The organism is Janthinobacterium sp. GW823-FHT03B06, assembly GCF_058796955.1.
Genome location: NZ_JBXAJE010000001.1, coordinates 571286 through 628956, shown reverse-complemented (window position 1 = coordinate 628956; position 57671 = coordinate 571286). Strand labels below are relative to the sequence as shown.

The following is a 57671-nucleotide window of genomic DNA, read 5'->3' as shown; positions in this document are numbered from 1 at the left end:
CGCCGGCATGGTCGGCGCGAGGCGCAGCACTTGCCGTATGACGAAGAAGATAGCGCGCAGGAACTGTTTTCCAGCGCCGATGCCGAGGCGGCCGAGGCCAGCCGCGACCTGGGCAAGCTGCTGGCCACCTTGCCGGCGCAGCAGCGCGACGCCATCGTGCATACCAAGCTCGACGGCTGGTCCGTGCGCGACACGGCGGCGGCCATGGACATTTCGGAAGCCAGCGTCAAGGTGGCCGTGCACCGCGGCTTGAAGGCCCTGGCGGCCCATTTAAGGATAGAAGGAAACGCACCATGAAAACCGATGACTTGATCGCCATGCTGGCCAGCGGCCCGGACGTGGCCGCCGCGGCGCCGCCCGGCACGCACTGGCGCGCCGCAGGCACCTTGGGCGCCGGCCTGCTGGCCAGCGTGGCCCTGATGGCCATGCTGCTGGGCGTGCGGCCCAACCTGGAACAGCTGGCACTGCTGCCCGACTTCTGGATCAAGGTGGGCTTCGTCGTGTGCCTGTGCCTGGCGGCCTGGCACGTCAGCCGCCGCCTGTGCGTGCCGGGCGCCAACACAAGCGCCCTGCCCCTGCTGCTCGCCATGCCCCTGCTGCTGATGTGGGCGCTGGGCGCCATCATCCTGAACGAAGCGCCGCCCGAACAGCGCGCCGATCTGTTCTGGGGCGCCACCTGGCGCAGCTGCCCCCTGCTGATCGCCATGCTGTCGCTGCCCATCCTGGCCGCCGTGCTGCGCCTGATGCGCCAGCTGGCGCCCACGCGCCTGCGGCTGGCCGGCGCCGCCGCCGGTTTTGCCGCCGGCGGCATGGCTGCCCTCGTGTATTGCCTGCATTGCCCGGAGCTGGCGGCCAGCTTCGTCGGCTTCTGGTACGTGCTGGGCATGCTGGTGCCGACCGCCATCGGCGCCGCCCTCGGTCCCAAAGTGCTGGCCTGGTAGGGGGCCTACAAGGTCAGTTGCAGACTTTGACAAAGAGTTGAATCCGTTTTTTGTAGCCGTTCGTATAAGCCAGGCAGCCTGCAGTTTCTTGGACTTGTCTGTCAACGCCAACAAAAATCGGGAGAATCGAAATGTCATTGTCATACTCGAAAACCGCACTGGGCGCCGCACTCCTGGGCAACCTTCTCGCCGTTTCCTTCACTTTGGCCATCGCGCCAGCCGCCTACGCGTCCAGCCACCGCGAAGCGCCGTTCATCACGCAAAACCCCAAAGTCGACGCCACCGACTTCTACATGTTCCGCAGCTATGAAGCGGGCCGCGGCGCCTACACCACCCTGGTGGCCGACTATATTCCCCTGCAGGACGCCTACGGCGGCCCGAATTACTTCGCCATGGACCCGAACGCCCTGTACGAAATCCATATCGACAACAATGGCGACGGCAAGGAAGACCTCACCTTCCAGTTCCGCTTCAGCAATACCATCAAGGACGGCCAGTTCACCGTGGGCGGCAAGAAAGTGTCGATTCCGCTCGTCATCAACGGCGGCGCCATCGATTCCGTCAACCCGGCCGGCCTGAACGTGCGCGAAACCTACAGCGTGACGGTGGTGCGGGGCGACCGCCGCTCGGGCACGCGCAGTAGCGTGACCAACGCCACAGGCGGCGGCACGACGTTCGACAAGCCCGTCGACTACATCGGCACCAAGTCCATCCCCAACTATGCCGCGTATGCCGCGCAGCACGTCTACACGGTCAACATCCCCGGCTGCGCCACGCCGGCGCGCATGTTCGTCGGCCAGCGCAAGGACCCGTTCGTGGTCAACCTGGGCGAAACGTTTGACTTGATTAACATCAAGGCGCCTGCCACGGAGTTTGCCGCGAATGCGGAGTCCGCCGCCAGGGATGACCTGGCCCGCAAGAACGTCACGGCCATCGAGATGGAAGTGCCAACCGCGTGCCTGACGGCGGGCCTGGAGCCCGTCATCGGCGGCTGGACCACGGCCAGCCTGCGCCAGGGGCGTCTGCTGAACCCGGCGCCGGGCAGCACCGCGGCCTCGAAGGAAGGCGGTGCATGGGTGCAGGTATCGCGCCTGGGCATGCCGCTGGTGAATGAACTGGTCATCGGCCTGAAGGACAAAGACCGCTTCAACGCCAGCAAACCGTCGGGCGACGCGCAGTTTGCCGACTATGTCACCAACCCGACAGCGCCGGCGCTGGTGGAAGTACTGTTCGGCTCGGCAGGCGCCAAGGCGCCCACCAACTTCCCCCGCAACGACCTGGTGGCCACCTTTTTGACGGGCATCAAGGGCGTCAACCAGCCCGTCACCGTGACGGCATCGGAAATGCTGCGCCTGAATACGTCGATCGCGCCCACCAACGTCGGTGCGCAAAACCGCCTCGGCGTCATCGGCGGCGATAACGCGGGCTTCCCGAACGGCCGCCGCCCTGGCGACGACGTGGTCGACGTGGTGCTGCGCGTGGCCATGGGCAAGCTGTGCACCTTGAACATCGGCTGCGCCCCGGCCGACGCACCGGCCGGCGCCCTGCACTTCACGGACGGCGCTTTCCTGGATGAAACCTTCTTCACGGCGGGTTTCCCTTACCTGAAAACGCCCGTGGCCGGTTCGCCACAGCAGTAACAAGGAGAACGCGATGAAAAAGCTCTATCTGATCGGCGCCCTGGCGCTCGCGGCCCTGCTGGCCGGCTGCGGTGGCGGCAGCAGCAGCCACGACGGCGATAACGGCAACGGCGGCACCACGCCGCCGCCCGTGGTCTTGCTCGATGCGTTTTATGTGGCCGTCAGCAACGTCATCCTGACCACCAGCGATGACAAGGATGGCGTCGCCATCGACGCCATCATGGCGACGTCGCCGGAAGACACGGAACCGGTGCCGTTGTAAGGCCCTCGCGGGCGCCGGGGAGTCCGCTCTCCGGCGCCCGCATCAATGACTGTTGATGGCATCCATGATGAAAACACCGATTTCCCTGCTGTGCGCCTGCCTGCCCCTGCTGGCCCTGGCCGCGCCCTACACGCCGAAAGACGGCGGCGCCGTCATCGAACAGCTGCCGCGCCGCGCCGACGCCACGCAGAGCGAGCTGCGCGGCCTGCGCCAGCAATTGAATGCTACGCCGCAAGACCTGGCCTTGGCGGCAAGCCTGGCGCAGCGCTACATCGCCCTGGCGCGCAGCGAAACGGACCCGCGCTACCTCGGTTACGCGCAAGCGGCCTTGGCGCCCTGGTGGCGGCAAGCGGCACCGCCCCTGCCCGTGCGCCTGCTGCGCGCCACCATATTGCAAAGCACCCACAAGTTCGGTCTCGCCCTGCAAGACCTCGACGCCGTCATCGCGCAGGAACCGGCGAATGGCCAGGCCTGGCTGACGCGCGCCACCGTCCTGACCGTGCAGGGCGATTACGCGCAGGCGACAGCCAGCTGCGCCCGCCTGTCAGCGCTCACGACGCAGCTGGTCACCGTCACCTGCCTTGCCAATATCGCCAGCGTCACGGGGCGCGCCGCCGCCAGCGAGCGCCTGCTGGACCTGACCCTGCAAAGAAGTGCCGGCGCGGCGCCCGAGCTGGAAAGCTGGGCCGCCACCCTGCTGGCGGAAATGGCCACGCGGCGCGGAGATTCAACGCTGGCCGAAGCCCGCTACAAGACCGCGCTGGCGCGGCAGCCGCGCGACAGCTATCTGCTGGGCGCCTACGCGGATTTCCTGCTGGACCGGCAGCGTCCGCAGGAAGTCGTCAAGTTGCTGCAAGACCGGCAGCGCATCGACGCCCTGCTGCTGCGTTACGCACTGGCCCTGCAATCGCTGCCCGGCCGGCAAGCGGCATTCCAGGCGGCCAAGGCCGAGCTGGCGGCCCGCTTCACCGCCGCCATGCAGCGGGGCGACACCGTGCACCAGCGCGAGCAAGCCCGTTTCGCCCTGTTTTTGCAAAAAGATGTGCCGGCCGCCCTGCAGCTGGCGCAGCAGAACTGGGCCATCCAGAAGGAAGTGCCCGACATGCGCATTGCGCTCGAAGCCGCCCTGGCCGCGCGCAACTACGCGGCGGCCCGGCCCGTACTGGCGTGGGTGGCGGCCAACGGCGTGGAAGACGTGGCTCTGCAGCGCCTCGTCAGACAGCTGGGGCCGCAGGATGGACAAAAAGTCAGTTTTATCAAGAAAGCAGGTGTGCTGTGAGGTGTGCTGTAAAGCGCTGCCTGTTCATCCTGCTCCTGTGCGCCTGGCTGGCACCCGCGCAAGCCCACAAGCCCAGCGACAGCTATCTGAGCCTGGCCGTGCATGGCCAGCAGGTCGAGGGGCAATGGGATATCGCCCTGCGCGACCTCGATTTCGCCATCGGCCTCGATGGCAATGGCGACGGCGCGCTGACCTGGGATGAAATCCGCGCGCGCCATGCGGCGATTGCCGCCTACGCGCTGCAGCGCCTGCAACTGGTCAGCGACCAGGGCGTCTGCCCCTTGCAAGCCGTCGAACAGTTGATCGACAACCATACGGACGGCGCCTACAACGTGCTGCGCTTTCGCGCCGACTGCCCGGGCGCCGCGCCAGCCAATCTGACCATTGGCTATACGCTGTTCGCCGACCTCGATCCGCAGCACAAGGGGCTGCTCAAGATCGACAGCGGCGACGCCACGCAAACGGCCATCTTCGACCCGGACAGCCCGCGCCAGACCATTTCGCTGGCCGCGCCCGACCGCCTGGCGCAGTTCGGCGCCTACGTGAAACACGGCATCTGGCATATCTGGATCGGCTACGACCATATTTTGTTTTTGCTGTCGCTGCTGCTGCCGGCCGTGCTGCTAAAAAGTCCAAATGACACGGACCGTTTAAACCCAACGGCAGAGAGCTGGGGTCTGTCCTTCCAGGAGCGGAATGTGCCCCATTGGGGCATATTCCCCCTGAGGGTCCGACCCCAGGCTTTGCCTCTGGGTTTGAATGCGGCGTTTATTGACGTTTTCAAAGTCGTCACGGCGTTCACGCTCGCCCATTCCATCACCCTGAGCCTGGCCAGCCTGTCGCTCGTATCGCTGCCGTCGCGCTGGGTGGAGTCGGCGATCGCCGCTTCCGTGATCCTGGCCGCGCTGAACAACCTGCTGCCCCTGTTCCGCGGCAAGCGGCCCGTGGCCGCGTTCGCCTTCGGCCTGATCCACGGCTTCGGCTTTGCCAGCGTGCTGCGCGACCTGGGCTTGCCGCAAGGCTCGCTGCTGGCCAGCCTGCTGGGCTTCAACGTGGGCGTGGAAATCGGCCAGCTGGCCATCGTCGCCGCCTTCTTGCCCCTCGCCTGGCTGCTGCGCAAGACCTGGCTGTACCGGCAAGTGCTGACCGTGGGATCGCTGGTGATTGCCCTGGTGGCGTGCGTGTGGCTGGTCGAGCGGGTGGCCGATATCAAGCTGATCCCGGCCTGATGCGGGCCCGACAGCGTTGCTGGCCCGCCACTGCCGGGCCACAAGTCGCGGCAATCGGGCTACAATACGAACAATTCTCAATCGCATCAAGGCCACGCTGTCCCGCGGACCATGGCATGGAAAGGTTGCATGCTACGCCCGGAACTGGAACTGCACCATCAAATCGAAATCCTGTACAGCGACCATCACGGCTGGCTGCAGGGCTGGCTGCGCCGCAAGCTGGGCAACGCCTTCGATGCGGCCGACCTGGCGCACGACACGTATCTGCGCATCCTCGCGCGGGGCCGCGCGCCCCAGCCGGAAGAATCGCGCCAGCATCTGGCGCAGATCGCCAACGGCCTGGTGGTGGACCTGTTCCGCCGACGGCATATCGAGGCCGCCTATGCGGACGCCATCGCCGCGCAGCCGGAAGCGACCGTCCCCACGCCGGAAATGCGCGCGCTGATCGTCGAGACACTGCTGGAAATCGACGCCATCCTCGCCAGCCTGCCGGCCAAGGTGCGCGACGCCTTCCTGCTGTGCAAGCTCGAAGGCATGGCGTATGCCGACATCGCCGCGCGCCTGGGCGTATCCGTCTCGTCCGTGGAAAAGTACATCGCCCGCGCCCTGCTGGCCTGCTGCGCGGCGCAATTCGCATGAGTTCCCAAGCGGACGGCGCCCCCATCGCCCCTGCCGCGCTGCAACGCGCCGCCGAGTGGATGGCGCGGCTGTGGGCGGAAGACGCCAGCGCGGCCGACGCGGATGCGTGCGCCGCCTGGCGCGCCGCCCACCCCGAGCACGAGCGGGCCTGGGCCCGGCTGCAGCGCTTCGCCCGGCAATTCGACGCTTTGCCGCGCGAGGTGGCGCGCGGCGCGCTGGCGCCGGTCCAGCGCCGTGCCACCGGGCGCCGGCGCGCCTTGCAGCTGCTGGGCCTGATCGCGGCGGGCGGCGGCACGGCCCTGCTGGCGCACGAGTCCGGCCTGTGGCAACGCATGGGCATGGGCAGCGACTACCGCACTGTCGTGGGCGAGACGCGCGCCATCGTGCTGGCCGACGGCACGCAGGTGGTGCTCGACACGGCCAGCGCCATCGACGTGCGCTACAACGCCGGCGAACGGCGCATCGTGCTGCGCGCGGGCGCCATCCTCGTCACCAGCGCGCATGAAAACGCGGCAGTCTACCGCCCTCTGCTGGTGGCAACGCCGCAGGGCACGGCCACGGCACTGGGTACGCGCTTCTCCGTGCGCCTCGACGATGGCGTCAGCCAGGTCGCCGTCTTCCAGGGCGCCGTGGCCCTGCAGCCGGCCCGCGCCGGGGCGGAATCCCTGCATCTGCAGGCGGGCCAGCGCGCCGGCTACACGCGGCAGGACGTGCAGGACGTGGCGAGCGTGGAAGACAGCGCCGCCGCTTGGGCGCAGGGCAGCCTGGTGGCCGAGCGCATGCGCCTCGATGACTTGCTGGCCGAGCTGGGGCGCTACCGCCACGGCGTGCTGCGCTGCGACGAGTCCATCGCCGGCCTGCGCGTGACGGGCGTGTATACGCTGCGCGACACGGACCGCTCGCTGGCCAACCTGACCCTGAGCCTGCCCGTGCAACTGCGCTACCGCACGCGCTACTGGGTCAGCGTGGGGCCGCGCCAGGCTAGCTGAAAAATACCTGCAAAATAAATGAAAAAACGTTGAGGGTTTTGGCTTTTCGTTCGGAATACGGGAAGAACCGATTTTTCCCCGCCACTTTCCAAGGATTTGCACCATGCCTCCTCGCCTGACCGCTCCCGCACCCAAGCTGCGTCCGTTTCCCCTCGCCGCCGCCATCCAGGCCCTGTTCCTGGCAGGTACCGCCTTCGGCGCCGTGGCCGTCACGGCCCCTGCCGCCCACGCCCAGGTGGCCGGCAACGCGCAGGCGCAGCGCCAGTACGCCATTCCCGCCGGGCCGCTGGAACGTGCGCTGACCAGTTTCGCCAGCGCGGCCGGCGTGGAACTGTCGGCCGATGCGGCCCTCCTGCAGGGCAAGCGCAGCGGCGGCCTGGCGGGCAGCTACACGGTGCGCCAGGGTTTCGAGGAACTGCTGCGCGGCCAGGGCGTGCGCCTGGTGGCAGGCGCGAATGGCGCGTATGCGCTGCGCGCGGACGCCTCCGCGGCACAGCCGCCAGCGCCGGCCAGCGCCACCCTGCCCGCCATCACCATCAATGCGAGCAGCGAGCGCGAGACGGCCACCGGTCCCGTGCGCGGCTATGTGGCGCGGCGCGGCGCCTCGGCCACCAAGACCGACACGGCCCTGAACGAGAACCCGCAATCCGTATCGGTGGTCACGGCCGATGAAATCAGCGACCGCAATGCCGAGTCGCTCGATGAAACCCTGCGCTACACGGCCGGCGTGACGCCGAACCAGCGCCCGCTGGGCAGCGACGATTCCTCGCTGCTGCGCGGCTTCACCATCGAGACGAACGGCATCCTGCAGGATGGCTTGCGCAATTCGGGCCGCACTTTTGGCGCCTCGATCGAACCGTATGGCCTGGAACGCCTGGAAGTGCTGCGCGGGCCCGCGTCCGTGCTGTACGGGCAGATTCCGCCCGGCGGCATGGTCAACGCCGTCAGCAAGCGCCCCAGCGCGGATGCCGTGCGCGAAGTGGGGATTGAGTACGGCAGCTACCAGCGCCGCCAGCTGAAAGCCGACGTGGGCGGCACGCTCGACGCGCCGGGCGCCTGGACGTACCGGGTCGTCATGCTGGGCCGCGAAGCCCATACGCGGCTGGAGCGCGACCGCGACAACCGCCTGTACTTCGCCCCCTCGCTCACGTGGCAGGCGGGACCGGCCACGCGCCTGACTTTGCTGGCCCGCTACGAACAGGACAACCAGCAGTACGCGTTTCCCAACCAGCTGCTGCAGCCTGGCCCGCGCGGCCAGGTCGATCCGAAAGTCAACCTGATGGGCGACGATAACCGCTTCAAGCGTCGCAATACCATGCTGGGCTACGAGTTCGAGCACAGCTTCAATGACACCTGGTCGCTGCGCCAGAACCTGCGCTACACGCGCCTGAACAACGACCGCACGGACATGTTCCCCCTGGGCCTGAATGACGATGGCACGGTGGAGCGCTATTTCATGCCCGTCGATACGGCGTCGAAAAGCCTGTTCGCCGACACCCAGCTGCAGGCGCGCTTTGCCGCCGGCGGCCTGGCGCACCAGGTGCTGCTGGGCGTCGATTACGCGAACATCCGCAACACGGACGACTACCGCCATCAAAAAGGCTTTATCGCGCCGATCGACCTGTACCAGCCCGTGTACGGCAAGCAGCCGCTGCTTCCCGCCAAGGCGCCCACGCGCGCTGAAGCGCCGTCGCGCCAGCTGGGCCTGTATGCGCAGGATCAATTGAAATGGGACCACTGGGTCGTGACGGCCGGCCTGCGCCGCGACAAGGCCACGCAGTCGCGCGACGTCACCGACCTCCATAGCGGCGCCGTCAAACCCGACTTCCACCAGTCGCCATCGGCCACCACGGGCCGCGTGGGCGCCGTCTACCTACTCGATGGCGGCTGGGCGCCGTACGTCAGCTACGCCACTTCGTTCTCGCCCGAACTAGGCATCACGGCCAACGGCAGCGCCCTGAAGCCATCGCGCGGCAAGCAGTTCGAGGCGGGCGTGCGCTACGAACCCGTGGGCCAGCGCGCCAGCTATACGGCGGCCGTCTTCGACCTGGTGCGCGACAACGTCACCACCTCCGACATCGGCAATCCGGGCCGCCTGCAGCAAACGGGCCAGGTGGGCTCGCGCGGCCTGGAACTGGAAGCGCGCACGGAGTTTGCCAGCCGCCTGAGCCTGATCGCGCAATACACCTACCTCGATACGGAAGTCAGGAAGAGCAATAACGGCGACCTGGGTCTGCAGCAAGCGGGCGCGCCGCGCCACAGCGCCTCGGCCTGGGCCCGCCAATCGTTCAACCTGGGCACGGCGCTGCCCGCGTATGCGGCGCTGGGCATGCGCTTTCTCGGCGCCATGCGCTCGAACTCCGACGGCGAGAACCTGAATATCCGCAATGGCGGCATCACGCAATGGGATGCGGCGCTGGGCGTATCGCGCGGACCGTGGCAGTTTGCCCTCAACGTCAACAATGTGTTCAACAAGCAGACCCTGTATGACTGCGGCTACCTGCCCAATCTGTGCTACCGCAATGCCGAACGCACGGCCAACGTCAGCGCCATGTACCGCTTTTGATGCCATCGCTGCAAATGCGCCCTGCATTGGCGGCGCTGCACCGCTACGCCGGCCTGCTGATGGCCGGCTTCCTCATCGTGGCCGGCGTCACGGGCAGCGCGCTCGCGTGGAAGGATGAACTGGAGGCGGCCCTGCTGCCTGCCGTCTTCCGCGCAGCGCCGCCAACGCCGCGCGCCGCGCCGCTCGACGCCCTGCTGCTGCGCGAGTCCGTCGCCGCGCGCTTCCCGCAGGCGCAGCTCAGCTACGCGCCGCTGTCGGCGCCGCCCGGCCACAGCATGGTGTTCTACCTGCGCCAGTCTGGCGACGCGCCGCTGGCCAGCGATGAAGTGTTCGTCGATCCGTACACGGGCGCGCTACTCGGCCAGCGAAAATGGGGCGAGATCGGCCAGGGCGCCATCAACCTGCTGCCCTTCATCGAGCGCCTGCACTATGCGCTGGCGCTGGGCGACACGGGCTTGCTGATCTTCGGCCTGATCGCCATCGTCTGGACCATCGACTGCTTCGTCGGCGCCGCCCTGACCTTCCCCGCACGCCTGAAAAAACGCTCGCCGGGCAGCAAACCGTGGCTGATGCGCTGGCGCCCGTCGTGGCTGCTGCGCCGCCATGGCGGCACTTATAAACTGGTGTTCGACCTGCACCGCGCGGGCGGCCTGTGGCTGTGGGCCATGCTGCTGGTGTTTGCCTGGAGCGGCGTGGCCTTCAATCTGTACGGCGCGTATGCGGCCGTGATGCATCCGCTGTTCCCCCATCAGCCAGCCGAGGAAGTGGTGGCGCGGCACACGCCGTCGCCGGGGCCGCGGCTGGACTGGCCTGCCGCCCGCGCGCAAGGCCGCAGCCTGATGGCGCAACTGGCGCGCAGCGGGCACTTTGCCATCCTCGAGGAAAACGCGCTGGCCTATGAGCGCGGGCTGGGCGTCTACAGCTACAGCGTGCGCAGCAGCCGCGACGTGCGCGAACACAAGGGCCTGACCACCGTCTTCTTTGACGCGGCCAGCGGCCGGCAGCTGGCCGCCTGGTTGCCCACGGGCGCGGCCAGCGGCGACACCATCCGCAGCTGGATCAGCGCCCTGCACATGGCCTCGATGTGGGGCTGGCCCTTCAAACTGTTCATCTGCGCCATGGGCGTGCTGGTGGCGGGCCTGAGCGTGACGGGCGTGCTTATCTGGCGGCGCAAGCGCCAGGGGCAAGCCAGGGCCAGGGCGCTAAGCCATTAATCAGGGAAAACCGATGAACGCCGGCGGCACGGCCTGCGTCAGCCACACGCCGTTGTCTGACACATAAAACACGTGGCCCTGCGCCTGCATGGCGGCCGCATCGACCGTCAGCACGACGGGCTTGCCGTGGCGCGCACCCACGGCCACGGCCGTTTCGCGGCTGGACGACAGGTGCACGTGATTGCGCGATCCCGGCAGCAGGCCGCCGGCGCGGATCGCTTCCACGAAACGGCTGGCCGTGCCGTGGTACAGCATGGCGGGCGGCGTGGCGGGCGGCAGTGCGATATCGACGGCGGCCAAGGAATGCCCCTGGTTGGCGCGGATGCGCAAGCCGTCATCGCTGATGGCGTAGCGCGTCTTGCTGTCGCGCGCCACCACCTCATCCAATTGTTCGCGGGAAATATGTCGCCCATGCTGGGCAGCGTGCGCCAGCAGCTGACCGATATCGGCCCAGCCCTGGGCATCGAGCGCGAGGCCGATTTTTTCGGGAGAGTGGCGCAGTATGAGGGCAAGGAATTTACTGGTATTTACTAGGTGATCGGTCATGCCCCAGTTTATCGTTATCAGAACGCATACGACAAGGTCAAGCGCGCGGACCGGGGTTCGACGGGATGAAAGTGCCGGTCATTCACGCCGTCCGCCCCCTCGCCGGGCAGCCGTGACGCATAGTAGTAATCGATGTCGCTGGCGCGCTTGTTGAACAGATTGAAGACGTCGAGCGACAGCCGCGTCTTGCGGTTGAGCTGGTAAGCGAGGCGCGCATACGCCAGGGTGGTCGAGGCCGAGCGCACGCTGTTGTCTTCGATCAGGGGACGGGGGCCGAAATAGCGCAGCTGCAAGGCGCCCGACCACGGCCCCCGGTCCGTCACGGTCACGCCGAACGACGCGACCTTGCCGATCGCGCCCGGAATATGGTTGCCGGCCGCATCGTTTTGCGTGTAGCGCGAGCGCGAGGCGGCCAGGTCCAGGTCGAACAGCAGCCACGGCGCGGCAACATAATGGTTGTTCCACTCGATGCCGTGGCGGCGGCTGGCACGGCTCGGCTGCGTTTCGCCCGCGTCGCCGACGAACAGCAGTTCCGACGCGAGATCGAGCCGCCACAGCGCCAGCGAACTTTGCAGGCCCGGCAGCCATTCCGAGCGCGCGCCCAGTTCCAGGCCCCTGGTCGGCACGAGGGGCGTCACGGGAGCCGAAGGCGTGCCATCGGGCAAGCGCGTCTGCGTCGTGCCCCGCGCATCATTGCTATGGAAACCCTTGCCGTAGTTCACGAAGAATTCCGTCTGGCTCCACGGCCCGAGGATCAAGGACAGCTTGGGCGACACCACGTGGTCGCTTGCCGTACCGCTGTTGCCGGCGATGCTGCTGGCCACATTGAAACGGTAGGCGTCGTAGCGCACGCCCGCCACGGAACGCAGCCACTGCAGCCACTGGGTCGTGTTTTCGCCGTACAGGCCGACGCTGGCCTCGCGCACCCGGTCTTCGCGCACCGTGGCTTGCCGCACTCTGTCCACCGTGCTGTACAGGCCCACGGGCGACACCCGGTCATAACGGGCCTGCACGCCGAGCTTGTTGCGCATGGAAAACCCCGCCAGCTCCGTGGTCCAGCTTTCGCTCGTGTTGACACCGGCCACCGTGCGCCGCTCGCTTTGCTGGAACTGGTCGCCGGCGGCCGGGTCGGCCAGGAAATAGGTGAAGTCACTGTTGAGTTCCAGCTGCGAGCGGATCAGGTACGCGTCAAACTCGAACACCCGGTTTTCCATGCGCCGGCGCATCGCATACGACAGGCTGGCGCGCGAGGTGTCGCCGCCGTCGCTGGGCGCGAGCGAGCCAAAACGGCCGATCTGGCCGGACGCCACGGCGCGCAGCGGCACCTGGTCCGTGGCGTTCCAGCTGTTCTTGTAGGCCATGGCCGTCACGCTGAAGCCGTCGTCCGGCGTGCCCTGGCTGTAGCGCAGCACGCCGCTGACCTTGCGCACGCGCTCCGGCACGTCCCAGGGGCCATTGTTGCGGTTCACTTCCAGGCCATACAGCAAGGTGCCTGGTCCCGCATCAAGGGAATCGGCCACGACGGCGCGCACATAACCATGCTGGCCCACGGACACGCTGGCCTGGCCTTGCGGCAATCTGTCGGCCAGGCGGATGCGCGCCGCGCCCGCCGAGGCGAAATCGCCTTCGTCCGCGAAATACGGCCCCTTCTTGTAATCGATGCGCTGCACCAGCTCGGGAATGAGGAAATTGAGATCGGAATAGCCCTGGCCATGCGCATGCGTGCGCATGTTGACGGGCATGCCGTCCACATAGGTGGCGAAATCCGTGCCATGGTCGAGGTTAAAGCCGCGCAAGAAATACTGGTTGGCCTTGCCGTCGCCGCTGTGCTGGGTGACGATCAGGCCCGGCACGAATTCCAGCAATTCGCCCGTGCGCAAGGCGGGCCGGTTGACGATCAGCTCATTGGTGATGACGCCTTGGCTGGCCGCGTCCGAGGTGCCGACGGCGTTGTCGTAGTGGCCCGTCACGCGCACGGTGCGCGACGCATCCGTGGGCGATGCGGCCTCCGGCGCAGCCGCCTTGCCGGCACCGGCCACCAGCAACAAGGCACAAGCTGCCAGCTGTTTGCGTTTTATCAACCGCATCGCGTCTCCCCTTTTTATGATGTCAGTACAGGCTCCTACGGGATATATACGCGGCAGACCGGCTGCCTGGATTCAGCATTTTTCAAGGAGCGACCGTGGACCTGAGCGACAGCAGCGGCAAGGCGAGCAAAAGCGTCACGGCGGCCGTGCGCAAGCGCGACGTGCTGCCGTACATCCTGCTGTTCATCCTGCTGGCGGGCTTGCTGTCCGTGCTGGCGGGCGCCCTGCTGCCGCCCTACTACCACGCCGTGCCGGCCCTGCTGTGGAGCCTGGGCTTTTGCGTCAGCGGCATGCTGCTGGGGTTTTTATTCGGCATACCGCGCAGTCTGCCCTCGGGTACCGTCAACGCCGCCCCGCCCGACGAGCAGGCTAATGGCAAGGGCCGTTCCACGGACGAGCCTCCCCCGGCAAGCGCGGACGCGGCAACCGGCAACCCCAGCAATACCCTGTTCCTGGGCACGCCCACGCCCATGGAAATCAATTCGAATCTGGTGGAAGTGTCGGACTGGCTGACGAAAATCATTGTCGGCGTGGGTTTGATCGAGCTCAAAAGCCTGCCTGGCAGCGCGCGCAGCATGGCCGCCTTTATCGCGCCCAGCCTGGCCACGGACACGCCCACGGCCATGGCGGTAGTGGGCGGCATCATGCTGTTCTTTTCCGTGCACGGCTTTTTGATCGGCTATTTGCTCACGCGCATTTACCTGTCCATCATGATCAAGCGCGCCGACAGCCTCGTCAAGAACGAATCCGTGCGCCTGGAAAGCGGCAAGGAAATCGAAGTGACGGAACTGAGCCGTTTGCAGCAAAAGTCGCTCGACGACATGCAGGAAGCCGTCACGCAGTTGCTGCTGGCCCATCCCCCCGATGGCGCCGCCGCCGTCACGGCCCTGGCCGCCGCGCCGACGGCGCAACGGCCGGTCAGCCTCGTGCTGTGGCTGGACGACCACCCGCGCAACAATACCTTGCTGATGGAGCAGCTGGAGCGGGAAAACATCAAGGTGGACCAGGCCGTGTCGACGCGGCAGGCGCTGGCCATGCTGCAACAGAAGCACTACGCGCTATTCATCACGGACATGGCCAGGGTGGAAAACGGCCGCCGGGTCAAGGATGCGGGCGTGCGCACGGTGCGCGAAGTGCGGCAGGCGCAGCCCGCATTACCGATCATCGTCTATTGCAACAAGGATACGTTGGCAAGCTATGGCACGGAAGCGCAGGCGGCGGGTGCCCGTTTCATCACCACCTCGGGCACCAGCCTGCTGGCCAGCGTCAACAAGCTCATACATGAACAACGCGGAAATGAGGCTCAGCCGCCGTCGCAGGCGTAGCTGCCCACGTGGTGCAGCGAGCTGCGGTGCGGATGCGCCAGTCGATTCGGCGCAAACACGCACACGGCCGTATCGGCCAGCAAGCCCTGCGCGTCCGCGCACGCCTGCGCCAGCCAGTTGTCCGCATACGACACGCCGTCGAGCAACTCTGCCAGCGGCGCGGGCGCGGCCAGCAGCGCGCTCTCGAAGCAGGCCGGCTCATAGTCCGTCAGGCCCGTTTCCAGGAAGAATGGCGACGGCACGGCATCGCCATCTTCCGTGTACGCGGGCGCCAGGTAAGCCTGCAGCGCTTCCCAGCTGGGAAAGCGGCCGCTGCAGGTGAAGACGTGGACCATGGGCAAGTTGGACGTCAACTTACAGCTTTTCCATCTTTTGCCGCACGGCCGGCGCCGTCAAGGCCGTCGGCGCCAGCTCCAGATACGTCTTGTACGCCGCTTTCGCCTTGGCCGCATCGCCGGCCTTGGCATACGCGTCGCCCAGGTTCAGGTAGGCGATGGCGCGCGACGGGTCCATCTTGACCGTGTTTTCAAACCAGCGTGCCGCTTCGCGGTATTTTTCCTGCTTGTAGAAGACAAAACCCAGGTTGTTGGCCGCCAGCGCGAAGTCGGGACGCAATTTCAGCGCTTCCGTAAATTGCGCTTCCGCCTGCGCGTACTGTTTCTCCTTGTACAGCTGCAAGCCGCGGTCGTTGGCCCGCTGCGCCAGCTGGCGTGTGGAGGTCGGTACGGCGCCCGGCGTGACGATCTTCTGCTCGCCTCCCTGCAAATCCTTCACCGTCACGCTGGCCGCAGCCGGCTTCGCGTCGAGCTTGCTGTTCAGGGCGATGGCTTCCGTCGACAGCTGCGTCGTGTTCGGGCTGAGGAATTCCGTCTCGCCCGGCAATTCGAAGACGAAATCGCCTCCTTCCGATCCGGGCAAGCTGCCGAACGCGGGCGTCTGGTTCGACACGCTGGACACGGCGGGCGCTACATACGCCGCCAGTTCCGTGGCCGTGATCAGGCCGTCGCCGTTCAGGTCGCCCTTGCCCGCCAGGCCTTGCAACAGCGTCCATGTAAACACGGAGTGGCCGTTCGGTCCGCCATCGGCCACCAGCTGGTCGCCGCCGCCGGCCGTCAGCATTTGCCGGCCGATGCGTTTGGCATTGTCGCGCAAGAAAGAGCTGGAACCGGCGCCGCGCGTGAGGCCCAGGCCGCTGTAGCAGGCATCCATGACGAAAAACGCATGCTTGGCCGTCAGGGACTCCGCGATATTCTGGATTTCCGTCATCGGAATCGCATCCGTGGCGAACTGCGCCGGGTCGGAATCGACGGGCACAATGTAGCCGAGGTCGCGCCCCGAGCTCAGCTTGCGCGTGGCGCCGTGGCCGGCGAAGAAGACGAAGATACGGTCATTCTTTCGCACGCCGCCATGGGCCAGCTTGTCATGGAAGGCGGCCAGGATGTTGTTGCGCGTCGCTTCGCCATTTTTCAGGGTCACGACGCGCTCGGGCGCGAACGCGAATTTTTCAATCAGCGTTTCGCGGATGCCCTGCGCGTCGCGCACCGCATATTGCAATTTCGGCCATTTCGCGTAATCGTCGATGCCGATCACGACGGCCCAGGAATTGGCGTAGCCCGTGGTGACGGGCACTTTTTCCGGCGCGGGCGCCGTGCTTTTCGCCACCTGGAAGCTCGTGCCATCCCAGCCCGCGAATTGATAGCCTTCCGCGATCAGCTTGTCGAGCACGGCCGGCAAGGCTTTCACCGTGCGTTCGTGGATGTCGTGGAACAGGACGATGCCGCGCCCCGCCTTGTCGACGGACGCCAGCACGCGGTTCGTGATCGAGCTGGGCACGGGGTCGGCCCAGTCCAGCGAATCGATATTCCACATCACGGATTTCAAATGCGCGTCGGCCAGCGCGGCCATGCCTTCGCTATTGCGCGCGCCATACGGAAAGCGGAACAGCGCGGCCCGCTCGGGGCTGATGGCTTTTAATAAAGTGTCGGTGCCGAGGATTTCGCCTTTCAGCTTGTCGCCCGTCTGCTTCGACAATTGTGCATGGCTGAAACTGTGGTTGCCCACGGCATAGCCTTCCTTCATCAACTTGCGGCTCACTTCCGCGCCCGCGCCCAGCTTGGCGTGGCCTTCCGCGTCCAGGCTGCCCAGGTTGCGTCCCACATTGAAGAACACGGCCGGCACGCCATACTGTTTCAAAATGGCGCTGATTTCTTCCGTGTAACGGCGGTGCGGGCCGTCGTCGAAGGTCAGCACGATGGTTTTCTTCGGCAAGCCCAGGCCGAAGATTTCCGCCTCATCTTTTTTTGGCGCCGGCTTGGCTTCGGGCATGGAGCCGGCGGGAGGAACGGCATACGGCACGACGATGCCGTTTTCCTTCAGAATCTGTTCGCGGCTGTACAGTTTTTTCAGCTGCGCCACATAATCATCCCACCGTTCACGCTTGAGTTCGATGGACCGCTGGCCCAGGTTGCCGAAGATTTGCCGGATTTCCTTCTCGTAATTGCGCTCGATCTCGCCCAGCGCGTCGAGGTCTTCGGAAATGCGCTTGTGAAGCTTGATCGCCGGCAAGGACGAGTCCTTGGCCACGTCGGCCAGCATGCTTTGCAGCAGTTCGCGGAAAGCCAGGCGGTCCGCGTCATACAGGCCGGGATCGGATTCGATATAGGTGAGCAGGCTGTCGAGCGCTTCGAAGCGGCCCGGATTGGTGGGCGCCGTCAGTTGATCCAGCGCTGCATCGAGCTTGGCGATGCGTTCCTGGTTTTCATGGAACAGCGCCTGCCCCACTTTACGGGCTTCGTCGCGCGCGCCTTCGGGCAATCTTTGCTCGTCGGCCAGCAGCACGATGATCTTGCGGAAATTGCCCAGCAAATCGCGGAATTGGCTGGCCACGGCGGCCGTATCGACGGCGGAATGCGGCGCGGCGGCCGGGCTGCCTGCGGCGGGAGCGCCCGGCGTGGCGGTGGCGGCCGGACGGGTGTAGCTATAAATGCCGGCCCCAGCGGCGAGAGCCACGACAACGGTGGCGGCGATCTTGATCGGCTTGGAAGTCACAGGCTTGTCATTCCCTTCACATACTATGCATACAATTCAGATGGCGCGGATGCGCAAGATGCATAATTGTAAAGCACGCTTGGCACTTGCTCAGCCCGCACGATGAATTTCGGCAATAATATCGCTGCACACCTTCATAGATAGTGAAAACGGGAACGACGATGCACAAGAAACTCTGCGCTGCGGCGCTGATGCTGGGCGTGGCCCTGATGCTGCTGCAACTGCGCGCGCATGCGGGCGACGACACGGACAAGGTCGTGGCCGGGCGCGTGTGCTTGCCGCACTGAGCCACGCGCCCGTCTTCCAGAACTACACCTTGGCCGGTTCCCAGTAACTGGCCAGGCCCAGCTTTTTCAAGCCTGCCGCGACAAAACGCGGTTCCAGCAATTCCTCCGCCGTCAGGGGCTGGCGGATCAGCTTTTGTTCCTGCGCAAACGCCAGCACGCGGCGGTAATGACGGTACACGGCGTCGTCGTACAGCGGCGACCAGCGCTCCTTCCACTGCAAGCCCGGATCGTCGTAGCTGCGCCGCACGACGCTGTCGGGCGTGCCGTTGCGCGTGCCATCCTTGATGATGGCCTCGCGGTTGCCATCGAGCGCCGCCCAATGCTGGGCCCGCAGCCAGGCCGTGGCCACCAGTTCGGCGATGTCGGGATGGGCTTGCGTAAAGTCGCGCCGCGCCCACAGTTCCGCCCGCATTTTTCTCTCCGGCAAGCCCTTGCTGGACCAGATGATGCGGCCGATGCCCTTGTCTTCCAGCGGATAGCCATTGATCATGAACAAGGCGTCGACGGCGCCCGTGGCCAGGGCGGCCGTGCCCGGCTTCAAATCCATATTGATCAGGCGGAAATCCGTGGGCGACATGCGCTGGTCGGCGATCAGCTGGCGCAAGCCCAGTTCCCACGGCCGGCCCCGGTGCACGCTGATGCGCTTGCCCTTCAGCTCGGCCAGGGACGTGGCGCGCGAGCCGGTGGGCACCAGCAGGAACTGGTCCGTGCCGCGCCCCGCCGGCACGATCACCTGCGTGCGCACGCCGCCCGCGTTGAGTATGACGGACGGCAAGTCGCCATAGGCGGCCATGTCGATGCGCCCGCTGGCGAACGCCTCGTTCATGGTCGCGCCCGTGTCGCCCGTGACGGGCAGCCATTCCAGCCGCACGCCGCGCAGCTTGAGTTCGCGGGCCAGCCAGCCTTCCTGCTGCACGCGGTAAGCGATGCCGCCCAGTTCCGCCTTGCCGTTTTCCGCAAAGCCCGTCGAGGCGATGCGCAGGGCCGCCGGCGGCGCCCCCGCCGCTTTCGCCGCCGAGGCCGCCTTTCCCGCCAGGGGCAGCAAGGCCAGCCCGCCCATCACCGTGCGTCGCCGCATCGCATTCTCCTCATCATCGAACATGGCCACCGTTGACGTGCTTCCCGCTCAAGCCGCGCGGCGCGTCTGCGCCAGCACCGCGTCAAAAGGACGGGGATCGATCCACGCGCGCACGTCGACCTTGCTGGGCAGGAAGTTCCAGCGGAACAAAAAGTCGCTGAAATCCTGCAAGCCGGCGACCGACGTTTCCGCCAAATCCGTGTCCAGGCGCAGATGGGCATCCTTGCCGTAAGCCACTTGCACCCAGTGCTCGCTGGCATTCGATTCGCGCGCCAGGAAACGCCGCGTCTCGTCCGCATGACCGCGTGCCCACGCTTCGGCCCGCAGCACCTGCTCCACCAGAGTCACGGCGGAAGCAAAATGGTGGTCGAGCAAGTGCGCATCGACGGTCAAGGTGCGCGGCGTGCCGTTATTGGCGCGGATCAAGGGCTCCGGATGGCTGCCCGTATCGATCACCGTGTGCAAGCCGAACTGCTGCGCCAGCTGGGCGGCCGACGCGCCTTTCAGGAAAATGGCGTCGACCTCGCCCCGCAGCAAGCCCAGCAGCTCCGGGCTTTGGCCGCCGCGCCGCGCGCCGCTGAACAGATTCGTTGCCGCACCCCGCTCCGGTGGCGTTTCGCTCTGGCCCGCTTGAATGACATAATCGACCAGTTCCACGTCGGCAGCCGTCAAACCTTCCAGGCTGAGCGCGTTTTCCAGCCCGCGCAAGGCTTGCGCGCGCGCAAAGTCGATCTGCGCCCTGGCCCACAGGGGCAAGCCGAAGCGCCGGCCCTTCAAGTCGCGCGCCGTCTCGATGCCGCTGCCGGGAAGAGTAAGGATCAGCTGCGTCTCGTCCGACCACGACAGGCCGATGACGCGCGTGTCGCGCCCCGCCGCGCGTGCCCACAGGGCGGGAATATTGCCGCCGTGACGCACGGAATTCTGCAAGGTATGGTCGAAATGCGATTCGCGCACGGCTTCCTGGTCCGATTCGCGCAAGGAGCGCAAACTGGTACCGTCGGCGCGCAAGGCGTCTTCCAGCCAGCCCTGCTGCAGGGAAATGCCCAGGCCCGTGGGGACGGGACAGCGCGTGTACCACAGGGTGTCGAGTGCTTGGTTTGCTGCCTGACTTTCATTGCTCATGCTGTCTCTCCAGGTTGATGGATATCAAAAAAACTACAGCGCCATCCTGCGCGCCCATTCATTGCCATCCCACAGGGTGCTGGGATCCACTTCCTGCGCCACGGGCGCGTGCGCATCGTCGAGGTCGCTGAAATCCGCATGCAAGCCGTCGCGGATGGCAACGAAACCGGGCGAACCGCGCTGGCGCGGGTGGGCCAGCGGCACGTCCTGCACCCTGCGCACCTTGCCCGGCCGCGCATCGAGCACGACGATGCGGTCGGCCAGATACACGGCTTCATCGATGTCATGCGTGACCATCACCATGGTGATGCCCTCGTTCTGCCACAGGCGGCGCAATTCCTGCTGCAAACGCAAGCGGGTCAGCGCGTCGAGCGCACCGAGCGGCTCGTCCAGCAGCAGCACGTCGGGCCGCCCGACGAGCGCGCGCGCGATGGCCGCCCGTTGCGACATGCCGCCCGACAATTGATGCGGATAGGCATCCGCATAGCCGTCGAGGCCCACACGCGTGATTTCCGCCGCCACGCGCGCGTCGCGCTCGGCCTGCGGCACACGGGTATTGCTGAACGCCACGGCCACGTTCTGCTGCACCGTCAGCCACGGAAACAAACGGTGATCCTGGAACACGAGGCCCCGGCGCAGATCCGTGCCGCGGATCGGCACGCCGTCGTGCAGCAGCAAGCCCGTGTAGTCCGTATCGAGACCCGCCAGCAGACGCAGCAAGGTGGATTTGCCGCAACCGGAGGCGCCCACGATGGCGACGAATTCGCCGGGTGCAATCGTCAGGGAAATATCGTCGAGCACCAGCAGCGGCGCGCCTTTCAGCGAAAACGACTTGCTCACGTGCTGCACTTGCAAGCCGCCGCTCAGCTGCTGCCGCTGCGGCAGCAAGGTCGATGGAGAAACAAAATCATTCATGGTGCGCTCTCTGCAGTGGGGGCGAGGGAAGGAATGGCGGCGGGCGGCGCCCGGCGCAGCCAGCGGCTGCCGTGGAAACAGAGCCAGGCGACCAGCCAGGGAGCCAGCCAGATCAAAAACACATTGCGCAAGCCCGTCACGTCGGCCAGATGGCCGGCCGCCAGCGCGCCAGCCGTGCCGCCCACCATGCCGAACAGGGTCAGATGGGAGGAAACGCGGGCCTTGTCGACGGGGGCGCGGGCGATATTGTCCGTATTGACGAGGTTATTCACGCCCAGGCCCAGTCCCAGCAGCACGGAGGCGGCCAGGTAGGCGACGCTGGACGGCCACAAGCCCAGGATCAGCAAGGCCGCCATGATGGCCAGGTGCGCACCGCCATACAGCTGCTCGCGGTAACGGCTGGCCAGCACGAAGCGCCCCAGGAACAGCAGCACGAGCACGCAGCTGAGTCCCTGCACGGCCATCAGCCAGACGGAGTGGTGCGCAGGCCAGTGCAGCACGCGGATGGCCAGCAGGATGGAAAACACGCCCACGCTGGATGCCGTGAAGCTGGCAAGGATTTCGAACAGGTAAGTCACGCGCACGATAGGCAGGCGCAGCAGTTCGCGCAGGCTGGCCGCACCGGGCAGCGCACCCTGTCCCGCCTGTTTGCGGGGCGCCGTATTATCGGGCAAAGTATTGTTGGGCAATACGTGCCAGCCCAGCACGGCCAGGATGGCGAACATCAGGGCAGAAATCAAAAAGCCCGCCTTCAGGCCCAGCTGCGCGATCAGGTAGTTGCCGCAGAGGGGACCCAGGAACTGCATGCCGAGGATCAAGGTGCCCTTGTACCAGCCCGCCTTGCCCTGCCCCAGTTCCGGCAAGCGCACGAGAAACACGGTACTCATGGCCACGATGCGCAGCGAGATGCACAGTCCCACGAGAAACATCAGCAGGGCCACCCATTGCCAGCCGGGCAGCCACGGCAGCACGCAAAAGGCCAGCGCGAGGCTCAGGCTGACGCCCGCATACAAATGCTTCGGATTGCCGCGCGACAAGATGTAGCCGGCCGGAATCGTGCCCAGCGCCATGGCCAGGGTTTCCGCGCTGCTGATCGCGGCCAGCTGGAAATTACTCACGTGCAAATGCAAACCCAGCAAGGTGGCCAGCACCTTGTTCATGCCGATCGTTACGCCCGACAGCAGGGTCAGGCCGATAAAGCGCAGCAGGAAGGCGCGCAACTCGCCTTCGCGGGCACTGACGGCCGCGTCTGGCTGGAATGGCAGGGATTTACTCACTGCTGCGCCCCTTCACCAGCAAACGCGCGAGGCGCGCAAACGCCACGTTCATCGCTTGCGCCAGCAAGGCGATCACGAGCACGGCCAGCAGGACGACGTCCATACGGCCCGATACTTCACCGTTGAGCAACAGGGAACCCATGCCGGGACCGGCCGCAAACAGCAGTTCGCCGCCGAGGCAAGCGAGCCAGGCGAACGCCAGCGCATGCGTGACGCCGGTGACGATGGCCGGCATGGCGCCCGGCAACAGAATCTGGCGCAGGGTCTGCCAGCGCGTCAGGGTCAGCACCTGCCCCACTTCGCGCAGTCTCCCTTCCACCTGGCGCATGCCCGCATACGTGTTGAGCACGGTGGGATAAAAGGCGGCGATGGCGATCACGAGCAGCTTGGCGCCGTCGCCATTGCCCACCCACAATCCCAGCAAGGGAATCAGCCCCAGCAAGGGGACTTGGCGGATGCTGTGGAACAGCGGGCCGATCAGCCGGTCCGCCAGCGGCGACTGCGCCATCAGCGCGCCCGTGACGATGCCGGCGCTGCCGCCCAGCAGCAAGCCGGCCAGCGTGCGGCCCAGGCTGGCGCGCAGATGCACCCACAGTTCGCCCGTCCAGACCAGGTCGCGCAGGCTGTGCGCCAGATCGCCCAGCGAGACAAAGATGTAGGCGGCGGCAGCACCCTGCCCGGAGGCCCATTGCCAGGCGCCCAGCAAGGCCAGCGGCAGCAGCGCGCCCTTGAAGATCACACTCAAACGTTGCTTCATGCGTTCTCTCCACTGCGCTTCCAGCGCATCAGCCGTGCTTCCAGCGCGTGGCAGGCCCGGTCCAGGCCGAAGCCGATCACGCCCGTCAGCACCACGCCCACCATCACCACGTCGAGGCGGAACATTTGCCGGCCCATTTCCATCATCTGGCCCAGGCCGCTGTCGGCGGCCAGTAATTCCGCGCCCACCAGCACCATCCACGAACGCGACAGCGCGATGCGCATGCCCGTCAGCGCGGCGGGCACGATGGCGGGCAGGACGATCAAACGGATGCGCTGCCAGCGCGAAAAGCAATACACTTGCGCCACCTCAAAGTAGCGCTGCGACAAGTTGCGGATGGCGTCATGCACGGCCAGCGCGACGATGAAGAAACTGGCCTTGGCCACGATAAACACCTTGAAACTCTCGCCTATGCCGAACAGCAAGATGAACAAAGGAATCAGGGCGACGGTCGGCAACTGGCGCAAGACATTGAAAGTGGGATCGACATAGCTGCGCAAGCCAGGCGACAGGCCCAGCACGACGCCGAAGGCCAGGCCCGCGCTGGCGCCCAGGCCGAAACCGGCCAGCAGGCGGAACAGGCTGATACCCAGGTGCTGGCCCAATTCTCCGCTTTCGGCCAGGTCCGCCGCCGTCAGCAGAACTTGCCAGGGCGACATCAAGATGTGCGCTGGCATCCACTCGAAGGTGGTGGCGGCCGTCCACAGCAGCAGCAAGGCCAGCGGCGATGCCCACACGGACCAGGGCGAGCGCACAAAACGCCGCAGCCAGGGAATGGACGCCGCATGCGCAGGCGCACAAGAGCGCGGCAAGGCGATAGTGAGGGAAGTCATGGCGCCCAGTACGTTTGCAATTTCAGCTGCGCCAGCGCCTGGTTGACGAACTGGGGCGCGAACAGGCTGTCGACTTGCAGGGGCCGCCCGATCAGGCCCGCGCTCTTCGCATATGCCGCCTCGCCCAGGTAATGCTGGCGCAGGCTGGCCGTGAACAATGGCGACCAGCGCGCCTGCCACGGCGTATGGTCGCCTGCCAGTTCGCGCCGCACCACGCTTTCCACCTGGCCCGCCGCCGCCTCCGTGCGCACATACTCGTCTTCGCCACCGGCGCCGGCGGCCCGGTGATGCTCGCGCACATAGGCCGTCACCACCAGCTGGGCCAGCTGCGGCCAGCGTTGCAGGAAACCGCTGTCGGCCCACAGTTCGGCGCGCATCTTCCAGTCCTGCGGCGGCGCCTTGCTGGACCAGATGATCTTGCCGACCTTTTTATCTTCCAGCAAAAAGGCGTCGCTGAGGGTAAAGAAGGCATCGGCGCCGCCCGTCGCCACGGCCGCCGCGCCCGCCTGCGGATTGAGGTTGAGGATTTTCACGTCGCGCAAGCTCATGCCATTCGCTTCCAGCAAGCGCGCGAACGGGTATTCCCACGGCCGGCCACGGTGCAGGGCGATCTTCTTGCCCTTCAGCTCCTTGATCGAGCGGGCCGTGGAGCCGTTCGGCACCACCAGGTAAGTGTTGCTGAAGCTGCCACCCGGCAAAATCAGCCGCGTCTGCAGGCCCGAGGCATTGGCGATGATCGATGGCAGGTCGCCATACTGGGCCAGGTCGATCGAGTGGTTGGCAAACGCCTCGTTGACTTGCGTCGCCACGGAATTGGTGGTGACGGGCACCCATTCCAGCTTCACGCCCAGCTTGCCCAGTTCGGCCGCCAGCCAGCCTTGGGCAGCCACCTGGGCGGCCGAACCGGCAAACACGGTCTTGCCGGACGGCGCCGTGCGCGCCACGACGGCGATGCGAACGGCAGCCGGCAGCGGCTCGGCCGCCGCCGCGATGGCTGGCGCCAGCAGGCTGGCCGCCATTACGGCGACAGACAGCTTGCGCCAGCTCAAACCTAAGAATTTCAATGACATTGCGGGCCTGTTCTTGATTAAAGATCATTCAAACAACGACGCCTGACAAAACCGTCGCGAGCGGCAGCGATTTGTGGCCGAGAAGCGCAGCTGTGCACAGGCACAGCGAGCATCACAGGCCGCAAGGCGCGACGCGCAGCAGGTTTGGTCAGGTGTTGACCAGATCGGTGGCAGGCAGCAGCGACAAGGCGCGCGCCGTGTCGATCAGCTTGCTCATCTTCCATTGCTGCAGCAGCACGCCGGGGCCGAAGTCGCGTGAACCGCCGATGGCTTCGGCCGCGATCTGGATCTGCGCGCCTTCTTCCAGCAGCAGGATGAATTCGGCCAGCTTCAGCAAGCCCTGCTTGCCCCACACGGTGGCGCCGCCGTTCGCTTCCAGGATGGCCGTCGCATGCGTATTGCGCGCGATTTCGCCGAGGATGAAATCGACCTCGGGCTGGCGGCGGTCGATATAGATGGGGATTTCGCGGATCAGCTGGAAGCGCTGCACGGGCACGTAGCGGATCGGCAGGGTGCGGTGCGTCTGCGCCCACGCACCCAGCGACGGCGAGTGCACGTGCGAGATCGACGTGACCTCGGGCCGCTCGCGGAACAGTTTCAGGTAACGCGCGCCGCCGTTGTTGGCGTCGCCCACGAGCACCGTGCCGTCCAGCGCCAGCACGGCCGCCTTCAGGGGCTGGCCGCGGCGGAACGGACCCGGGTCGTTGACCACCACGACCTTGTCGCCGCCAGGGGTACGTTCGACAAAGCCCACCGTGCCATTGGCCGTCAGGCTGCCCGTCTCGCGCAAGCCATCGAAGGCGATCTGCGCATCGCGCCGCACCTGTTCCACGAAGGCCAGTTCGGCCGCCGTCAGATCCTGGGTTTGTACTTGCTCTGGTGCTTGTGCTTGTGCCACGTCCGTCATGTCATGCTCCATTCTTGAGGTTGAGGTACGAATCAGTCATGCCTCTACTTTCGCAAGACGCGTGCCAGCGCCGGGGCCGTACAAATGACGGAGCGCTGCTGCCTGTGCAACAGCGGCTGCTGGCATGGCAGCAGTGGTACGGATATGCACTGTCTACCAGCCAGCAAGCGCGGTTCGGGGTCTGACCCGGCGGGTCAGACCCCGGCAGCAGGCATGTTTCGTGCAGCGTTCGGTCTTCCTCACCTTACCAAGGAATCCCATGACCACCGCAACCGCCCCCGCCGTCGATACCGTCTGGTTCACCCGCTGCCCCGTGCCCACGGCCACGGGCCTGGCCTATAAACTGGGCTGGCTGGACGAAGAATTCGCCCGCGACGGCATCGCCTTGAAGACGCTGCAGGAAGTGGGCGGCGAGCTGGCGCGCCACCATTACGACCATGGCCTGTCCACGCTCGTGCGCGAAGGGGGCAACCTGCTGGCCTTGCCCGCGCGCGCGCAAGGAGCGCCCACGCGCCTGATCGGCCTGACGTGGATCGATGAATGGCAAGCCATCCTCGTGCGCCCCGGTTCCGGCATCGCCACGCCCGCGCAGCTGCAGGGCAAGCGGCTGGCGCTGCCCGTGTTCCGCGCTGAAGACTTGCGCGAGAACCGGCGCGGGCGCAGCATCGCGCGCGGCATGAGCCTGGCCGGCTACAAGGGCGTGCTGGCGTCGGCCGGCCTCACGCTCGACGATGTGCGGCTGGTGGAAGTGGGTGCCGACGCCCAGGCATCGGCCAATCTGGGCGCGGGCCTGTGGCAAGGCATAGGCCCGCTCTTGCGCGGCGAAGTCGACGCCGTCTACGTGAAAGGCGCGGCGGCGGCCGAAGCGGCGCGCGCGGCGGGGCTGGAAGTGGCCATCGACATCGACGCCCTGCCCGACCGGCGCTTCCGCGTCAACAACGGCACGCCGCGCCCGATCACCGTGCATGCAACCATGCTGGAACAGCATTTCGAGCTGGTCGTGCGCTTTTTGACGCAGACCTTGCGCGCCGCGCACTGGGCGCGCAGCCACAAAGAAGAGGTGCTGGCCATCCTGCAGGGCGAGACGCGGGCCGGCGCCGACGCCGTGGCCGAAGCCTACCGCGACGGTTTTCACCTGACCCTGGCGCCCGACCTGTCCGACGACAAGGTGGCGCTGTTCCGCCAGCAGAAGGATTTTCAATTGCAGCACGGTTTTCTCGACCGCGACGTCGATATCGACAGCTGGATCGACCGCCGGCCGTTGGAAGAGGCCCAGCGGCGGCTGGAGGCGCTGCTGCGGGTGGCGGCGTAGTGGTGTTGTCGGCTTACGCTGCGCTAAGCCGACCTACCGCTGCGCTGAGCCGACCTACTGGAAGAAAAAATGGCCGGCGAGTTTGCCGGCCTTTTTTACCTCAGGCAGTCACGCTCAGAACTGCACCGTGTACGACGCGCCCACCGTGCGGCCCTGGCCGATGATGACGGTGTCGCCGTTGACGGCGCCCGGCACGAAGCTGGTCAAGGTGTGGTTGCGGTAGACCTTATCGGCCAGGTTGTTCGCATATGCCGTGATCCGCTGCTTGCCGCCCGGGAGCACGTACGACAGGCGGGCATTGGCCAGCGCGAAGCCGCCCTGGTTCAGCAAGCCGCGCGCGTCGCTTTGCGGGTCGACATAGTAGTACTGCTTCGACGTATAGCGCACGTCGCCGCTGAAGACCAGCTGCGCGCCATTGCCCAGCGGGTAGCGGTAGTCGGCCGCCAGCAGCGCCGTCACGTGGGGCGAGCGCACGAATTCGTTGCCGGAGCGGTCGCCGCCATTGTTCTGGATGGCGAAATCGTCGAATTCCGTGCGCAGCAGGCCCAGGTTGGCGTTGATGTGCAGGTTGTCCGTCGGCTGCGCCTCGATCTCGAATTCCGCGCCGTTCACGTGGGCCTTGCGCACGTTTTGCAGGTAATTGACGCTTTGCGTGGGGTCGCCGTTGTACACGCCCGTGATATTGACCTGCACGTTCTTGTAATCATAGTGAAAAACGTTGGCGTTGAAATTCAAGCGCCCGTCCAGCCATTCGGACTTGATGCCCGCCTCGAACGAGTTCAGGGTTTCCGGCTTCACCGTATTGAGCGCCCGCACGTCCGTGGCGCTCGTGTTGTAGCCGCCCGACTTGATGCCGTGCGCGTATTTCAGGTAGCCGCGCAGGGTGCGGCTGAAGCGGTATTCGGGCGTCACGTCATACGTCAGCGCGTTCCACGTGGTCGATGGATTCGACGTGAAATTGTTGTTGGCCACGGAGGCGGCCGTGTAATTGCCGCCCCGGACCGTGTTCCACCAGCTGGCCGCGTCGCCGAACGTCACCGTGTTCGATGCGGCCTGCACGCGCTGCAAGTCCAGGTCCTTGGTTTCCGTGGTCCAGCGCAAGCCAAACGTGGACAGCAGCTGCTCGCTGAAGTTGACGGTCGTGCTGCCGAAGATGGCCGCGCTGCGCGCCTTGTGCTGGTAAATGGTACGGTTGTAGCCAACGGGCTGGGTGCTGCCCGCCAGCGCCGGCACGGTACCGTTGGGCAGGCGCGCGCCGGCCGCATCGGCATCGATCTTTTCATTGAAGTAGAACAGACCCGCCACCCAGCTCACGGCGCCGTTCTGCGGCGACGTCAGGCGCAGCTCCTGCGACACTTGTCGGCTGCTGGCCTTGGAACGGCTGCGGCCCACTTCCAGCGGCGTATTGTCGCTGTCGCCCGTGGCTTCGTTCCTGAAATTTTCATAGCCCGTGATGGAAGTGAGGGTCAGTTCGCCCAGCGCATATTCGAGGTTCAGCTGGGCGCCGCCCTGTTTCACGTCGCTGTCGGCCGGCGCATTCGTGCTCACGTCGTCGGGATTGGTGCTGGGGACGTAGCCGTTGCGGTACACGCCATTGGCGCCATAGCTGGCCACGGTGGTGGTGGCGCCCTTGGTCGTGTAGTCGCGGTAATGCAGGTTCAGATTCGCCGTCAGGTCGCGCCCGATCAGGGCCTTGAGCTGGCCGCGGATGGCGCTGTCCTTGAGTTTTCCATCGCGTTCGCCCGTAAACTGGTTGCGGAAGCGGCCCCTGTCCTGCTGCTCCGTATGGAAGGACAGCCGCCCCGCCAGCACCTCGTCGACCAGCGCGCCGCCGATGGCGCCTTCGGCCACGGTGGTGTCGTAGCTGCCGTAGTCGAGCTTGGCGTAGCCGCTGGACTTGAACGAGGGTTTGCGCGAGATCACGTTGATGGCGCCGCCCGTCGTGTTCTTGCCCCACAGGGTGCCTTGCGGGCCGCGCAGCACTTCCACCCGGTCCAGGTCGAACAGGGGAAAGCCCGTGGCGCTGGAATTGCTGATGTAGACGTCATCGAGGTAGAAGCCGACGGGATTCGGAAAGTCCACCTGCTGCTGGCCCGCACCCACGCCGCGTATCCACCAGCGCGGGCGGCCGTGCTGCTGCGTGCCGGCCGAGGCGTTCGGTACGTAATTGAGGATTTCGCTGGCCGAGCGGCCGATGCCCGTGTCGAGCAGCTCCTTGCCACCCAGGACCGTGATCGCGCTGGGCACCTTCTGCGCCGATTCTTCGCGCTTTTGCGCCGTCACCGTCACCGATTGCAGCGAGGCGCCCTCGCCGGTGCCATTCGCGTCAGCCGCAGCGATGACATCGGCGCCAGGCGTTTCCGCATGGGCCAACCCTGGGGCGAGCATCAGGCCGCCGATGGCGAAGGCCGAGCGCAGCGCGCGGCGCACTGGCGTCAAATGAAGAGGAGATGGGGAGAAGGCGGCAGGGGCAGTCGAACGGCGCATGGGTGATTATCCTTGAGTAAAGTCAAAACGCGAGATGGTGATGACCTATATTGCAAGTGGCGTGCCCGCTGCCGCAGCGCAGCAAAATGGAAGTTAAGTGCTTGATTTCAAAGGGAGACTATCATCATGGTAGTGCTGTTGATTTGGCAGCAGCGCCGCCGCCGCGTGCTGCCTGCGCGACAGCAGTCGGTGGCGCTGCTGTCGCGGCAACAGGGGAAAGGATCAGGCGGCACGCAGCAGTGCCGCCGTGTGGCCGCGCACGAGCGGCAGCACTTCCTCGCCCACCCTGTACGCTTCTTCCAGGTGCGGCGTGCTGGCCAGGATGAAGGCGTCGGCGCCCAGCTGCACCAGCTCGTCCAGGCGTTCGGCCACCTGCTGGTAGCTGCCGACGATGCCCTGCGTCTGCCCGCCGCGCAGCAGATTGAAGCCGGACCAGATATTCGGCGCCGTGATCAAGTCCTTGTAGCTGTTCAAGGTGGTCGGGCGGTTGCCCCGCTGGCGCGCCGCGCCCACGGAATCGCCGCCATCGGTGCCGAGGAACTGGCGTAGGGTGGCCGCATCGACGGCCTCAAAGCCCTTGCGCACCTCGTCCCACGCTTCTTCTTCCGTGGCGCGGGCGACGATGTCGACGCGCACGGCGCACTTGATCTTGCGCCCCAGCAGCGCCGTCTTTTCCTGCACGCGGGCGAATTTCTCGCGCAGCTGCTCGAACGGTTCCAGCCACGTCAGGTAGTAATCGGCGTGCTTCGAGGCCGAACCGAGGGCCGCGTCGGACGAGCCGGAAAAATAGATCTCGGGGAAGTCCTGTTCGGACAACGGCGTGGCCAGGCCCGCGTCTTCCACCTGGTAGAACTTGCCCTGGTAGGAAAACGGTCCGCCGCGCCACACACCGCGCACCACGTCAAGGAATTCCGTCGTGCGCGTGTAGCGGTCGTCGTGGCCGGCCGCATCGCCCCACCACAGCTGTGCCGGGCCGCCGCCGCCCGTGATGACGTTGTACAGGGCGCGGCCGCCCGTGGCCCGCTGCAGGCTGGCCGTCATGCGCGCGGCCACCACGGGGTTCAGAAAGCCGGGCTGGAACGGGATCATGAAGCGGAAAGTGCGCGTTTCGCGCGCCAGCAGCGCGGAAATGGCCCACGGTTCATCCGTCATGGGAAACGACGGGATCAGGCCGCCCTGGAAGCCCGATAGCTCGGCCGCGCGGGCGATCTCCGCCAGGTAGTCGATATACGTAAAACCGTCGGCGCCACCACCACCGAGGCCGGCCTGGCGCAGGTTGTCATTGCCGGGAAACCAGTCGCCGCGAAACGGCGTGCGGGCGCGGTGCGAACTTGGTTCGCCATGCGTGGGGATGCGCCAGAAAAAATCGATTGCCATGTGAAGTACTCCTTGGTAAGTTAGATTCAGGCCGCTTTCAGCGCGGATGCCGTCAACGATGCGCGCACGAGCGGCAGCACGTGTTCGCCGACGCGATAGGCTTCCTCGAAATGAGGGATGGCCGCCAGCACGAAGCTCGACACGCCCGCCTGCGCGTACGCTTCCAGCGCGGCGGCCACCTGCGCATAACTGCCCACCAGGGCGCCGTGGGAGCCCGTCTGCGCTTGCGCAAAGCCGGGCCAGAACGCGGCGGCGCTGCCGTCGGACGGCAGTTCATCTGGCAGGCCCGCGCCGCTGCGGTAACGGCGCGCGTCGCGCAAGGCTTCGTCGAACGTTTCACGGGCCAGCACGTCGATGCGCAAGCCCGCCGCCACGATGCGGCCCAGCTGGCGCGCCTGCGTTTGCAGGCTGCCGATGGAAGGCTGCAAGTCCGCCAGCGGTGCCGCATCGAAGACGTGCACGTCGGCCTGGCGCGCCGACAGGGCCAGCGCTTCGGGCGTCTCGCCCGTCAGGTAGATGCCGTTGACGGGATGGTTCGCCAGCGGGCCCTTGAAGCCGCCGTCCTGCACCTCGAAGAACTTGCCCTTGAAGCTGAACGGCGACGTGTTCTGCACGCCGCGCGCCACCGTGATGAATTCATCGATGCGGGGCAGAATATCGGCGTCCGGCGCCGCATCGCCCTGGCGCCTGCGCGCCGCCGCATCGCCGCCGTGGCCGATCTGCCAGGCGAAGCGCCCGCCCGTGAAGCGCTGGAAGCTGACGGCGTTCTTTGCCGCATACACGGCAGAACCCCAGGCCGCGTCGAATTCGGCGATCAGCTTCAGGTGGCGCGTGCTGCGGGCCAGGTAGCCGGCGACGATCCAGCTTTCATCGCCCTGCGTATCGTGGCGCACCTGGATGCCGTCGAAGCCGGACAGGTCGGCCGCGCGGGCGATCTGGTGCAGGTAGTCGAAGTAATTGAAGGGCGGACGCGCGCCGCGCGGGTCGCTCACGCCCGCCTGCAGGGGACTGGGCGCGCCAGCGGCCCGTTCGCCCCGGCGCGTGATGCCGGGCGCCGCGTAACGGCCGTCGCCGCTGGTGGGCAATTGCCAGATGAATTCGATGGTCATGCGTGGACTCCTGTCGTGGGTCGAAGAAAACACCGCCGCACATTGGCGCGGCGGCCTGCCCTTCCCTCCTCGCAGAAAGCATGCCATGCCCCGTGGGTCCGCCAGCGCCATTCTCTGTTGATTTGGCAGCAATCAGCTGCATCCACGGCAGCAGCGTGCTGCACGCGCAGCAGCCATGAAAAAAGCCGGAGCCGCAGCGCTGCGGGTCCGGCTCCAGGAGATCCATCACGCGCCTAGTCGATGGCGCCCGCCTTTTTCAAAAAGGTGCGCAGGATGTTGCGGCTCAGGTTCAGGTGTTTCGCCGTGCGCACCTGGTTGCGCTCATTGCGCTCCCACGCGGCGCGCACCAGTTCCTGCTGCATCGCTTCGAATTCCACGGCCTCGCCCGAGTCGAGCAAGGCTTGCCAGGCGCGGGCAAAGCGCTCGGCGGCCAATAAATCGTCCTGGCCGGCCGCGCCGTGGGCCGCGTAGGCGATGTCGGCGCCGCCGGCCCACGCGTCCGGCACGGGCACAGGGGCCGATGCAGGCGCCGGAGCGCGGTGCCAGCCCGACAAGCTCAGGTCTTCGGCGCGCACGACGCCGCTGCGGCACACGAGCAGCGCGCGGTGAATGACGTTTTCCAGTTCGCGGATATTGCCCGGCCATGGATAGCCGAGCAAGGCCTCGTGCGCATCGGGGTCCAGCTCCACCTCGCCCAGATGCAGGCGCTGCGCATAGATGGCCATGAAGTGGCGCGTCAGCGGCATGATGTCGCCCGGACGCTCGCGCAGGGGACGCAGCGGCAGGCCGATCACCTGCAGACGGTAATACAGGTCTTCGCGGAAGCGCCCGGCCCGCACGGCTTCGGCCAGGTCCACGTTCGTGGCGGCGATCAGGCGCACGTCGATGGGAATGGCGCGCCGCGCGCCCAGGCGCACCACTTCGCGCTCCTGCAGCACGCGCAGCAGCTTGACCTGCATCGCCAGCGGCAAGTCGCCGATTTCATCGAGGAACAGGGTGCCGCCGCTGGCCGTCTCGAACCAGCCCGGCTTGCCCTGCTGCGCGCCCGTAAATGCGCCCTTTTCATAGCCAAACAGTTCGCTCTCGACGAGGGTTTCGGAAAAGGCGCCGCAGTTGATCGCCACGAAAGTCTGCTCGGCGCGTCCGCTCAAGCCGTGCACGTGGCGCGCAATCAGTTCTTTTCCCGTCCCCGTTTCACCCGTGATCAGCACCGTCGCCTCGCTGGGCGCGATGCGTTCGATCAGTTCGTGCAACTGGCGCGAACGGGGGTCGGCAAAGACAAAGGCCGTGGCGCGCACCAGCAAGCTCATTTGCTGCGGGTCGCGAAAGGCGACGAGCGCACCATCATCGTCGGCGCTGGCGCCGCGGGCCAGGTGGGCGCTGCGCGCGAAATCGCTGCTGAAATTGTGGGCTAAGAGTTCCATGGGCCGACTATACCGCGTGCCATCTGCAGGCGTGAACGAATGGTGCCGCGCTAGCTTATCCGGATTTTGCATATACGGGCGCTGGCCCCTTGCTGGCCCGAAGCTTGCATCAGTATTGACGCAGATCATGTCGCCAACCCACCACGGAGCTTCCCCCATGCCAGCACGCCAGCTCGTCCTGAACGTCTTTTTGCAACGCCACGGCCATCATCCGGCTGCCTGGCGCCATCCATCGGCCAGCGCCAGCGGACGGCCCGACCTGGCCTGGTGGCTGCACGCAGCTCAGCTGGCCGAGGCGGCCAGGTTCGACAGCTTTTTCATCGCCGACTTCATCGGCCGCGCCGGCGACGTCACGCCGGACACGGGCCGCGCCGCCATCGGCCTGCCGTTCGAGCCTTTCACGCTGCTGTCGGCGATTGCCGCCGTCACCAGCCACATCGGTCTGATCGCCACCGTCAACACGAATTACGAGCACCCGTATCACGTGGCGCGCAAATTCAGTTCACTCGACCACCTGAGCGGCGGGCGCGCGGGCTGGAACGTCGTTTCCTCGTTCGCCGAGCATACGGCGCACAATTTCGGCATCGATGCACCGCGCAGCCACGCGCAGCGCTATGCGCGCGCCGACGAATTCGTTGCCCTGTCCAAGGCCCTGTGGGATAGCTGGGACGACGATGCCTTCGACCGGCCCGACCGCGCCGGCGGACGGTTCTACCAGCCGGCAGCGGGCCATGCGCTCGATTTCCGGGGCGAGTATTTCGCCTCGCAAGGCTTGCTGGACTTGCCCCGTCCCGTGCAGGGCCACCCCGTGCTGGTCCAGGCGGGCAATTCCGAGACGGGCCGCGAATTTGCCGCGCGGCTGGCCGAGATGGTGTACTGCTCCGCCACCTCGCTGCCCGTGGCGCAGGCGTATTACGCGGACGTGAAAGGCCGCATGGCGACATACGGACGCACGGAAGATCAATTGAAAGTCACGCCCGGGCTGTCCGTGGTGGTGGCGGAATCGGACCAGCAGGCGCAAGACCAGTTCGGCGAGCTGCAGGCGCTGGTCGACTTCAGCAACCTGGAATTTGGCGGCTTCGACTTGTCCGGCTACCCGCTCGACGGCCCCTGCCCGACCTGCCCTACCAGGCGGGCGACAATGGCAAGGGGCGCTTTCAACAGCAGCTGGAGCTGGCCCGCCGCGAGAACCTGACCTTGCGCCAGCTGGTGCTGCGCTTTCGCGTGGCGCGCGGCCACCTGCAAGCGATCGGCTCCGTCAAGACGGTGGCCGACGTGATGGAGCAGTGGTTCGTGGAACGGGGCGCGGACGGCTTCAACATCGTGCCGCCCCTGCTGCCGCAAGGTTTCGAGAACTTTACGCGGCTGGTGGTGCCGGAACTGCAGCGGCGCGGCCTGTTCCGCACCGAGTATGCCAGCAGCACCCTGCGCGGCCACCTGGGCCTCGACCGGCCCGCCAACCCGCATACGCGGGCGCGGGCCGCCTGATCAATCAGGATCCGGATCGAAATGCTTGCGCAAGCCTTGCCAGCACTCGAAATAATCGTGTTGCAGCAGGCCGCCGTCCAGCGCGAACGGCGTGGGCTTGAGGATGGTGCGAGTCTCGAACATGAAAGCCATGGTATCGGCCACCTTCACGGGCGCGGACGTATCGCCGTGCGAGGCTTTTTCGAACGTCTGCGCATCGGGGCCGTGGCCGGACATGCAGTTGTGCAGGCTGGCGCCGCCCGGCACGAAACCGGCCGCCTTGGCGTCGTACACGCCGTGGATCAGCCCCATGAATTCGCTGGCCACGTTGCGGTGGAACCAGGGCGGGCGGAACGTGTGCTCGGCGGCCAGCCAGCGGGGCGGGAAGATGGCGAAGTCGATGGCGCCCAGCAGCGGATTTTCGCTCGGCGCCTGCAGCACGAGGAAGATCGACGGGTCCGGATGGTCGTAGCTGATGGAGCCGATGACATTAAAGCGGCGCAAATCGTATTTATACGGTGCGTAATTGCCATGCCAGGCGACGACGTCCAACGGTGAATGGTCGAGCGTCGTGCGCCACAGGTGGCCGCCGAACTTGGCCACCAATTCGCAATCGCCGTCGATATCCTCGTAGGCCGCGTGCGGCGTGAGGAAGTCGCGGCTGTTGGCCAGGCCATTCGAGCCGATGGGCCCCATGTCCGGTAGGCGGAAAGCCGTGCCGAAATTTTCGCAGACATAGCCGCGCGCCTTGCCGTCCGGCAGGGTCACGCGGAAGCGCACGCCGCGCGGGATCACGGCGATTTCCTGCGGTTCCAGTTCGATCAGCCCCAGTTCCGTGGCAATCGCCAGCCGCCCTTCCTGCGGCACGACCAGCAATTCGCCGTCGGCCGAATAAAAGAAACGCTGCATGGAGCGGTTGGCCGTATACACGTGGATGGCGCACCCGCTCATCGCTTCGGCGCTGCCGTTTCCCGCCATCGTTTGCCAGCCGTCGATGAAATCGACCGGCGTGGCGCCGTCGGGCAGCGGCAGCGGGTCCCAGCGCAGCTGGTTCGGCGGCGTCGGCGGCATGGCGTGGAAATCGCTGACGATGCGCGTGTTTTCAGCCAATGTAAACGGCGGATGCTGGCTGGCGGGACGGATGCGGTACAGCCAGGAACGCCGGTTCTGCGCGCGCGGCGCCGTGAAGGCCGTGCCCGACAATTGTTCCGCATACAGGCCCAGCGGCGCTTGCTGCGGCGAATTTTGCCCCTGCGGCAAGGCACCGGGGATGGCTTCCGTGGCAAACTCGTTGCCGAAGCCGCTTTGGTAGCCGGCGCCTATCATGCGCGCTCCGCCAGGCCGTCGGCCGCGTCGCGCAGCAAGCCTTGCACCACGTCGGCCTGGCCGATGGCGCCCATGGCCAGCAAGGCGAAGCGGGCCAGGAACAGCGGCGAGCGCTGCTCGCCCAGGCCGCCCATGGTGTGGCACAGCTCGGTGTATAAATTATCGAGTTCGATGTCGGTCATATGATCTCCTGATTTACTGTGCTCTTCCTTCGTTAACCCAAAAAGCGGAAGAGTTGGGGGCGGACCCTCAGGGACTCGGCGCCCCCTTCCGACCCCGGAATTTGCCACTGGGTTTGGTTCAAGACAATGCCCGTTTCAAAGCATCCGCCACCTGCCCCACCCTCACCTCGCGCCAGCGCCCCAGCACGTGCCCATCCGGGCGCACGAGATAAAACGTGCCGGGCTGCGCGTCAAACAGCGAGCATACCTGCGCCGTGTGGTCCCAGGCGCCCCCTTGCGCGCCGCTGCGGGCGATCGCCACGGTCGTCAACGGCAAGCTGTCGCCCAGCGCCAGCAGTTCCGCGGGCACGGCGCCATCCTCGCTGAAATACAGGCCCGTGAAATGGCCATCCGCGCGTTTGAGCAAATCGGTAATATACCGCGCTTTTTGGCCGCCGTTGTGCGGCAGCGCCAGCGGGCACTCGGGCAAGACCGTGCCGGGCGCGGGACCGGCCGCGAACACGTCCAGCTCAGGCGCATTCAAGGCCGATTGCGCATACGCGATGGCGCTGGTCTGGCGCGGGTTGATCAGCGAGCGCACGTGCGCATGCTTGCCCGCCAGGCCCAGCACGGCCGTGCGCATCAGCTCGAAGGCGAACGTGGGCGGCGCCATGAATTCCGTGCTTTTCGTGCCGTGACGCAGGTTTTCATGGGCGGCGAACACGCGTTCGTTCGAATAGCTGTCGAGCAAGCTATCCGGCGCCCGGCCCTTGACGACGTAGGCGAGCTTCCAGGCCAGATTGTCCGCATCGTCGATGCCGGAATTGGCCCCACGCACGCCGAAGATGGGCACCAGGTGGGCCGCATCGCCCGCGAACAGCACGGCGCCGTGGCGGTATTTTTCCAGTGTCAGCGCGTTGGCCTTGTAGATGGTGATCCACACGGGATGCCATGGCTGTGTCTCCCCCATCATGGCCAGCAGGCTGTCGACGCGCGGTGCCACGTTTTCCAGCAGCACGGCCGCCTGCGCATCCTCGTCGTCGCGCAGCTGGTAGTCGATGCGCCAGATATCGTCGGGCTGCTTGTGCACCAGCACGGTCGAGCCGGGGTTCGACGGCGGGTCGAAATACGCGAGGCGCTCCGTGGGGCGCTCGCTTTTCAGATGGATATCGACGATGACATAGCGGCCTTCATAGCTGGTGCCCTGCAATTTCAAGCCCAGTGCCTCGCGCACGGCGCTGCGCCCGCCATCGGCCGCCACCAGCCAATCCGCGTCGATGGCGTAGGTGTCATCGGGCGTAGCCAGCGTGACCGTGGCGCCATCGGCGCGCTGCTGCACGCCAGTGACGCGCGTTTGCCAGCGGATATCGATCAGCTCGCTCTGGCGTTCGGCCGCATCGAGCAGGAATTGCTCGATATGGTATTGCGCCAGGTTGACCATCGGCGGCAATTTCTGGTTCGCGTCTTGCGGCATCGTAAATTGCAGCACTTCCTCGTCGCGGTAAAAGCTGCGGCCGCCCGCCCACGGCAAGCCTTTACTGATAAAACCGTCGAGCGCACCGAGGCGGTCGATGATTTCCAGGCTGCGCCGCGAGATGCAGATGGCGCGGCTGCCCGTGCAGACGCCATCGTCCGCCTCGATCAGCACCGAACGCACGCCGTGGCGCGCCAGGCCCAGGGCCGTGGCCAGTCCCACGGGGCCGCCGCCAACGATCAGCACCGGGACACGCTGCGTGCCGGCGCCCGCAGCCTTGCCGGGCGGATACACTTTCGGCACATGGGGATAAGGGTGGAATGTATCGCTCATAATGTTCCCTCTTCAACAATATTATTTGCTGCTGCGCGCGATGGGCAAGGTCAGCACGATGGCAGCACCGGCCACCAGCAGCACGCTCGCATACAGCAAGCCCGTGGCAAAGCTGTGCGTGAAATCCTTCAGCCAGCCCACGACGACGGGATTCAGGGCCGAGCCGATATTGCCCGTGGCATTGATGACGGCGATGCCGATGGCGCGCGCGCCCAGGCTCAGGGCCCGGTCCGGCGTGGTCCAGAAGACGGACATGGCCGTGTAGGCGCCCGTCGAGGCCATGCACACGCCCAGCAGTTGCACCAAAGGGTTGCCAGAATAGGCGGTCAACAGCCAACCAAAGGCCGACAGCAGCATGGGCCAGACGATATGCCAGCGGCGCTCCTGCAAGCGGTCCGAGCGGCGGCCCCAGACGATCATGCCGATCACGGTGCACACTTGCGGTATCGCCGCCAGCAGCCCGATCTGGGTGTTGCTGGCGCCGCTATTGAAACTTTTCACGATCAGCGGCGTCCACACGGCCACCATGGCCAGGGTATTCACCAGGCAAAAGTAGGCGATGCCGAATTTCAGCACGGTGGGCGACAGCATTTCCGCCAGCACGGAGACTTTTTGCCGGGGCGCATCAGGCTTGTGCTCGGCCGCCAGCATGCGGGCCAGCACCTGCTGTTCCAGCTTGCACAGCCAGTTTGCCTTGTTGGGCGCGTCGTCGAGGTAGCCGTAGACGGCCAGGCCCAGCAGCACGGAAGGCATGCCTTCGAGCAAGAACAGCCATTGCCAGCCTTTCAAGCCCCAGTGACCGTCCAGCCCCAGGATCAGGCCCGACAGGGCCGAACCGATGGCGGCCGTGACGGGCATGGCGATCATGAACAGGGCATTGGCCCGTGCCCGGTAGGCGCTGGGAAACCAGTACGTAAGGTAGAGCAGCATGCCGGGCAGAAAGCCCGCCTCCGTCACACCCACTAAAAAGCGCAGCGCATACAAGCTGGCCGGGCCGCTGGCGAACAGGGTTGCCGTCGAGGCCAGGCCCCAGGCGATCATCATGCTGCCGATCCATTTACGCGCGCCGATGCGTGCCAGCACGATGTTGCTGGGAATGCTGCAAGCGATGTAGGCGATGTAGAACAGCGTGGTGGCAAAGCCGAACTGGGTGCCGGACAGGCCCAGGTCTTGCATCATGGTCAGGCCGGCAAAGCCGATGTTGATGCGGTCAAGAAAGGAAAACACGAACAACAGGAATAAAAATCCCAGCAGATGGCGCGATACCTTGCGCATCACCTGCTGTTCCAGTTGCACGCTGGCCGCGTCGAGGGCGGGCGCCGGGGTGGCGGCGATGGCGGGGGTGGCCCCTTGGGCGATGGTCATGCTTGTCTCCATAAGGTGTCGCCCTCCCCTTGTTGATTTTATTGGGTGAGGGCGGCCGGGTGATCCCGGCTTGCAACACAGTATGCAGACGCGCACCGCGAACCCTGTCCCCATTTTGGGGACATTTCGCGGCGAACACCGTCAAAAAGGCGGAGCCGTCCCTACGTCCAAGGGACTAGACAGGTGCTGGCGCCATGCACAGCGCAAACAACTGGCGCTGGCTGGAAATGCCCAGGCGTTTATACGCGCGCTTCTGGTAGGTGATGACGCTTGATGGCTGCACGCCCATGGTCTCGGCGATTTCCACGGCCGTGAAGCCTTCGAGCACGCAGCGCAGCACGTCCAGTTCGCGCTTGCTCAAGGCGGGACAATGCTGGCGCAGCCTTGCCAGCATCATGGGCGCGACACCCTGCGCGGGCTGGCCGTTCAAGCTGTAGTGGTGCCTGGCCGCATGGGCGAACAGCGGTGACAGGGTTTCGATGGCGGCGATTTCGCCAGGCTGGAACTGGCCCTGGCTGCTGTCGCGGTAAAAATTGACGGATAACCAGATATCGCCGGCCGGCTGCACCAGCAGGGACAGCCGGTCCGAGACATTCGGTTTTTGATAGCAGGTGGCGCGGTAGCCGGGATGGTCGATCTCGTCGCTCGCTTGCTGGTGCAGCACGATGGCGGGATCGATTTTCCGCCCGGGCGCGGGCGCGATCACGCGCTGGTTGCCGTCGAGCGCATAGTAATGGCGCGCGTAGCTGTCCGCGATATCCTGCAGGAAACGTCCGCCGCGCCGGTCGGCCACGGCCACCGTGCGGGGCCGGTTGCCGAATTCATAGGCAAAGATCGTGCACTGGGAAATGGGCGCGGCCGTGCTGACCGTCTTCAGGATGGCCCCGGCGACGGCATTCACGTCGGCATGGCCGATGGCGGCCACCAGATCGAGGGCGCGCCCCAGATCCAGCTGCCCTTCCGCCTGCCGCCGCTCCACCTGCCAATAGCGCATGGCCGTCTCCCGTGACGCTTATTGTTGACGCTGCGGCAAGACCCAGTCCGGCCGGATGTAATGGCAGGTGTAGCCGTGCGGCAAGCGCTGCAGATAATCCTGGTGCTCCGGTTCCGCTTCCCAGAACGGGCCGGCCGGCGCCACTTCCGTCACCACCTTGCCGGGCCACAGGCCCGAGGCGTCGACGTCGCGGATGGTGTCTTCGGCCACGCGCTTTTGCTCATCGTTCGTGTAAAAGATGGCCGAACGGTAGCTGGTGCCGCGGTCGTTGCCCTGGCGGTCCGGCGTGCTGGGATCGTGGATCTGGAAGAAGAATTCCAGGATCTTGCGGTAGCTGATGGTGCTCGGGTCGAAGATGATCTCGATCGCTTCCGCATGCGTGCCGTGGTTGCGGTAGGTGGCGTTGGCGACGTCGCCGCCGCTGTAGCCCACGCGCGTGGCGATCACGCCCGGATAGCGGCGCAGCAAATCTTGCACGCCCCAGAAGCAGCCGCCGGCCAGGATCGCGGTTTCGTTGTCTTGTGCCATGGTGTCTTTCCCGTTCTAGTCAGAAGCAGCTATCTTACTCTGTCGCGCGACTTTCTTCAGCGGGCCAGCAAGCGCTTGAGCTGCGCCGCCTGGTAGGCACCGATGGCGTCATTGAACAGGCAGCGGATCAGCGGGTCGTCGACGATGTCGGCCTCCGCCAGTGCGGCCCACGCCCCGGCATCGAACGGGCCATCGTTGATGCGCATGTACATCGACGTCAGCGATTCGCCCAGCACCAGCGCCGCATGGCATTTCACCAGCGGCACCTCGGTGGTCCAGCCGGGCGCCTCGCCGGTGTCGGGCACGAGGTCGATCAAGTCGCCGTGCGTGCGGTAATGCAGGACCGTGGCCGCGCCGTCATGGCCGTACAGGGCCAAGCGCCACAGGCGCGGTTGCTGGAAGTAGCTGTCCTCGGGCAGTTCCATGTCGCGATAGCGCTCGAGCAAGCCACCCTGGCAGAAATCGAGCACCAGCGCTGCGTCGGCATCGCTCAAGGGCGCGAAACGGCGGGCGATATCCGCCGTGGCGGGCGGCGTTGCGTCGGGACGGTAGTCGAAATCCACGTCTTGCGGACCCACTGGAATCACCCAGGGCAAGGGTTCGGCGCTGCTCACTCCGTGCGCATCGAGCAGCACGGACGTCGACGGGTCGAGGCGGAAGATGTGCGCCTCGGGCAGCGCGGCGCCGATTTCATCGGCAAAGCGGCGGTAGGTAACGGGGAACATCGCGTGGTTGTACCAGGACCAGTCTTCCTGCACGAACTGGCAGGAGCTGGGCACGAGGTAACGGGGCGCCAGCGCGCGCAGCTGTGGCACCCAGTCGTCGGGAAGCTCGACCGGGCCTCGCGCTGCCAGCGACGGCGCGATGACGGCGATCTCGCGCATGGTCTGGAACGGCCACAAGACCATGTCCCAGGGCGCGAACGCGGCCAGCTGCGCCAGCGTCTCGGGGCCGATCCACGAGTCCACGACGTTCAATACGTTCAAACCCGCCGCGCGCAACTGGAACAGCGAGTCGACATCGTCGTCCAGCGCCCGGCGCGGGATCACCTCGATGGCGCCCACGCGCACGGGCACGTCGACGTGCAGCCGCTCGACGGCGGTAAAACCCAGCGCGCGGATCATCGCGAACAGTTCGTCGAAGACGCAGTACAGATAGATGGGCGTGGCGCGGTCGAGCACGTCGAGGCTGTCGAGCGAGCAGTGGTCGTCATGGAAGTGCGAAATGAAGACGGCATCCCAGCGCAGCCGGCGCACGGCGTCGAGGTCGAAGCGCACGGACGGAAACGCGTGGCAGTTGCGGCTGAACGGGTTTTCAACGATGGGATCGAAGGCGATGGCCGTGCCTTCGCATTCGAAGACATAGCCGGCGTGCAGGATGCGGGAGATTTTCAGGGGCATGGGCGTGAGGAATGCAGAGAGAACCCCTGCAGCGTAAATGCTGGGGTCAGACCCGCCGGGTCTGACCCCGGAATTTGCTTTCGGGGTGAGAAAAACGCCGGGAATGCTCAATACGGATTATTCAGCACATCCATCGCAAAATACGTAAAGATCATGTCCGCGCCCGCGCGCTTGATGGCGCCCAGGGTTTCCTGCACCACGCGGCGCTCGTCGATGGCGCACGCCTGGGCGGCGAACTTGATCATCGCGTATTCGCCGCTGACCTGGTAGGCGCCAATCGGCAGGCGCGTCACTTCGCGCAGGTCGCGGATGATGTCCAGGTAGGCGCCCGCAGGTTTCACCATCAGCGCGTCCGCGCCTTCGGCTTCGTCGATCAGGGACTCGCGCACCGCTTCGCGGCGGTTCATCGGGTCCATCTGGTAGGTCTTGCGGTCGCCCTTCAGGGTACTGCCGGCCGCGTCGCGGAACGGGCCGTACAGGCCCGAGGCGAACTTGGTCGAATACGCCATCACGGGCGTGTCGTGGAAGCCGGCCGCATCGAGCGCGCTGCGGATGGCCGCCACCTGGCCATCCATGGCGGCCGACGGGGCGATGATGTCGGCGCCCGCCTGGGCCGCGATGACGGCCTGCTTGCCCAGGTTCAGCACCGTGCTGTCATTGTCGACCGTGTCGCCATGCAGGATGCCGCAATGGCCGTGGTCCGTGTATTCGCAGAAGCAGGTGTCGGACATGACGACCATTTCCGGCACGGCGTCCTTGATGATGCGCGACATGCGCGCCACCAGGCCGTCCGGGTTCAGGGTGTCCGTGCCGTGGCTGTCCTTGTGGTGCGAAATGCCGAAGGTCATGACGGAGCGCAGGCCGGCGCGCGCGTAGCGCTCGATTTCCTGCGCCAGCTTCGCTTCGGGAATGCGGCGCACGCCGGGCATGGACTTGATGTCGATGAAATCGCTGCTGCCTTCGTCGACGAAGATCGGCAGGACCAGGTCGCGCGGATTGATCTCGGTTTCGCGGAACAGCTCGCGCAGTTGCGGGGTCGCGCGCAGGCGGCGCATGCGCGAAGTGGGGAATTGTGCTGGCATGGGGTGACTGGCTTCAGGTTAACAACGCCAGCAAGTATACGCCGATCGCGCCGCTTGCGCCGGGCCGCCCGGCAAAAAAGCCGCGCAGGTCAAAAAATGCCGCCCTGCGCCGTCATTGCGGCTGCAACAGGGCCGCCACTTGCCAGCGCATGTCCGCCGCCAGCTGCACCAGCATGGCGCCGCGGCGGCGCGCATCGGCGCGTTTTTTCGACGGCACCAGTTCCAGGTCGGGCATCCGGCAAGGGCCGCATGGCAGCCTGTAATTGCCGTCGCCGGCAGGCAGCGCATGCAGCTCACGCCACGCCAGGTCGTAGTCGCACGAGATGTGGCGGCGCCGGCGCCAGTTCAGCGCGATGCGGTTGGCGTTGCTGACCAGATCCAGGTGGCCGCAGCCGAAAAAATCGCCCAGGTCACGCAAGGCGGCCACCATCAGGTTCTTCGGCCGGCAGCCGTGCAGCGCCCGCGTCGCTTCCTTCACCGCCTGCGCGCCCGCCCGCGAGCGCAGTCCCTGCAAGGCGCCCAGCTGGATGACGGCGCCGCCGGGCTGGGGACGGAACAGGAAACTGGCCAGGTATAGCGACACGCCGTCGCGCGTCAGGCGCAGGCACAGGTCGCCCTCGCGGTGGCTGTCATGGATGGCCGTCAGCTGCAGGCGGTAGGTGGCGCCATCCTTGCCCTCGATGGCGGCCAGCACCAGCGCGCGGCGCGCCGCGTATTCCACCAGCGGCCGCGCGCCCGCCTGCCACAGGAAGCGGTAATGCCCGCGCAGCAGGTCCACCCTCGCCGCGCAGCCAAACTGGCGGCTGGCGTAGGGACGGTAAATCTTGTACAGCAGGCTGGGATGGGCGTGCGCCAGCGCCGCCAGGCCAGGCGTGCCTGCGACAAAGGCTAGCCAGCGCGCGCGCTGCAGGGGAAAGACGATGGCGCCCAGCGCGGCTTTGAGGCGGTGGCCATGCTGGCGCAATGCGGGCAGCGCGGCGCGCTCCTCGATGATGGCAAAAGTATGCATGCGTATGCTTCTACAACAGGTCTCGGCAAACAGAACGCGGCGGGGCCGCGGCAGCCCGAAACAGGCGGCAGCACGCATGCAGCCGCTCTACGCCGGGTAGAGCGGATGATAGGTGGGAGCTAAAACAATGGGGGTTACAAGTTGGTAATGTGCTGCCTGCCTACGCTAGCGCAGCAGGTGCAAACGCAGCCGCAAGCCCGGCGCCGCATCCTCGATTTCCAGACTGCCCCCATGCAGGGCCGCGATGGCCGCCACGATGGACAGGCCCAGGCCATTGCCGGGCAAATGGCGGCTCTTGTCGAGGCGGTAGAAGCGCTGCGTCAGCTTCGGCAGTTCTTCCGTTGGCACGCCGGGGCCGTTGTCGCGCACGGCCAGCCAGCTGCCCTGCGCATCGCTGCCGGCCGACACTTCCACCGTGGCGCCCTGCCCCGCATATTTGATGGCGTTGTCGACCAGGCTGGCCAGCGCGCTGCCCAGCAGGTTGCGGTCGCCGCGCGCCGGCACGGCCTCGCCATACATCTGCACCAGCAGCACGCCCTGCTCGTCGGCCGTCGCTTCATACATTTCCACGATGTCGGCGCCGATCTGGTGCAGGTCGATGTCGTCGAAATTCTCGGGACGCATGCCCGATTCGGCCGCCGCGATCTGCAGCAGCTTGTCGAACACGCGCGTCAGATCGTCGATGTCGTCGATGGCCGCCTGCGCGGCGCTCTCGTAGCCGGCCACGCCCTGCTGCTGGCGCAAGGCGCCATCGAGCTTGTTGCGGATGCGTCCCAGCGGCGTGCGCAAGTCGTGCGCGATGGCGTTCGACACGTGGCGCACGCCTTCCATCAGGTGTTCGATGCGGTCGAGCATGCGGTTGATGTCGCGGCTCAGCAAGCCGAATTCATCCTCGCTGGAGACGGGAATGCGCCTGCTCAGGTCGCCCGCCTCGATCTCGCCCGCCGTGCGGCGGATCTGCCCGATGCGCGCCTCGAGCTGGCGGCGGAACAGCCAGGCGCCCGCCACCACCAGCACGATGGCCACCCCGCCGCCATAGGCCAGCGAGCGCAGCACCAGCGTGCGGATCGACTTGCCCTCCTCCATGTCGCGTCCGACGAACAGGCGCGCGCCGCCCGTCAGGTCGCGGATCAGCATGCGCGCGGGCACCCGGCGCCCTTCGCGCGTGACGTCGCGGTGCAGCAGGCGGCCCACGGGGCTGCCCAGGTCGGGCCAGGACGACAGATTGCCTGCCACGCGGCGGCCATCGGCATCGACCAGCAAAAAGATCTCCGTGTCGCTGTCGGTGCGGTCGGTCAGCAGATGGGCGATTTCCGCCGTCGTGCGGCTGCTGCCGCCCTGCTCGTACAGCGCGGCGAGGCGCTCCGAGAGCAGGGTCAGCTTGCGGTCCACGCTGCGATCGAGCACGCCGATGGTGCCGAAATAGAACACGGCGCAGACGATGCTGATCGACACGACCACCAGCACGCCATAGCCGAGCGCCAGCCGGGCCGCGATCGAGCGGTGCAAGTTACGCACTGTCGAGCACGCCCAAGGTGTAGCCGACGCCGCGCACCGTGTGGATCAGCGGCGGAGAAAACTCCTTGTCCACCTTGGTGCGCAAACGGCTCACCTGCACGTCGATGACGTTGGTCTGCGGGTCGAAATGGTAGTCCCACACGGCTTCGAGCAGCATGGCGCGCGTGACGGACTGCCCCTGGTGGCGCATCAGGTATTCCAGCAGGCGAAATTCGCGCGGCTGCAGGGCGATTTGCCGGTTGGCGCGCGTCACGCGCATGGTACGCATGTCGAGCACCAGGTCGGCCACCTGCAGCTGCGTCGATTCGGGCACGGGCGCGGCGCGGCGCAGCAGCGCCTCGATGCGCGCCAGCAGTTCGGCGATGGCGAACGGTTTCGACAGGTAATCGTCGCCGCCGCTGCGCAGGCCGCGCACGCGTTCGTCGACGCTCGACAGGGCCGACAGCACCAGCACGGGCGTGTTGCGGCCCATGCCGCGCAGGCGCGCGACGATGGCCAGGCCGTCGATCTCGCCGGGCAGCAGGCGGTCGAGCACCAGCGCATCCCAGTCCTCGCCGCAGGCCAGGCGCATGCCGTCGATGCCATTGTCGCAGGCGGTGACGTCGTGGCCCGCCTCGCGCAGGCCGGCACAAATGTAACGGGAAGTTTCGGCTTCGTCTTCGATGACCAGGCAGCGCACGGGGGATTCCTTGTAAGATCAGGCAGCAAATACGCGCAGCATACGCCAGGCGCGCGCCACTTGCCAGCCCCGGCGTGCGCCGCCAGGCGGCGGCCGGCTAGTTACATTTGCCGCGCAGCTTGGCGATCGCCACGAAGGGCAAGGCATACACGCCACCGATGCCGATCGGGCCGATGCTGGTGGGCTGGCGCTTCAAGCCGTCGGCGTGCAGGCAGTCGGGCACCTTCGCCTCGGCGAAGGCGGCGGAGAACTGCTCGTATTTCCGGTCGGCGCGTATCGTCACCTGCTGCATGGCCGGCTGCGGAAGTGCGTCGCGCGCCTGCGCCTCTTCCGCCAGTACGGCGCGCACGGCGTCGCGTATCATCGATTGCGTCAGTGGCGGTGCCGCTCCCGCTCCCGCTCCCGGCGTCGTATCCAGCGCCTGGGCCCCGGCCTGCACCGCCGCGCACAGCCAGACCGCGGTGACAAGCTTGCAAGCTATTTTCATCGTCATCATCCACACATGCCAGGTTTGCAATATTTCCATCAATATAGCAGCATTCGTGCGCGCCGGGGCGTGCGGCGAACGTTGACGGGGTCGGGTACAATACAGCCTCGACAATGTTTGGCCGCGCCCGCGCGCGCATGTTTTATCGGCGCTTCCCGGCTTGCCGCGGCCAGCATCGCCACCACTGCCACTAACGAACATCAGGCGCGCCTGGCGCGCGCCACAGACCACTACAGCCATGAAATCGACCCACTCTCTCGCACTGGCGCTGGCCATGGCCATCACTTGCGGCAACGCCGCCGCAGCAGACACCAAACAAAGCATGCTGTTCGATGAAATCCCCATCGGCAGCTGGAGCACTTCCGCCGAACTGGGCGCCATCACCACCTCAGGCAACACGGTGGGCACCTCCGTCACGGGCAAGATCGACGCGCGCCAGGAACTCGACGACTGGAGCAACCAGTACATCTTCAGCGGCTACTTCAAGGAAGACGAAACGACGAACGACGAAGGACAAAAGATCCGCGAACGCTCGGCCGAACGCTTTTCCGCCTCCGCCAAGGCCGCCTACAAGCTGATGGCCGACCATGAAAAACTGTTCGTGCTGGCCTCGCACGTGAACGACAAGTTCGGCGCCTACACCAAGTACTCGACCCTGGCCGTCGGTCACGGCTCGCGCTGGTACCAGTCCAGCGACAAGAGCGTCGACGTGGAATTCGGTCCTGGCTATTTCAGCGGCACCAATGACGCGGGCGAATCGGAACACGGCCTGACGGTGCGCGGCGCGGCCGCCATGAAGTGGAAGATCAGCCAGTCGGCCATGTTTACGCAGACGGTCAGCGTGGAACGGGGCACCTCGAACACCCACTCGATCGCCGAAACGGCCCTCAGCACGAAGATCAACGGCACCATGCAGATGAAGGCCGCCTTCAGCGCCCGCAACGATACGCGCGTACCGGACGACAAGAAGAACACGGATACGCAAACCTCGCTGACCCTGGTCTACTCGTTCTGAGATGCCGGCCACGCTGATGCGGCGCTTGCGCCTGGGCGCCCTGCTCTGTGCCGCGGCGCTGCTGAGCGGCTGCGCCGCCGTCACCGTCAGCGCCATTTCGCCGGCCGACTACCTGCAGCAGCGGCGCGGCGACATCCTCACCACGGGCAAACTCAGCGCCTCGGCCAGCGAAGTGCTGCGCATCATCGGCAGCGACATCGCCGCCTGCGAAGCCAATACGGGCAGCTGTCGCGCCGACCTGGCCCGCTCCGAGCTGCTCAGCGACGAACAGCGCCTGGCAACCCTCTCCGAATTATGGCTGGAAAGCGCCCTGGCCGAAGAAAAACAGGGCGGCCACCCCAGCGCCGAGCTGCTGGCCGCGTGGCTGGAATCGGCCCGCTACGCCTACGCCTACCTGTTCTACACGACGCGCACGCCGGGCCAGCGCGCCTTCGAGGAACGCCAGACGCAGATCCGCGACTACTATAACTATGCCGTGCAAAAGGCCGTCGGCAACCTGTTCCGCCACCGCGGCGAATACCGCCCGGACGGCCATGTGATCCGCGTCGCCGGCTGGCAGATCGACAGCGAACTGTCTGCCCTGCGGCTGCCCGCAGACGGCACCCTGCCGGAAGAACTGCTGCCGGCCACCTCGCTGACGTTTTCCGGCCTGCGCAATGTATACCGGCGCGACGGCTTCGGCGCCGACCTGGTGGCCGTCATGCCCAAGCCCGCGCAAGCGGGCAACGCACCGTTTCAGGAAACCCGCTTCCCCGTCGTCACGGCGCTGATCCGCTTCGACGGCAACAGCCTGCAGGAAGTCCTGGCCACGCAGCAGCTGCTGGTGATGCTGGTCGACCCGACGCGCAGCGAATCGACGCGCATGGCAGGCCAGGAACTGCCCGTGGCAGCCAACTTCACGGCCGGCTATGGCCTGTGGCTGGCCCGCTCCGGCTTCGGCGTGCAGGCGCTGCGCACCCTGTTCGGCCGCGCCGACGGCATTTCGCGCCCGCAGGTGCACCTGATGCAGCCCTACGACCCGAACAAGCGCACCATCGTCATGCTGCACGGCCTGGCCAGCAGCCCGGAAGCGTGGATCAACGTGGCGAATGAACTGATGGGCGACGAACAGCTGCGCCGCCGCTACCAGATCTGGCAAGTGTACTATCCGAGCAATGCGCCGCTGGCGGCCAATAACGCCGCCATCCGCAAGGCGCTGACCGCGACGCTGGCCCAGTTCGACCCGGCTGGCAAGGCGGATGCCGCGAACGAGATGGTCTTGATCGGCCACAGCATGGGCGGCGTGCTGGCGCGCCTGATGGTGTCCGACGCCAGCAACACCCTGCTCGACGCCATCACGGAAGAATACAATTTGAAGGGCAAGAAGGCGGAAAAAATGCGCGCCGGACTGGCGCCCTACCTCAATTTCACGGCCATGCCGCAGGTCAACCGCGCCATCTTCATCGCCGCGCCGCACCGCGGCACCTCGTTCGCCAACCACAAGGTGGCGCGCTGGATCGCCAATCTCGTCACCTTGCCCATCACCATGCTCGACCAGCTGTCCGACGCGGCCGGCAGCCTGGCGCAGCTCGACACGGGCAGCAGCGAGCCGCTGCGCATCCCCAACAGCATCGATAACCTCAGCGACAAGGACCCGTTCGTGCGCCTGGTGGCGGACCTGCCCATCAGCCCGAAAGTGCGCTACTACTCCATCATGGGCAACGACACGCCGGACCTGCCGCTGGCCGAATCGAGCGATGGCGTGGTGCCCTACGCCAGCGCCCACCTCGACGGCGCGCTGTCGGAAAAAGTCATCCCCTCGTGGCACAGCGTGCAGGAAAGCCCGCAGGCGATTCTGGAGATACGGCGGATCTTGCGGCTGCCGGACAGCTTGCCCTGATATACAGCGCTGCCTGATGCAGAAAAGATGCGCTTTTCGCTTGATAAAGTTGCGAAACATGATAATCTTGTGTGTAAGACGCCTGGCGCATATACCCGAGGAGCGAACATGACAGCGCATCTGCATCACGACACTCTGGCGCCCGCGCGCCGGGAATGGACCGACAACGACCTGCGGGTAGTGGAACAATTCTCGCAATTGGTGAGCGCACAGCTCGACCTATTGGCGCAAGGTCCCGAGCGCGAGCGCCTGATCGACCTGGCCACGCGCGCGCTCGATGCGGCGCGCGCCTCTCTGCGCGCCACCCCGCCATCGATACCGCTGCAACTTCCCGTGTCAAAACTCAAGGTGTCCGATGTCATTGGGCAAGGATGGGTGGAACTGTCGCAAGCGTCGCTGTATCGCGCCGTGGAAAGCCAGCGGTTTTATTGCGTGACACCCAAGGGGCGCAGTATCGGCAAGGAGTTTCCGGCGTGGCAATTTGTCCAGCCCGTGCCGGAACTGATCGCGCCCGTGCTCGCCATTCTCGCCGGCCAGCCCGGCAGTGACATTCATGCCTTCTGGGTCAGCAGCGCAGACGAACTCAACGAACTGTCGCCGGCAGAGCTGCTTGCAGGCAAATCGTTCGAAACGCGGGCCGAAGTGCATCCCAGTCAGCAGGCGCTGCTGGATCTGCCAGCCAGCGAGAGATTGCGCAAGGTGCTGGCGGCGGCGAAGTGGCCGCATAGGGGCATGGCCGATATCGTAGGCTAGCCCCGCATGACGTGTGAACTAACGCCCATCCCGCCAGAAATGATCACGCGCCTGCCGGCGCTGGCATTGCTGCGCGCTGAATTATTGAGTCATATCATCACCCATCCAGCAGGCCAGGCCGTGGTGCGCGCGGCGTGGAAATGGCATCGATCTGGCCATTGAAAGTCCAGCGCACCTACCGCTTCGGCCCACCCGCCGAACTGGCAGATGCGGCCGGCTTCCCCTATCACTGGGCGTATCTTGCGGACGATGCCTATACGGCGGCCTGGGAAGCCCAGCTTTGCCGTAACGACGTGACGCGTCCGGGCACCTTTTATATCGCGCATGGTGCGGAACTGGCCCTGATCGCCACACTGTCGTTCAGCGCCCCGCTGCAATTGCTTGATCTGACCGGGCTGGCCGCCAGCCGGCTGGGTATCTACGATCAATTGCGCAGTCCCGACCACGGCTGGTGCCAATGGCTGGGCTGGCAGCTGGATCAGATCATTGCGCAGGAGGCAGGCGCGATTCATGGTTTCGTGTATCCATCGCGGCGACAACCCGGCAAACTTGCCTATGCAATATCCTCTCGCCACATGGCAGCCTTGGGCACAAGCATGACATGCGCCCATGTGCAATTCGGCAGCACTGAAGCACATGCGCGCCTGCTGGACGACCGCCTGCGCGTGGATCCGCCCTGAGCAGATGCTCCCTACGCCGGCTCGCGCCACTTGTCCTTGATCTCCAGCATGGCCGGCAGCTGCTCGATGAACAGCGCCAGCAGCGCGGGATCGAAATGCGTGCCGCTGTCGCGCTGCATGGTGGCGATCGCGTCCGGCACCGTCCAGGCGCGCTTGTACGGGCGCTCGCTGGTGAGCGCGTCGAAGACGTCGGCGATGGCGACGATGCGGCCTTCATGCGGGATTTCTTCGCCTTTGAGGCCTTGCGGATAGCCACTGCCATCCCATTTCTCGTGGTGCGTCAGGGCGATGGTGCGCGCCATTTTCAGCAGTCCGCCCGCGTGCTCGCCGATGATGGCCGCGCCGATTTCCGCGTGGCGGCGCATGACTTTCCATTCTTCCGCATCGAGCTTGCCCGGCTTTTGCAGGATGGCGTCGGGGATGCCGATCTTGCCCACGTCGTGCATCGGTGCCGCATTCAATAAATCTTCCGCCCTGGCCGCGCTGTAGCCGGCCGCCAGTGCCAGCTGGCGCGCGTAATAGCTCATGCGGATGACGTGCATGCCCGTCTCGTTATCCTTGTATTCGGCCGCCTGGCCCAGGGTCTGGATCACCTGCAGGCGCGAGCGGCGCAATTCCTCGGCGTCCACCAGCGACAAGTGCGTGCGCACGCGGGCGCGCACGATGGGCGGGCTGACGGGCTTGGTGATGTAGTCGACGGCGCCCGCGTCGAAGCCGTCCGCCTCGTCCTTCACGTCGCACAGGGCGGTGACGAAAATGACGGGAATCGCGGCAGTGACCGGCATGGCTTTCAGCTGGCGGCACACTTCATAGCCCGTCATGGCCGGCATCATGATGTCGAGCAGGATCAGTTCGACGGGGTTGTTCTGCGCCAGTTCCAGCGCCTTCTCGCCATCCTTGGCGTACAGCAGGCGGTAATCGTCCTGCAGGATCTGGCGCAGCACCTGCAGATTCGTCGCTTCGTCGTCAACGAGCAGCAGGATCGGTTTGTCTTCGTGTAAGGTCATCGTCAGTCCAGTATCAGGAAAGGTCGGCAGGCGCAGGAGCCTCGAGCCACGCCAGCAGCTGGCGCAGCACGCCCACGGCGCGCGCAAATTCAAAGTCGTCGATGGCGCTGGCCAGCGCCTGCAGGCGCTGCTGCTGGCCATGCGGCGCCAGGATGGCGGCGATCTGCGCCATCAGGGCGTCGTCGAGCTGCCCGCCCTCCAGGCTGGCGATGGCTTGCCGCAGCAAGACGCCTGCAGCTGGCGCATCGAGGGGCGCGCCGGCGGGCGTCGCGCCCATGGCCACGGCCGGCATATTTACCTCTTCCAGTTCGCCGGCCAGCGCCATGAAGGCGGCGGCCAGCTGCACCAGCAATTCGGTGGCCGGCAGCTGGCGCGCGATCGCTTGTTCGATGCGTCCCAGCAGGCTTTCGACCTGCACCAGGCACAAATTGCCCGCCGCGCCCTTGATACGGTGCAGCAGGTGGCCGGCCACGCTGCCGCCGCCGCGTTCCAGTTCCGCCGCCAGCATGGCGGCGCAGTCGCCATTGGCCTGCACGAAGCGGCCGATCGCCCGCTGCAAGGCTTCGCGGCCGCCCCACAGGGCGATGCCGCGCTGCCAGTCGACCTGGCCGGCGGCCACGCGCGCCGCCGCGCCGGCGGCCGGCGGCGGCATGGCCACGGCGATATCGAGCAGGCGCGCGATTTCCGCCGTCAGCTTGTGCATTTCCAGCGGCTTCGAGGCAAAGCCGTTCATGCCCGCCGTCTGCGCGGCGCGGCGGTCCTGTTCCAGCACGCTGGCCGTCAGGGCGATGATGGGCGTCGCCTTCAGGCCCTGCTCGCGCTCGTACACGCGGATCAGGCGCGTCGCTTCCAGGCCATCCATGCGCGGCATCTGCACGTCCATCAGGACGATGTCGAAGCTGCCCTTGCTGAACTCGCGCACGGCGCTCTCGCCATCGCTGGCGGCGATCACCTGGTGGCCCGCCGCGCCCAGGCTGATCAAGAGCAGCTCCACGTTCTGCGGCACGTCGTCTGCCGCCAGGATGCGCAGCGGCGGCAAGGCCGCCACGGGCTGCTCGCTGCGGCGCGCCACGGCCTTGCCCGGCGCCAGCGGCAGCAGCACGTGGAACACGCTGCCCACGCCCAGGGTGCTTTCCACCGTGATGGTGCCACCCATCAGCTCGACCAGCTGCAGCGAAATCGTCGTGCCCAGGCCCGTGCCGCCAAAGCGGCGGCTCATCGAGGAATCGGCTTGCGTGAATGGGGCGAATATCTTGTCCAGGCGGTCGGCCGGAATGCCGATGCCCGTGTCGTGCACGGCGATATGCACTTGCTCGCCCTGCATGCCGACGGCCACGCGCACATGGCCTACTTCCGTGAACTTGACGGCGTTGCCGATCAGATTCGTCAGCACCTGCTGCACCCGGCGCGCGTCGCCGAGGAAGAACTGGCCCATGCCGGGATCGACGTCGACATGCAGCACCAGGTCGCGCGCGTGCGCCGTGACGCGCAGGGAGGCGGCCACGTGGTCGACCAGGTCGGGCAGCGAGAAGTCCACCAGTTCCAGCTCGGTGGCGCCCTTTTCCAGCTTGGCCGTGTCGAGGATGTCGTTGAGCAGTTCGAGCAGCGAACGGGCCGACTGGCGCACGGTGCCCAGGTGGCGGCGCTGCAGGCTGTCCAGGGCCGTCCCCAGCAGCACTTCCGTAAAGCCGATGATGGCGTTCATCGGCGTGCGGATTTCATGGCTCATGTTGGCCAGGAAGCTGGTCTTCGATTCGGCGGCCAGCTCTGCGCGGTCTTTCGCCGCGCGCAGGTTTTCCTGCATGGCGCGCCGCTCGCTCACGTCGGTGGCCAGCTTGACCACCTTGAACGGCTTGCCGTCCGTGTTGAAGATCGGATTGTACGAAGCCTGTATCCACACTTCGCGGCCATCCTTGCCGATGCGCTTGTACTCGCCCGTATTGAATTCGCCGCCCGCCAGGTGCTGCCAGAACGCGATGTAGTCGGGCGAGGTCACGTGGGCGGGTTCGCAGAAGATGCTGTGGTGCAGGCCCAGCACGTCGTCGAGCTGGTAGCCGACCAGGTCGAGGAAGTTCTGATTGGCCGCCAGGATGCGCCCCTGCAGGTCGAATTCCGCCACGGCCGTCGCGCGCGAGATGGCTGTCACCTTGCCTTCGTATTCGGCGTTGCGCAATTCGCTTTCCGTGATGTCGAGGATGACGCCGTCGATCCAGCGCACCACGCCGTCGTTGTCGAGCACGGGGCCGCTGCTTTCGCGCACCCAGCGCTCGCGCCCGTCGCGGTGGATCAGGCGGTAGACGTTCTCGAAGTCGCGCTGTTCGCCGGCCGCCTGCACACAGGTGTCGTTGACGCGCTGGCGGTCGTCCGGATGCACGAGGTCGAACAGCCTGACCCGCCCTTCGATGAAGTCCTGCGGCGTCCAGCCCGTCAGGTTGAAGACGGCGTCGCTGATGAAAATCATCTTCCATTCGGGCGCGAAGCTGCAGTGGAAGGACACGCCGGGAATATTGCGGATCAGGGTACGGTACTGGCGCTCGCTGTCCTTGAGCGCCTGCTCCATGCTGCGCGACGAGCGCATGTCCGTGACAAACGCCACGAACAGGGGCTGGCCCGGCGTATCGATCTTGCCGATCGCCACGCGCATGGGCAGCACGGTGCCGTCCTTGTGGCAGCCATCGAGTTCGCGTCCGCTGTCGAGGATGCGCGAAGCGCCCGTTTCCAGATAGTCGCGCAGATAGCCCTCGTATTCGGCCGCGTCGGCCGGTTGCAGCAGCACGCTGGCGTCGCGCCCGACGATCTCCGCTTCGCGCCAGCCGAACAGGCTTTCCGCGGCGGGATTGAAGGAGCGCACCTTGCCCTGGCCATCGATGGTAATGAGGCCATCGGCCGCCGTGTCGACGATGGCGCGCAGGCGCGATTCGCTGGCGCTGGCGTGGCGCAGCAGCTGGCGGTAGCGCAGCAAGCCATTCGCGGCGGCCACAAAAACGGTCAGCGTGACGGTAATCAGGGCCACGGCCAGGGCGACGAACGAGGCTTGCACCGTAATCGTGTTCTCGCCTGCCGTGGGCGTGCCCGAAAAGCGCGCCGCCAGCATGCCCGTGTAGTGCATGCCAGAAATGGCCAGGCCCATCACCACGCTGCTGACCAGCAAGGATGTCAGCGGACTGAGGCGCTGGCGCATGGCGTTCAGGCCGAAGCGCACCCACAGCGCCAGCATGGCCATGGTGACGGCCACCAGCAGCGAGAGCACAAACAGCCAGGGTTCGTAGCGCAGGGCCAGCGACGTCTGCATGGCGGCCATGCCGCTGTAATGCATGGAGCCGATCCCAGCTCCGACGAGCACGCCGCCGACCACCAATTGCCGCCAGTTGATGCTCGGACGCGCCAGCAGGTGCAGCGCCACCCACGAAGCGGCCATGCCTGGAAGCATCGACAGCAGGGTCAGGCCGGGCGCGAAGGACACGCGCGTGCAGATATCAAAGGCCAGCATGCCGATGAAGTGCATCGACCAGATGCCGCCGCCGAGCGCGATGGCGCCCGTGATGATGGCCGTCTGGCGCTGGAAGCCGCGCTCGCTGCTGCGCGCCATGCCGGCGATCTGCAGGGCCATGAACGAGGCAAAAATGGCGATGCCGATAGAAAACAACACCAGCCAGGCATTGTGCGTGCCATAGATGTACGGCAAGGTATCGTTCGATACGGCAAAGATGGAACTCAGCATACTGTCGTGAACCGAATAGAGTGAAACGTGACGTCGCAAAACATGACGGCGCACCGCGCGCCGGCGCCGGGCTTTTTAGCAAAGCGGCAACACAGCGAAAATGACAACGGCAGCAGTCGATCAGGGCAAGGCTCGGTCATCACGCCCGCGCCTGCCGCGCGGGGGAAAGGTGCTTTTTACAGAGGGAAAAAGCGGAATGCGTACGAACTCTGGCGCGGATATCTGGCCGCCAGCGTGACGATGATTTCTTAAAGAATGATGAGTATAGTTGCTTTGCGAACATATTCATAGGACTTCAGCAATATAGTTGCCAAAAGAAAAATATTCCGCAGCCCTGATGCGACAATTCCCGGCCGCTCAGCCTGGCGGCCACTGCGCGCGTATCGCGGCAGATTCCTGATAGGTGGGACCGGCCCGCACGGCGACAGGAATACCGGCCAGTTTGCAACGGCGGCTCAACTCGTCCTTGATCTGCCGCAAGGACCAGCGCTTCGGCACGGGCAGATCCATGCCAATCACGCGAATCAGCGGGCAGTCGTCGAGGGTCGTGTGCAGCAACAGCTCCAGGCGCGCCATCGGTGGCCCGCCCCGGTAGACGGTTACCGCGCCCGCGTAGGCGACCACCTCGAGCGCGCGTATCTGCCGCAGTTCCAGCTGCAGCGTCTTCTCATGACCGGGCAAACGCCGCGCCAACCGGCGCAGCAACAGGCCGGCGTCGTTGATTTCGACATCAAAGGACAGATTGCGATCCGGCAGCAGGACCAGGCAGACGGTCCAGGCGGCCAGCGCCGGCAGAAGCAGCAGCACCGCATCGCCCGCGTATGGCACGTCGCGCCAGACGGCTTGCAGGACAAAGGCGAGTATCAGGGCGCAGCCGCCCAGCAGCACGCTGCGCCACAGCACGGGACGCAGATTGGCCATCATCGCTGCCTGGGAACCTGCATCGTCGGCCGGCGCAAAGCGTATCCATTCGGCGGGTGCCCCTTTGAGCTTGCGAGACGGCGCTGCGCTCAAGCGGTCGGCGCCAGCATGCCGCGGAACCACGCCAGCTGTTCGCGCGTCAGGTAGTTGGC

The 57671-nt window shown here is 66.0% G+C and carries 50 protein-coding genes and 1 pseudogene (2 of these 51 running past the window's edge); 19 read left to right on the top strand and 32 right to left on the bottom strand.

Translation table 11 applies throughout. The annotated features are described in order from the left end of the window. From AC1RBA_RS02860 to AC1RBA_RS02815, 10 genes are all read left to right on the top strand, one after another. Window positions 1-297, top strand: partial view of a sigma-70 family RNA polymerase sigma factor gene (locus tag AC1RBA_RS02860; protein WP_070218431.1) — the 3' portion only. It extends 294 nt beyond the left edge of the window; 297 of the gene's 591 nt are visible here — the last part of the coding sequence; its start codon lies beyond the left edge, outside the window; the stop codon is at window positions 295-297. After that, entirely contained in the window at window positions 294-941 is a 648-nt protein-coding gene (locus tag AC1RBA_RS02855) for an NrsF family protein (protein ID WP_070218432.1), read from the top strand. The genes AC1RBA_RS02860 and AC1RBA_RS02855 overlap by 4 nt, the downstream gene beginning before the upstream one ends. Window positions 942-1072: 131 nt before the next feature. Then, complete coding sequence (locus tag AC1RBA_RS02850) at window positions 1073-2581, top strand: DUF4331 domain-containing protein (protein ID WP_492416474.1); 1509 nt, start codon at window positions 1073-1075, stop codon at window positions 2579-2581. A gap of 13 nt (window positions 2582-2594) precedes the next feature. Further along, window positions 2595-2843, top strand: a complete 249-nt coding sequence (locus AC1RBA_RS02845; protein WP_230502968.1) for a hypothetical protein — start codon at window positions 2595-2597, stop codon at window positions 2841-2843. 64 nt (window positions 2844-2907) lie between these two features. Next, window positions 2908-4122 carry a tetratricopeptide repeat protein gene (locus AC1RBA_RS02840; RefSeq protein WP_492416472.1) on the top strand — a complete coding sequence of 405 codons (1215 nt, stop codon included), beginning with the start codon at window positions 2908-2910 and terminating at the stop codon, window positions 4120-4122. Continuing rightward, window positions 4119-5351 (top strand): HupE/UreJ family protein, encoded by a 1233-nt coding sequence (locus AC1RBA_RS02835; RefSeq protein WP_492416470.1) that lies wholly within the window; start codon window positions 4119-4121, stop codon window positions 5349-5351. The genes AC1RBA_RS02840 and AC1RBA_RS02835 overlap by 4 nt, the downstream gene beginning before the upstream one ends. A gap of 129 nt (window positions 5352-5480) precedes the next feature. Then, entirely contained in the window at window positions 5481-5990 is a 510-nt protein-coding gene (locus AC1RBA_RS02830; RefSeq protein ID WP_230502962.1) for a sigma-70 family RNA polymerase sigma factor, read from the top strand. Then, complete coding sequence (locus AC1RBA_RS02825; RefSeq protein ID WP_492416468.1) at window positions 5987-6979, top strand: FecR domain-containing protein; 993 nt, start codon at window positions 5987-5989, stop codon at window positions 6977-6979. The genes AC1RBA_RS02830 and AC1RBA_RS02825 overlap by 4 nt, the downstream gene beginning before the upstream one ends. A gap of 103 nt (window positions 6980-7082) precedes the next feature. Beyond that, entirely contained in the window at window positions 7083-9545 is a 2463-nt protein-coding gene (locus AC1RBA_RS02820) for a TonB-dependent siderophore receptor (protein ID WP_492416466.1), read from the top strand. Further along, entirely contained in the window at window positions 9545-10759 is a 1215-nt protein-coding gene (locus AC1RBA_RS02815; RefSeq protein ID WP_492416465.1) for a PepSY-associated TM helix domain-containing protein, read from the top strand. The genes AC1RBA_RS02820 and AC1RBA_RS02815 overlap by 1 nt, the downstream gene beginning before the upstream one ends. Here the strand turns inward: AC1RBA_RS02815 and AC1RBA_RS02810 are convergent, their stop codons facing one another. After that, window positions 10760-11305, bottom strand: coding sequence for an RNA 2'-phosphotransferase (locus AC1RBA_RS02810; RefSeq protein WP_492416463.1), 546 nt, complete (start codon window positions 11303-11305; stop codon window positions 10760-10762). It abuts the gene before it with no gap. Between the two features lie 17 nt (window positions 11306-11322). After that, the gene (locus AC1RBA_RS02805) at window positions 11323-13392 is read right to left on the bottom strand and encodes a TonB-dependent receptor (protein WP_492416461.1); all 2070 of its coding nucleotides are present in this window, start codon (window positions 13390-13392) and stop codon (window positions 11323-11325) included. Window positions 13393-13487: 95 nt separating this feature from the next. Here AC1RBA_RS02805 and AC1RBA_RS02800 point away from each other — a divergent pair, with 95 nt between their 5' ends. Continuing rightward, window positions 13488-14717, top strand: coding sequence for a response regulator (locus AC1RBA_RS02800; RefSeq protein ID WP_492416459.1), 1230 nt, complete (start codon window positions 13488-13490; stop codon window positions 14715-14717). Here AC1RBA_RS02800 and AC1RBA_RS02795 read toward each other — a convergent pair. Beyond that, on the bottom strand, window positions 14696-15070 hold the full coding sequence (locus tag AC1RBA_RS02795) for an immunity 22 family protein (protein WP_492416457.1): 375 nt from the start codon (window positions 15068-15070) through the stop codon (window positions 14696-14698). The two genes, AC1RBA_RS02800 and AC1RBA_RS02795, sit on opposite strands and share 22 nt — an antisense overlap. Window position 15071: 1 nt before the next feature. After that, on the bottom strand, window positions 15072-17765 hold the full coding sequence (locus tag AC1RBA_RS02790; RefSeq protein ID WP_492416455.1) for a polysaccharide deacetylase family protein: 2694 nt from the start codon (window positions 17763-17765) through the stop codon (window positions 15072-15074). A gap of 161 nt (window positions 17766-17926) precedes the next feature. Here AC1RBA_RS02790 and AC1RBA_RS02785 point away from each other — a divergent pair, with 161 nt between their 5' ends. Beyond that, the gene (locus AC1RBA_RS02785) at window positions 17927-18052 is read left to right on the top strand and encodes a hypothetical protein (protein WP_268993670.1); all 126 of its coding nucleotides are present in this window, start codon (window positions 17927-17929) and stop codon (window positions 18050-18052) included. A gap of 22 nt (window positions 18053-18074) precedes the next feature. Here the strand turns inward: AC1RBA_RS02785 and AC1RBA_RS02780 are convergent, their stop codons facing one another. The 8 genes from AC1RBA_RS02780 to AC1RBA_RS02745 all read right to left on the bottom strand — a co-directional run bounded on the left by AC1RBA_RS02780 (window position 18075) and on the right by AC1RBA_RS02745 (window position 26011). After that, window positions 18075-19130, bottom strand: coding sequence for an ABC transporter substrate-binding protein (locus AC1RBA_RS02780; protein WP_492416453.1), 1056 nt, complete (start codon window positions 19128-19130; stop codon window positions 18075-18077). A 48-nt stretch (window positions 19131-19178) separates the two neighbouring features. Then, window positions 19179-20252 (bottom strand): ABC transporter substrate-binding protein, encoded by a 1074-nt coding sequence (locus tag AC1RBA_RS02775; RefSeq protein ID WP_492416451.1) that lies wholly within the window; start codon window positions 20250-20252, stop codon window positions 19179-19181. Window positions 20253-20285: 33 nt separating this feature from the next. Beyond that, window positions 20286-21167 carry an ABC transporter ATP-binding protein gene (locus AC1RBA_RS02770; RefSeq protein ID WP_492416449.1) on the bottom strand — a complete coding sequence of 294 codons (882 nt, stop codon included), beginning with the start codon at window positions 21165-21167 and terminating at the stop codon, window positions 20286-20288. Continuing rightward, window positions 21164-22444, bottom strand: coding sequence for an MFS transporter (locus tag AC1RBA_RS02765; protein ID WP_492416447.1), 1281 nt, complete (start codon window positions 22442-22444; stop codon window positions 21164-21166). Before AC1RBA_RS02765 ends, AC1RBA_RS02770 begins: the two co-directional genes overlap by 4 nt. Continuing rightward, complete coding sequence (locus AC1RBA_RS02760) at window positions 22437-23201, bottom strand: ABC transporter permease (RefSeq protein ID WP_099409382.1); 765 nt, start codon at window positions 23199-23201, stop codon at window positions 22437-22439. Before AC1RBA_RS02760 ends, AC1RBA_RS02765 begins: the two co-directional genes overlap by 8 nt. Further along, window positions 23198-24034: an ABC transporter permease gene (locus AC1RBA_RS02755; RefSeq protein WP_083287941.1), complete on the bottom strand. Its 837-nt coding sequence runs from the start codon at window positions 24032-24034 to the stop codon at window positions 23198-23200. The genes AC1RBA_RS02760 and AC1RBA_RS02755 overlap by 4 nt, the downstream gene beginning before the upstream one ends. After that, a complete protein-coding gene (locus AC1RBA_RS02750; RefSeq protein WP_409028615.1) occupies window positions 24031-25104 on the bottom strand; it encodes a PhnD/SsuA/transferrin family substrate-binding protein in 1074 nt (357 codons plus the stop codon). The genes AC1RBA_RS02755 and AC1RBA_RS02750 overlap by 4 nt, the downstream gene beginning before the upstream one ends. 148 nt (window positions 25105-25252) lie before the next feature. After that, window positions 25253-26011: a class II aldolase/adducin family protein gene (locus AC1RBA_RS02745; protein ID WP_409028614.1), complete on the bottom strand. Its 759-nt coding sequence runs from the start codon at window positions 26009-26011 to the stop codon at window positions 25253-25255. A gap of 259 nt (window positions 26012-26270) precedes the next feature. Here AC1RBA_RS02745 and AC1RBA_RS02740 point away from each other — a divergent pair, with 259 nt between their 5' ends. Beyond that, on the top strand, window positions 26271-27323 hold the full coding sequence (locus tag AC1RBA_RS02740) for an ABC transporter substrate-binding protein (protein WP_070291424.1): 1053 nt from the start codon (window positions 26271-26273) through the stop codon (window positions 27321-27323). 114 nt (window positions 27324-27437) lie between these two features. Here the strand turns inward: AC1RBA_RS02740 and AC1RBA_RS02735 are convergent, their stop codons facing one another. From AC1RBA_RS02735 to AC1RBA_RS02720, 4 genes are all read right to left on the bottom strand, one after another. After that, window positions 27438-29810, bottom strand: coding sequence for a TonB-dependent receptor (locus tag AC1RBA_RS02735; RefSeq protein WP_121669611.1), 2373 nt, complete (start codon window positions 29808-29810; stop codon window positions 27438-27440). A gap of 222 nt (window positions 29811-30032) precedes the next feature. Continuing rightward, window positions 30033-31187, bottom strand: a complete 1155-nt coding sequence (locus AC1RBA_RS02730) for an LLM class flavin-dependent oxidoreductase (protein WP_121669612.1) — start codon at window positions 31185-31187, stop codon at window positions 30033-30035. A gap of 26 nt (window positions 31188-31213) precedes the next feature. Continuing rightward, window positions 31214-32296 carry an LLM class flavin-dependent oxidoreductase gene (locus AC1RBA_RS02725; protein WP_070291427.1) on the bottom strand — a complete coding sequence of 361 codons (1083 nt, stop codon included), beginning with the start codon at window positions 32294-32296 and terminating at the stop codon, window positions 31214-31216. Window positions 32297-32529: 233 nt separating this feature from the next. Further along, complete coding sequence (locus tag AC1RBA_RS02720; protein ID WP_492416442.1) at window positions 32530-33720, bottom strand: sigma-54 interaction domain-containing protein; 1191 nt, start codon at window positions 33718-33720, stop codon at window positions 32530-32532. 157 nt (window positions 33721-33877) lie between these two features. Between AC1RBA_RS02720 and AC1RBA_RS02715 the strand changes: the two are divergent. Beyond that, window positions 33878-35208 (top strand): annotated as a pseudogene (locus AC1RBA_RS02715) (LLM class flavin-dependent oxidoreductase). On the opposite strand, the gene hmgA reads toward AC1RBA_RS02715, so the two are convergent. From hmgA to AC1RBA_RS02655, 12 genes are all read right to left on the bottom strand, one after another. Further along, on the bottom strand, window positions 35209-36513 hold the full coding sequence (hmgA, locus tag AC1RBA_RS02710; protein ID WP_492416440.1) for a homogentisate 1,2-dioxygenase: 1305 nt from the start codon (window positions 36511-36513) through the stop codon (window positions 35209-35211). Further along, complete coding sequence (locus AC1RBA_RS02705; protein ID WP_070218444.1) at window positions 36510-36695, bottom strand: DUF2783 domain-containing protein; 186 nt, start codon at window positions 36693-36695, stop codon at window positions 36510-36512. The genes hmgA and AC1RBA_RS02705 overlap by 4 nt, the downstream gene beginning before the upstream one ends. A gap of 118 nt (window positions 36696-36813) precedes the next feature. After that, window positions 36814-38481 carry an FAD-dependent oxidoreductase gene (locus AC1RBA_RS02700; RefSeq protein ID WP_492416439.1) on the bottom strand — a complete coding sequence of 556 codons (1668 nt, stop codon included), beginning with the start codon at window positions 38479-38481 and terminating at the stop codon, window positions 36814-36816. A 21-nt stretch (window positions 38482-38502) separates the two neighbouring features. Further along, complete coding sequence (locus AC1RBA_RS02695) at window positions 38503-39846, bottom strand: MFS transporter (protein ID WP_492416437.1); 1344 nt, start codon at window positions 39844-39846, stop codon at window positions 38503-38505. A gap of 175 nt (window positions 39847-40021) precedes the next feature. After that, window positions 40022-40840 carry a helix-turn-helix domain-containing protein gene (locus AC1RBA_RS02690; RefSeq protein ID WP_492416435.1) on the bottom strand — a complete coding sequence of 273 codons (819 nt, stop codon included), beginning with the start codon at window positions 40838-40840 and terminating at the stop codon, window positions 40022-40024. An 18-nt stretch (window positions 40841-40858) separates the two neighbouring features. Continuing rightward, window positions 40859-41368 carry a peptide-methionine (S)-S-oxide reductase MsrA gene (gene msrA, locus AC1RBA_RS02685; protein ID WP_070218447.1) on the bottom strand — a complete coding sequence of 170 codons (510 nt, stop codon included), beginning with the start codon at window positions 41366-41368 and terminating at the stop codon, window positions 40859-40861. 56 nt (window positions 41369-41424) lie between these two features. Beyond that, window positions 41425-42768 (bottom strand): MBL fold metallo-hydrolase, encoded by a 1344-nt coding sequence (locus AC1RBA_RS02680; protein WP_492416434.1) that lies wholly within the window; start codon window positions 42766-42768, stop codon window positions 41425-41427. Between the two features lie 107 nt (window positions 42769-42875). Beyond that, a complete protein-coding gene (hemB, locus tag AC1RBA_RS02675; RefSeq protein WP_492416432.1) occupies window positions 42876-43850 on the bottom strand; it encodes a porphobilinogen synthase in 975 nt (324 codons plus the stop codon). 112 nt (window positions 43851-43962) lie between these two features. Next, window positions 43963-44859, bottom strand: a complete 897-nt coding sequence (locus AC1RBA_RS02670) for a VirK/YbjX family protein (protein WP_492416431.1) — start codon at window positions 44857-44859, stop codon at window positions 43963-43965. Window positions 44860-45024: 165 nt separating this feature from the next. Further along, entirely contained in the window at window positions 45025-46377 is a 1353-nt protein-coding gene (locus AC1RBA_RS02665) for a sensor histidine kinase (RefSeq protein WP_492401179.1), read from the bottom strand. Beyond that, window positions 46370-47056 carry a winged helix-turn-helix domain-containing protein gene (locus tag AC1RBA_RS02660; RefSeq protein WP_070218452.1) on the bottom strand — a complete coding sequence of 229 codons (687 nt, stop codon included), beginning with the start codon at window positions 47054-47056 and terminating at the stop codon, window positions 46370-46372. The genes AC1RBA_RS02665 and AC1RBA_RS02660 overlap by 8 nt, the downstream gene beginning before the upstream one ends. Window positions 47057-47153: 97 nt before the next feature. After that, entirely contained in the window at window positions 47154-47543 is a 390-nt protein-coding gene (locus AC1RBA_RS02655) for a hypothetical protein (RefSeq protein ID WP_492416429.1), read from the bottom strand. 238 nt (window positions 47544-47781) lie between these two features. Here AC1RBA_RS02655 and AC1RBA_RS02650 point away from each other — a divergent pair, with 238 nt between their 5' ends. The 4 genes from AC1RBA_RS02650 (at window position 47782) to AC1RBA_RS02635 (ending at window position 51870) form a co-directional block, all read left to right on the top strand. After that, on the top strand, window positions 47782-48558 hold the full coding sequence (locus AC1RBA_RS02650; RefSeq protein WP_070218454.1) for a DUF481 domain-containing protein: 777 nt from the start codon (window positions 47782-47784) through the stop codon (window positions 48556-48558). 1 nt (window position 48559) lies between these two features. Next, on the top strand, window positions 48560-50437 hold the full coding sequence (locus AC1RBA_RS02645; RefSeq protein WP_409028602.1) for an esterase/lipase family protein: 1878 nt from the start codon (window positions 48560-48562) through the stop codon (window positions 50435-50437). 108 nt (window positions 50438-50545) lie between these two features. Then, entirely contained in the window at window positions 50546-51190 is a 645-nt protein-coding gene (locus tag AC1RBA_RS02640) for a hypothetical protein (RefSeq protein WP_492416426.1), read from the top strand. A gap of 140 nt (window positions 51191-51330) precedes the next feature. Continuing rightward, window positions 51331-51870 (top strand): RES family NAD+ phosphorylase, encoded by a 540-nt coding sequence (locus AC1RBA_RS02635; RefSeq protein ID WP_492416425.1) that lies wholly within the window; start codon window positions 51331-51333, stop codon window positions 51868-51870. An 11-nt stretch (window positions 51871-51881) separates the two neighbouring features. Here AC1RBA_RS02635 and AC1RBA_RS02630 read toward each other — a convergent pair whose 3' ends face one another. Both AC1RBA_RS02630 and AC1RBA_RS02625 read right to left on the bottom strand, forming a co-directional pair. Then, complete coding sequence (locus AC1RBA_RS02630) at window positions 51882-52877, bottom strand: response regulator (RefSeq protein WP_492416423.1); 996 nt, start codon at window positions 52875-52877, stop codon at window positions 51882-51884. A gap of 13 nt (window positions 52878-52890) precedes the next feature. Further along, complete coding sequence (locus AC1RBA_RS02625) at window positions 52891-56598, bottom strand: PAS domain S-box protein (RefSeq protein ID WP_492416422.1); 3708 nt, start codon at window positions 56596-56598, stop codon at window positions 52891-52893. Between the two features lie 27 nt (window positions 56599-56625). Between AC1RBA_RS02625 and AC1RBA_RS02620 the strand changes: the two genes are divergently transcribed. Continuing rightward, complete coding sequence (locus AC1RBA_RS02620; protein ID WP_492416420.1) at window positions 56626-56850, top strand: hypothetical protein; 225 nt, start codon at window positions 56626-56628, stop codon at window positions 56848-56850. A 105-nt stretch (window positions 56851-56955) separates the two neighbouring features. Here AC1RBA_RS02620 and AC1RBA_RS02615 read toward each other — a convergent pair whose 3' ends face one another. Continuing rightward, a complete protein-coding gene (locus AC1RBA_RS02615; protein WP_492416418.1) occupies window positions 56956-57612 on the bottom strand; it encodes a hypothetical protein in 657 nt (218 codons plus the stop codon). Beyond that, window positions 57609-57671, bottom strand: the end of a protein-coding gene (locus tag AC1RBA_RS02610; protein ID WP_070291444.1) for a hypothetical protein. Its footprint extends 306 nt past the window's final position; 63 of the gene's 369 nt are visible here — the last part of the coding sequence; its start codon lies off the right edge, out of view; the stop codon is at window positions 57609-57611. The genes AC1RBA_RS02615 and AC1RBA_RS02610 overlap by 4 nt, the downstream gene beginning before the upstream one ends.

Excerpts from the sequence above, each read along its gene's own strand:
- AC1RBA_RS02735 (WP_121669611.1), bottom strand. The coding sequence starts at position 29,810 with ATGCGCCGTTCGACTGCCCCTGCCGCCTTCTCCCCATCTCCTCTTCAT.
- AC1RBA_RS02760 (WP_099409382.1), bottom strand. The coding sequence starts at position 23,201 with ATGAAGCAACGTTTGAGTGTGATCTTCAAGGGCGCGCTGCTGCCGCTG.
- AC1RBA_RS02845 (WP_230502968.1), top strand. The coding sequence starts at position 2,595 with ATGAAAAAGCTCTATCTGATCGGCGCCCTGGCGCTCGCGGCCCTGCTG.
- AC1RBA_RS02770 (WP_492416449.1), bottom strand. The coding sequence starts at position 21,167 with ATGAATGATTTTGTTTCTCCATCGACCTTGCTGCCGCAGCGGCAGCAG.
- AC1RBA_RS02725 (WP_070291427.1), bottom strand. The coding sequence starts at position 32,296 with ATGACCATCGAATTCATCTGGCAATTGCCCACCAGCGGCGACGGCCGT.
- AC1RBA_RS02750 (WP_409028615.1), bottom strand. The coding sequence starts at position 25,104 with ATGTCATTGAAATTCTTAGGTTTGAGCTGGCGCAAGCTGTCTGTCGCC.
- AC1RBA_RS02855 (WP_070218432.1), top strand. The coding sequence starts at position 294 with ATGAAAACCGATGACTTGATCGCCATGCTGGCCAGCGGCCCGGACGTG.
- AC1RBA_RS02690 (WP_492416435.1), bottom strand. The coding sequence starts at position 40,840 with ATGCGCTATTGGCAGGTGGAGCGGCGGCAGGCGGAAGGGCAGCTGGAT.
- AC1RBA_RS02680 (WP_492416434.1), bottom strand. The coding sequence starts at position 42,768 with ATGCCCCTGAAAATCTCCCGCATCCTGCACGCCGGCTATGTCTTCGAA.
- AC1RBA_RS02830 (WP_230502962.1), top strand. The coding sequence starts at position 5,481 with ATGCTACGCCCGGAACTGGAACTGCACCATCAAATCGAAATCCTGTAC.
- AC1RBA_RS02705 (WP_070218444.1), bottom strand. The coding sequence starts at position 36,695 with ATGACCGACATCGAACTCGATAATTTATACACCGAGCTGTGCCACACC.
- AC1RBA_RS02745 (WP_409028614.1), bottom strand. The coding sequence starts at position 26,011 with ATGACGGACGTGGCACAAGCACAAGCACCAGAGCAAGTACAAACCCAG.
- AC1RBA_RS02695 (WP_492416437.1), bottom strand. The coding sequence starts at position 39,846 with ATGACCATCGCCCAAGGGGCCACCCCCGCCATCGCCGCCACCCCGGCG.
- AC1RBA_RS02640 (WP_492416426.1), top strand. The coding sequence starts at position 50,546 with ATGACAGCGCATCTGCATCACGACACTCTGGCGCCCGCGCGCCGGGAA.
- AC1RBA_RS02775 (WP_492416451.1), bottom strand. The coding sequence starts at position 20,252 with ATGAGCAATGAAAGTCAGGCAGCAAACCAAGCACTCGACACCCTGTGG.
- AC1RBA_RS02720 (WP_492416442.1), bottom strand. The coding sequence starts at position 33,720 with ATGGAACTCTTAGCCCACAATTTCAGCAGCGATTTCGCGCGCAGCGCC.
- AC1RBA_RS02635 (WP_492416425.1), top strand. The coding sequence starts at position 51,331 with ATGGCATCGATCTGGCCATTGAAAGTCCAGCGCACCTACCGCTTCGGC.
- AC1RBA_RS02810 (WP_492416463.1), bottom strand. The coding sequence starts at position 11,305 with ATGACCGATCACCTAGTAAATACCAGTAAATTCCTTGCCCTCATACTG.
- AC1RBA_RS02780 (WP_492416453.1), bottom strand. The coding sequence starts at position 19,130 with ATGCGGCGACGCACGGTGATGGGCGGGCTGGCCTTGCTGCCCCTGGCG.
- AC1RBA_RS02625 (WP_492416422.1), bottom strand. The coding sequence starts at position 56,598 with ATGCTGAGTTCCATCTTTGCCGTATCGAACGATACCTTGCCGTACATC.
- AC1RBA_RS02730 (WP_121669612.1), bottom strand. The coding sequence starts at position 31,187 with ATGGCAATCGATTTTTTCTGGCGCATCCCCACGCATGGCGAACCAAGT.
- AC1RBA_RS02825 (WP_492416468.1), top strand. The coding sequence starts at position 5,987 with ATGAGTTCCCAAGCGGACGGCGCCCCCATCGCCCCTGCCGCGCTGCAA.
- AC1RBA_RS02840 (WP_492416472.1), top strand. The coding sequence starts at position 2,908 with ATGATGAAAACACCGATTTCCCTGCTGTGCGCCTGCCTGCCCCTGCTG.
- AC1RBA_RS02630 (WP_492416423.1), bottom strand. The coding sequence starts at position 52,877 with ATGACCTTACACGAAGACAAACCGATCCTGCTGCTCGTTGACGACGAA.
- AC1RBA_RS02805 (WP_492416461.1), bottom strand. The coding sequence starts at position 13,392 with ATGCGGTTGATAAAACGCAAACAGCTGGCAGCTTGTGCCTTGTTGCTG.
- AC1RBA_RS02700 (WP_492416439.1), bottom strand. The coding sequence starts at position 38,481 with ATGAGCGATACATTCCACCCTTATCCCCATGTGCCGAAAGTGTATCCG.
- AC1RBA_RS02815 (WP_492416465.1), top strand. The coding sequence starts at position 9,545 with ATGCCATCGCTGCAAATGCGCCCTGCATTGGCGGCGCTGCACCGCTAC.
- AC1RBA_RS02755 (WP_083287941.1), bottom strand. The coding sequence starts at position 24,034 with ATGACTTCCCTCACTATCGCCTTGCCGCGCTCTTGTGCGCCTGCGCAT.
- AC1RBA_RS02850 (WP_492416474.1), top strand. The coding sequence starts at position 1,073 with ATGTCATTGTCATACTCGAAAACCGCACTGGGCGCCGCACTCCTGGGC.
- AC1RBA_RS02785 (WP_268993670.1), top strand. The coding sequence starts at position 17,927 with ATGCACAAGAAACTCTGCGCTGCGGCGCTGATGCTGGGCGTGGCCCTG.
- AC1RBA_RS02655 (WP_492416429.1), bottom strand. The coding sequence starts at position 47,543 with ATGAAAATAGCTTGCAAGCTTGTCACCGCGGTCTGGCTGTGCGCGGCG.
- AC1RBA_RS02670 (WP_492416431.1), bottom strand. The coding sequence starts at position 44,859 with ATGCATACTTTTGCCATCATCGAGGAGCGCGCCGCGCTGCCCGCATTG.
- AC1RBA_RS02650 (WP_070218454.1), top strand. The coding sequence starts at position 47,782 with ATGAAATCGACCCACTCTCTCGCACTGGCGCTGGCCATGGCCATCACT.
- AC1RBA_RS02820 (WP_492416466.1), top strand. The coding sequence starts at position 7,083 with ATGCCTCCTCGCCTGACCGCTCCCGCACCCAAGCTGCGTCCGTTTCCC.
- hemB (WP_492416432.1), bottom strand. The coding sequence starts at position 43,850 with ATGCCAGCACAATTCCCCACTTCGCGCATGCGCCGCCTGCGCGCGACC.
- AC1RBA_RS02645 (WP_409028602.1), top strand. The coding sequence starts at position 48,560 with ATGCCGGCCACGCTGATGCGGCGCTTGCGCCTGGGCGCCCTGCTCTGT.
- msrA (WP_070218447.1), bottom strand. The coding sequence starts at position 41,368 with ATGGCACAAGACAACGAAACCGCGATCCTGGCCGGCGGCTGCTTCTGG.
- AC1RBA_RS02740 (WP_070291424.1), top strand. The coding sequence starts at position 26,271 with ATGACCACCGCAACCGCCCCCGCCGTCGATACCGTCTGGTTCACCCGC.
- hmgA (WP_492416440.1), bottom strand. The coding sequence starts at position 36,513 with ATGATAGGCGCCGGCTACCAAAGCGGCTTCGGCAACGAGTTTGCCACG.